This window comes from Hydrogenobacter sp. (genome assembly GCA_041287335.1).
Taxonomy (GTDB): Bacteria; Aquificota; Aquificia; order Aquificales; family Aquificaceae; genus Hydrogenobacter.
In genome coordinates, this window is record JBEULM010000020.1 from 1 (window position 1) to 52,299 (window position 52,299).

The 52,299-nt window shown below is 40.3% G+C and carries 50 protein-coding genes and 1 tRNA gene; 21 read left to right on the forward strand and 30 right to left on the reverse strand.

The annotated features are described in order from the left end of the window. The 4 genes from cobA to ABWK04_02530 form a co-directional block, all read left to right on the forward strand. A partial coding sequence (gene cobA / locus ABWK04_02515; GenBank protein MEZ0360760.1) for a uroporphyrinogen-III C-methyltransferase occupies positions 1-542 on the forward strand: 542 nt, incomplete at its 5' end. A gap of 20 nt (positions 543-562) precedes the next feature. Continuing rightward, on the forward strand, positions 563-1,762 hold the full coding sequence (locus ABWK04_02520; GenBank protein ID MEZ0360761.1) for an argininosuccinate synthase: 1,200 nt from the start codon (positions 563-565) through the stop codon (positions 1,760-1,762). Then, complete coding sequence (aroD, locus tag ABWK04_02525) at positions 1,762-2,421, forward strand: type I 3-dehydroquinate dehydratase (protein MEZ0360762.1); 660 nt, start codon at positions 1,762-1,764, stop codon at positions 2,419-2,421. Before ABWK04_02520 ends, aroD begins: the two co-directional genes overlap by 1 nt. Then, positions 2,414-3,022 carry a phosphoribosylanthranilate isomerase gene (locus ABWK04_02530; GenBank protein ID MEZ0360763.1) on the forward strand — a complete coding sequence of 203 codons (609 nt, stop codon included), beginning with the start codon at positions 2,414-2,416 and terminating at the stop codon, positions 3,020-3,022. Before aroD ends, ABWK04_02530 begins: the two co-directional genes overlap by 8 nt. Here ABWK04_02530 and ABWK04_02535 read toward each other — a convergent pair. Next, positions 3,013-3,324, reverse strand: coding sequence for a GYD domain-containing protein (locus ABWK04_02535; GenBank protein ID MEZ0360764.1), 312 nt, complete (start codon positions 3,322-3,324; stop codon positions 3,013-3,015). The two genes, ABWK04_02530 and ABWK04_02535, sit on opposite strands and share 10 nt — an antisense overlap. 54 nt (positions 3,325-3,378) lie before the next feature. Further along, the gene (locus ABWK04_02540) at positions 3,379-4,281 is read right to left on the reverse strand and encodes a MoxR family ATPase (protein MEZ0360765.1); all 903 of its coding nucleotides are present in this window, start codon (positions 4,279-4,281) and stop codon (positions 3,379-3,381) included. Between the two features lie 31 nt (positions 4,282-4,312). Between ABWK04_02540 and rimP the strand changes: the two genes are divergently transcribed. The 5 genes from rimP (at position 4,313) to ABWK04_02565 (ending at position 10,583) form a co-directional block, all read left to right on the forward strand. Then, positions 4,313-4,786 carry a ribosome maturation factor RimP gene (gene rimP / locus ABWK04_02545; protein MEZ0360766.1) on the forward strand — a complete coding sequence of 158 codons (474 nt, stop codon included), beginning with the start codon at positions 4,313-4,315 and terminating at the stop codon, positions 4,784-4,786. Next, positions 4,780-5,763 carry a transcription termination factor NusA gene (nusA, locus tag ABWK04_02550; protein MEZ0360767.1) on the forward strand — a complete coding sequence of 328 codons (984 nt, stop codon included), beginning with the start codon at positions 4,780-4,782 and terminating at the stop codon, positions 5,761-5,763. Before rimP ends, nusA begins: the two co-directional genes overlap by 7 nt. Continuing rightward, positions 5,760-7,025, forward strand: a complete 1,266-nt coding sequence (locus ABWK04_02555) for a class I SAM-dependent RNA methyltransferase (protein MEZ0360768.1) — start codon at positions 5,760-5,762, stop codon at positions 7,023-7,025. The genes nusA and ABWK04_02555 overlap by 4 nt, the downstream gene beginning before the upstream one ends. Before the next feature lie 221 nt (positions 7,026-7,246). After that, positions 7,247-9,541, forward strand: a complete 2,295-nt coding sequence (locus tag ABWK04_02560; protein MEZ0360769.1) for a ribonucleoside-diphosphate reductase subunit alpha — start codon at positions 7,247-7,249, stop codon at positions 9,539-9,541. 13 nt (positions 9,542-9,554) lie between these two features. Beyond that, entirely contained in the window at positions 9,555-10,583 is a 1,029-nt protein-coding gene (locus ABWK04_02565; GenBank protein MEZ0360770.1) for a ribonucleotide-diphosphate reductase subunit beta, read from the forward strand. 1 nt (position 10,584) lies between these two features. On the opposite strand, the gene ABWK04_02570 is transcribed toward ABWK04_02565, so the two are convergent. Genes ABWK04_02570 through ABWK04_02600 form a run of 7 tightly spaced genes read right to left on the reverse strand, consistent with a single transcriptional unit; the run spans position 10,585 to position 18,834 of the window. Beyond that, the gene (locus ABWK04_02570) at positions 10,585-12,075 is read right to left on the reverse strand and encodes a DHA2 family efflux MFS transporter permease subunit (protein ID MEZ0360771.1); all 1,491 of its coding nucleotides are present in this window, start codon (positions 12,073-12,075) and stop codon (positions 10,585-10,587) included. Continuing rightward, positions 12,051-13,598, reverse strand: coding sequence for a DHA2 family efflux MFS transporter permease subunit (locus ABWK04_02575; GenBank protein ID MEZ0360772.1), 1,548 nt, complete (start codon positions 13,596-13,598; stop codon positions 12,051-12,053). The genes ABWK04_02570 and ABWK04_02575 overlap by 25 nt, the downstream gene beginning before the upstream one ends. Continuing rightward, positions 13,598-14,725: an HlyD family efflux transporter periplasmic adaptor subunit gene (locus ABWK04_02580; protein MEZ0360773.1), complete on the reverse strand. Its 1,128-nt coding sequence runs from the start codon at positions 14,723-14,725 to the stop codon at positions 13,598-13,600. Before ABWK04_02580 ends, ABWK04_02575 begins: the two co-directional genes overlap by 1 nt. Further along, a complete protein-coding gene (locus ABWK04_02585; protein ID MEZ0360774.1) occupies positions 14,722-15,993 on the reverse strand; it encodes a TolC family protein in 1,272 nt (423 codons plus the stop codon). Before ABWK04_02585 ends, ABWK04_02580 begins: the two co-directional genes overlap by 4 nt. Beyond that, complete coding sequence (locus ABWK04_02590; GenBank protein ID MEZ0360775.1) at positions 15,990-16,562, reverse strand: TetR/AcrR family transcriptional regulator; 573 nt, start codon at positions 16,560-16,562, stop codon at positions 15,990-15,992. Before ABWK04_02590 ends, ABWK04_02585 begins: the two co-directional genes overlap by 4 nt. Continuing rightward, a complete protein-coding gene (locus tag ABWK04_02595; GenBank protein ID MEZ0360776.1) occupies positions 16,562-17,794 on the reverse strand; it encodes a TolC family protein in 1,233 nt (410 codons plus the stop codon). Before ABWK04_02595 ends, ABWK04_02590 begins: the two co-directional genes overlap by 1 nt. Beyond that, positions 17,791-18,834, reverse strand: a complete 1,044-nt coding sequence (locus ABWK04_02600) for an efflux RND transporter periplasmic adaptor subunit (protein ID MEZ0360777.1) — start codon at positions 18,832-18,834, stop codon at positions 17,791-17,793. Before ABWK04_02600 ends, ABWK04_02595 begins: the two co-directional genes overlap by 4 nt. 50 nt (positions 18,835-18,884) lie before the next feature. Between ABWK04_02600 and ABWK04_02605 the strand changes: the two genes are divergently transcribed. After that, positions 18,885-21,899, forward strand: coding sequence for an efflux RND transporter permease subunit (locus ABWK04_02605; protein ID MEZ0360778.1), 3,015 nt, complete (start codon positions 18,885-18,887; stop codon positions 21,897-21,899). Here the strand turns inward: ABWK04_02605 and ABWK04_02610 are convergent. From ABWK04_02610 to moeB, 4 genes are read right to left on the reverse strand one after another with little or no spacing between them, the layout of a single operon-like run. Continuing rightward, on the reverse strand, positions 21,896-23,209 hold the full coding sequence (locus ABWK04_02610; GenBank protein MEZ0360779.1) for a sigma-54 dependent transcriptional regulator: 1,314 nt from the start codon (positions 23,207-23,209) through the stop codon (positions 21,896-21,898). The genes ABWK04_02605 and ABWK04_02610 overlap by 4 nt on opposite strands. Beyond that, the gene (gene mazG / locus ABWK04_02615) at positions 23,190-23,954 is read right to left on the reverse strand and encodes a nucleoside triphosphate pyrophosphohydrolase (protein ID MEZ0360780.1); all 765 of its coding nucleotides are present in this window, start codon (positions 23,952-23,954) and stop codon (positions 23,190-23,192) included. The genes ABWK04_02610 and mazG overlap by 20 nt, the downstream gene beginning before the upstream one ends. A 3-nt stretch (positions 23,955-23,957) precedes the next feature. Further along, the gene (locus ABWK04_02620; GenBank protein MEZ0360781.1) at positions 23,958-24,182 is read right to left on the reverse strand and encodes a hypothetical protein; all 225 of its coding nucleotides are present in this window, start codon (positions 24,180-24,182) and stop codon (positions 23,958-23,960) included. A gap of 8 nt (positions 24,183-24,190) precedes the next feature. Beyond that, entirely contained in the window at positions 24,191-25,006 is an 816-nt protein-coding gene (moeB, locus tag ABWK04_02625; GenBank protein ID MEZ0360782.1) for a molybdopterin-synthase adenylyltransferase MoeB, read from the reverse strand. Between the two features lie 49 nt (positions 25,007-25,055). Here moeB and argJ point away from each other — a divergent pair, with 49 nt between their 5' ends. After that, positions 25,056-26,192: a bifunctional glutamate N-acetyltransferase/amino-acid acetyltransferase ArgJ gene (argJ, locus tag ABWK04_02630; protein ID MEZ0360783.1), complete on the forward strand. Its 1,137-nt coding sequence runs from the start codon at positions 25,056-25,058 to the stop codon at positions 26,190-26,192. On the opposite strand, the gene ABWK04_02635 is transcribed toward argJ, so the two are convergent. Together ABWK04_02635 and ABWK04_02640 are read right to left on the reverse strand one after the other, a co-directional pair. Further along, entirely contained in the window at positions 26,193-28,097 is a 1,905-nt protein-coding gene (locus tag ABWK04_02635) for an ATP-binding protein (GenBank protein ID MEZ0360784.1), read from the reverse strand. Continuing rightward, positions 28,094-29,050, reverse strand: a complete 957-nt coding sequence (locus tag ABWK04_02640) for an ABC transporter substrate binding protein (GenBank protein ID MEZ0360785.1) — start codon at positions 29,048-29,050, stop codon at positions 28,094-28,096. Before ABWK04_02640 ends, ABWK04_02635 begins: the two co-directional genes overlap by 4 nt. Positions 29,051-29,204: 154 nt before the next feature. Between ABWK04_02640 and ABWK04_02645 the strand changes: the two genes are divergently transcribed. Both ABWK04_02645 and ABWK04_02650 read left to right on the forward strand, forming a co-directional pair. Continuing rightward, positions 29,205-31,169 (forward strand): ATP-dependent helicase, encoded by a 1,965-nt coding sequence (locus ABWK04_02645; GenBank protein ID MEZ0360786.1) that lies wholly within the window; start codon positions 29,205-29,207, stop codon positions 31,167-31,169. 66 nt (positions 31,170-31,235) lie between these two features. Beyond that, entirely contained in the window at positions 31,236-31,568 is a 333-nt protein-coding gene (locus ABWK04_02650; GenBank protein MEZ0360787.1) for a ferredoxin, read from the forward strand. Between the two features lie 13 nt (positions 31,569-31,581). Here ABWK04_02650 and hfq read toward each other — a convergent pair whose 3' ends face one another. Genes hfq through fabG form a run of 4 tightly spaced genes read right to left on the reverse strand, consistent with a single transcriptional unit; the run spans position 31,582 to position 35,153 of the window. Next, positions 31,582-31,824 carry an RNA chaperone Hfq gene (hfq, locus tag ABWK04_02655; GenBank protein ID MEZ0360788.1) on the reverse strand — a complete coding sequence of 81 codons (243 nt, stop codon included), beginning with the start codon at positions 31,822-31,824 and terminating at the stop codon, positions 31,582-31,584. Beyond that, positions 31,814-32,815, reverse strand: coding sequence for an ADP-ribosylglycohydrolase family protein (locus ABWK04_02660; protein ID MEZ0360789.1), 1,002 nt, complete (start codon positions 32,813-32,815; stop codon positions 31,814-31,816). The genes hfq and ABWK04_02660 overlap by 11 nt, the downstream gene beginning before the upstream one ends. Beyond that, positions 32,796-34,400 (reverse strand): type I DNA topoisomerase, encoded by a 1,605-nt coding sequence (gene topA, locus ABWK04_02665; GenBank protein ID MEZ0360790.1) that lies wholly within the window; start codon positions 34,398-34,400, stop codon positions 32,796-32,798. The genes ABWK04_02660 and topA overlap by 20 nt, the downstream gene beginning before the upstream one ends. 3 nt (positions 34,401-34,403) lie before the next feature. Further along, positions 34,404-35,153: a 3-oxoacyl-[acyl-carrier-protein] reductase gene (fabG, locus tag ABWK04_02670; protein ID MEZ0360791.1), complete on the reverse strand. Its 750-nt coding sequence runs from the start codon at positions 35,151-35,153 to the stop codon at positions 34,404-34,406. A gap of 49 nt (positions 35,154-35,202) precedes the next feature. Here fabG and ABWK04_02675 point away from each other — a divergent pair, with 49 nt between their 5' ends. The 3 genes from ABWK04_02675 to ABWK04_02685 are packed head-to-tail and all read left to right on the forward strand — an operon-like array spanning position 35,203 to position 36,788. After that, on the forward strand, positions 35,203-35,844 hold the full coding sequence (locus ABWK04_02675) for a site-2 protease family protein (GenBank protein ID MEZ0360792.1): 642 nt from the start codon (positions 35,203-35,205) through the stop codon (positions 35,842-35,844). A 22-nt stretch (positions 35,845-35,866) separates the two neighbouring features. Further along, positions 35,867-36,400: an NERD domain-containing protein gene (locus tag ABWK04_02680; GenBank protein ID MEZ0360793.1), complete on the forward strand. Its 534-nt coding sequence runs from the start codon at positions 35,867-35,869 to the stop codon at positions 36,398-36,400. Continuing rightward, positions 36,357-36,788, forward strand: a complete 432-nt coding sequence (locus ABWK04_02685) for a hypothetical protein (GenBank protein MEZ0360794.1) — start codon at positions 36,357-36,359, stop codon at positions 36,786-36,788. The genes ABWK04_02680 and ABWK04_02685 overlap by 44 nt, the downstream gene beginning before the upstream one ends. Here ABWK04_02685 and ABWK04_02690 read toward each other — a convergent pair. The 3 genes from ABWK04_02690 to hemB are packed head-to-tail and all read right to left on the reverse strand — an operon-like array spanning position 36,780 to position 39,571. Next, positions 36,780-37,262 (reverse strand): bifunctional nuclease family protein, encoded by a 483-nt coding sequence (locus ABWK04_02690; protein ID MEZ0360795.1) that lies wholly within the window; start codon positions 37,260-37,262, stop codon positions 36,780-36,782. The genes ABWK04_02685 and ABWK04_02690 overlap by 9 nt on opposite strands. Position 37,263: 1 nt before the next feature. After that, a complete protein-coding gene (gene miaB / locus ABWK04_02695; GenBank protein ID MEZ0360796.1) occupies positions 37,264-38,586 on the reverse strand; it encodes a tRNA (N6-isopentenyl adenosine(37)-C2)-methylthiotransferase MiaB in 1,323 nt (440 codons plus the stop codon). A gap of 1 nt (position 38,587) precedes the next feature. Then, on the reverse strand, positions 38,588-39,571 hold the full coding sequence (hemB, locus tag ABWK04_02700; protein ID MEZ0360797.1) for a porphobilinogen synthase: 984 nt from the start codon (positions 39,569-39,571) through the stop codon (positions 38,588-38,590). A 135-nt stretch (positions 39,572-39,706) separates the two neighbouring features. On the opposite strand from hemB, the gene ABWK04_02705 reads away from it, so the two are divergent. From ABWK04_02705 to ABWK04_02720, 4 genes are read left to right on the forward strand one after another with little or no spacing between them, the layout of a single operon-like run. Further along, the gene (locus ABWK04_02705; protein ID MEZ0360798.1) at positions 39,707-41,065 is read left to right on the forward strand and encodes a FlxA-like family protein; all 1,359 of its coding nucleotides are present in this window, start codon (positions 39,707-39,709) and stop codon (positions 41,063-41,065) included. 10 nt (positions 41,066-41,075) lie between these two features. Further along, the gene (locus ABWK04_02710) at positions 41,076-42,755 is read left to right on the forward strand and encodes a hypothetical protein (GenBank protein ID MEZ0360799.1); all 1,680 of its coding nucleotides are present in this window, start codon (positions 41,076-41,078) and stop codon (positions 42,753-42,755) included. A 19-nt stretch (positions 42,756-42,774) separates the two neighbouring features. Beyond that, positions 42,775-43,320, forward strand: a complete 546-nt coding sequence (locus tag ABWK04_02715) for an FMN-binding protein (protein MEZ0360800.1) — start codon at positions 42,775-42,777, stop codon at positions 43,318-43,320. After that, a complete protein-coding gene (locus tag ABWK04_02720; protein ID MEZ0360801.1) occupies positions 43,317-44,237 on the forward strand; it encodes a hypothetical protein in 921 nt (306 codons plus the stop codon). Before ABWK04_02715 ends, ABWK04_02720 begins: the two co-directional genes overlap by 4 nt. Here the strand turns inward: ABWK04_02720 and ABWK04_02725 are convergent. The 3 genes from ABWK04_02725 to ispF are packed head-to-tail and all read right to left on the reverse strand — an operon-like array spanning position 44,167 to position 46,760. Beyond that, positions 44,167-45,561, reverse strand: coding sequence for an MATE family efflux transporter (locus tag ABWK04_02725; protein ID MEZ0360802.1), 1,395 nt, complete (start codon positions 45,559-45,561; stop codon positions 44,167-44,169). The two genes, ABWK04_02720 and ABWK04_02725, sit on opposite strands and share 71 nt — an antisense overlap. Continuing rightward, positions 45,551-46,297 carry a patatin-like phospholipase family protein gene (locus ABWK04_02730; GenBank protein ID MEZ0360803.1) on the reverse strand — a complete coding sequence of 249 codons (747 nt, stop codon included), beginning with the start codon at positions 46,295-46,297 and terminating at the stop codon, positions 45,551-45,553. Before ABWK04_02730 ends, ABWK04_02725 begins: the two co-directional genes overlap by 11 nt. Further along, positions 46,287-46,760, reverse strand: a complete 474-nt coding sequence (ispF, locus tag ABWK04_02735) for a 2-C-methyl-D-erythritol 2,4-cyclodiphosphate synthase (protein MEZ0360804.1) — start codon at positions 46,758-46,760, stop codon at positions 46,287-46,289. The genes ABWK04_02730 and ispF overlap by 11 nt, the downstream gene beginning before the upstream one ends. Positions 46,761-47,036: 276 nt before the next feature. Between ispF and ABWK04_02740 the strand changes: the two genes are divergently transcribed. Then, positions 47,037-47,645 carry a hypothetical protein gene (locus ABWK04_02740; GenBank protein MEZ0360805.1) on the forward strand — a complete coding sequence of 203 codons (609 nt, stop codon included), beginning with the start codon at positions 47,037-47,039 and terminating at the stop codon, positions 47,643-47,645. A 204-nt stretch (positions 47,646-47,849) separates the two neighbouring features. On the opposite strand, the gene ABWK04_02745 is transcribed toward ABWK04_02740, so the two are convergent. The 5 genes from ABWK04_02745 to ABWK04_02765 form a co-directional block, all read right to left on the reverse strand. Continuing rightward, positions 47,850-48,020 carry an RAMP superfamily CRISPR-associated protein gene (locus ABWK04_02745; GenBank protein ID MEZ0360806.1) on the reverse strand — a complete coding sequence of 57 codons (171 nt, stop codon included), beginning with the start codon at positions 48,018-48,020 and terminating at the stop codon, positions 47,850-47,852. Further along, positions 48,017-49,270: a TM1812 family CRISPR-associated protein gene (locus ABWK04_02750; GenBank protein MEZ0360807.1), complete on the reverse strand. Its 1,254-nt coding sequence runs from the start codon at positions 49,268-49,270 to the stop codon at positions 48,017-48,019. Before ABWK04_02750 ends, ABWK04_02745 begins: the two co-directional genes overlap by 4 nt. Before the next feature lie 1,077 nt (positions 49,271-50,347). Next, positions 50,348-50,419, reverse strand: a tRNA-Val gene (locus tag ABWK04_02755). A gap of 67 nt (positions 50,420-50,486) precedes the next feature. Then, the gene (locus ABWK04_02760) at positions 50,487-51,374 is read right to left on the reverse strand and encodes a DNA adenine methylase (protein ID MEZ0360808.1); all 888 of its coding nucleotides are present in this window, start codon (positions 51,372-51,374) and stop codon (positions 50,487-50,489) included. A 261-nt stretch (positions 51,375-51,635) separates the two neighbouring features. Then, positions 51,636-52,118 (reverse strand): hypothetical protein, encoded by a 483-nt coding sequence (locus ABWK04_02765; GenBank protein MEZ0360809.1) that lies wholly within the window; start codon positions 52,116-52,118, stop codon positions 51,636-51,638. Between the last annotated feature and the right edge of the window lie 181 nt (positions 52,119-52,299).

Genomic DNA, 52,299 nt, shown 5'->3' on the forward strand with positions numbered 1-52,299 from the left:
AGCTTTTGCTTGAGTATGCATATAGCAAAGAGGTAGTAGTAAGGCTAAAAGGTGGAGACCCCTTCGTCTTTGGAAGGGGTGGAGAGGAAGCCCTCTTTTTGGCACAGCATGGCATAGAGTTTGAAGTGGTTCCGGGTATAAGCTCAGCCATAGCGGTGCCAGCCTATGCAGGCATTCCTTTGACCTTTAGGGGCATATCTTCTTCCTTTGCCGTCATAACCGGGCATGAGGACCCGAAGAAAGGAAGTTCAAGCATAGACTGGGAGAGCATGAAGGGGATAAACACCCTTGTCTTTTTGATGGCAGTTTCAAACAGGCAGGAGATAGCAAAGAGGTTAATAAGCGTGGGGAGAGAGCCGAAAGAACCCGTAGCCTTTATAGAGAGGGGAACAACAAAGGAGCAGAAGGTAGTTATTACAAGCCTTAAGGAGCTTTCTGAGAACCCACCTGAGGTGAAACCCCCTGCTGTTATGGTGGTGGGTGAGGTTGTGAGGCTTTACAATTATATAGGCTGGTTCGCTACAACACAGCAACCTTTATAACCGGTGTTATAATGCTAATTATGGCTAAAAGGGTTATTTTAGCATACTCTGGAGGGCTTGACACTTCGGTAATGGTAAGGTGGCTTACCGAAAGAGGTTACGATGTAATAACTTATACTGCTGATGTGGGGCAGGGTGAAGAGCTGAGTGATATACCAAAAAAAGCAGAAAGTTCCGGTGCGGTTGAGGCAATTGTGGAGGATTTAAAGGAGGAATTCGCAAAGGATTACTGCCTCCCTACTTTAAGGGCATTGGCTCTGTATGAGGGCAAATATCCGCTAAGCGCAGCTCTGTCAAGACCATTAATATCAAAAAAGCTCGTGTATTACGCTGAGAAATTTAAGGCTGATTACATAGCTCACGGCTCTACGGGGAAGGGGAACGATCAGGTGAGGTTTGAAGTGTCCGCGTGGGCACTCAACCCTAATATTGAAGTGCTTGCACCTGTTAGGGAGTGGGAGTTCAGATCGCGCGAAGAGGAGGTAGAGTATGCATTAAAACAAAACATTCCGGTAAAGATAACTAAAGACAAGCCTTACTCTATAGACAAGAATCTCTGGGGAGTGTCAATAGAGTGTGGACCGATGGAGGATCCGACGGTAGAACCTCCTGAAGATGCTTTTGAATGGACAATGTCTCCAGAAAAAGCTTTAGAAAAGCCTGAGTATGTAGAAATTGAGTTTGAGGAAGGACTACCCATCTCTGTGAACGGTAAAAGGTATGAGATTTTGAGTTCGCTCATTCTTGATCTTAATGTCATAGCTGGTAAGCACGGTATTGGAAGAATAGACATGGTGGAAAATAGACTCGTGGGGATAAAAAGCAGGGAGGTGTATGAAGCTCCAGGGGCGACGGTACTATACACAGCATACAGAGAACTTCTTGCTCTGACAACGGACAGATTCACCTTCCATTACTTTTTGAGTCATATACCTCATGAATATGCAAAGCTCGTTTATGAAGGGCTTTGGTTTTCTCCTTTAAGGGAAGCTTTGGATGCTTTCACATCTAAACTTGCCAAACTAGTAAATGGAAGCGTTAGACTGAAGCTCTACAAAGGTTCTCTGACGCCTGTTGGAAGAAATTCACCTAATTCCTTGTACGTAGAAGAACTTGCCACATATTCGGAAAAAGACGCCTTTGATCACAGAGCTGGTGCAAGCTTTACAAAAGTTTTCGGACTTCCCCTCAAGGTATTTGGAAGGGTAAGAAGAAGGTGATGCTTATAGCTGTACCTCTCACTGATAAAAATTTTGAAGACGGGCTGAAAGCTTGCAAAGAGTTAGGCGCTGACATAGTGGAGTTGAGGGTGGATATGTTCCAAGACGCAGATGTAAATCACTTACGCGAGCTTATAAAAAAGATACATAATACGGGGCTTAGGAACATACTAACGATAAGGAGTGAGAAAGAAGGTGGTAAGCATGTGCCTAACAGATTAAAGCTTTTTGAGGAACTTTCTCCAATAAGTGACTACACAGACTTAGAGCTATCCTCAGAAGGTATCATATCAAAGGTAAGGGATATAGTAAAAGCGCACGATAAAAAGCTCATACTTTCCTATCACAACTTTGAGAGAACTCCTCCACGCTGGATACTTAAAGAGATCTTTAGAGAAGCAAGGCGATGGGGTGCGGACATAGTAAAAGTGGCAGTTAGGGCAGATTCTTATGAGGATGTGGCAACGCTTCTTTGCATGGGCAAAGAAGAAGAAGGTGAAAAAATACTCATCTCTATGGGAAGTGTAGGTAGTATATCAAGGCTTGCTGGCTTTATCTTCGGTTCTGTGATCTCATACGCCTTTGTAGGTCAGGCTGTAGCAGAAGGTCAGATACCCCTTGAAGAGATGGTGAGGTTAAGAAGGCTTTTTTATGGTTAAGGTCAAGTTCTGCGGTATAAAAAGGCTTGAAGATTTGCAGAAAGCTATCTCTTTGGGTGTACATTACGTAGGTTTTGTACTTTATCCAAAAAGTCCAAGATACGTAAGTCTTGACCAGCTGAAAGTTTTGGTAGATACAGCTGATACCATCAAAAAGGTTGCCGTCATGGTAAATCCAGATTATGAAGACGTAAGGAAGGTTTTTGATACAGGTATAGATATGGTTCAGCTTCACGGGGAAGAAAGTTTTTCTTTCGCAAAGAAGATAGGAGCTGAGAGAGTTATAAAAGCCTTTAGGGTAAGGGATAAGATATATGTGTCAGAGGAATGGAAGAAGGTTTACGCTGTACTTTTGGATGCGTACTCAGAAAGGCTTTACGGAGGGACGGGTAAAACTTTTAGCTGGAATTTAGCTAAGGATATTGTGAATAAAGGTTTTCGCGTTTTTCTTTCAGGAGGGCTAAACCCGATCAATGTGGGGGAAGCCATAAAACAGGTAAGTCCTTACTGTGTTGATGTGTCTTCGGGGATAGAGATAGAACCAGGTATTAAAGATCACAGTAAGATGGAAGCTTTTGTAAGAGCTGTATTTCAGGAGTAATCCACCTTTATTTTCTCTATAATGCTTTTAAAATCTTTCCATTCTATAGCTGGCCAAGTTTCCGTAGTGGCGTGACCGAAGGATCTTATTATCATGGCAACTTTCGCTGCTTCCTCGTCACTGGTGGCTTCAAAGACGTCAAGATAATCATATGGACCGAAAGTCACCAAATTCATAAGCCACTTTACCCCAGGACAATTTTCCTCAATAAGCCTCTCGGCATGCTGTTCTATCTCCTTGAGCTTTTCAAGATTCTTGACAGCATAAGGCGATATCTTCGTTAGCATCACATATATACCCATCTTACTTCCCCCTTATCTAAAAATATATTCCCAGTCGAATGCCCAGTTAAGAATTCATGGTATTTTTATTTTTGTGAGGATCTCTTCCACCAGAAGCTTTGGATCGGCTTCGTTTCTTGTTATGATCCTATGGGGGAGTACGAGCGGGGAAAGTTCTATCACATCTTCCGGAACTACAAAATCCCTTCCCTTTATATAAGCGAGCGCCTTAGCACAGCTTACAAGATGTATTGCTCCTCTTGTTGACACACCAAGTACCACATCCGGATGATTCCTCGTTTGGCTTACTATCTCCACAACGAATTTACCTACATCAGGAGACACATAAAACTTCTTTATCTGATGTATTGTGCTTATAAGCTCTTGCGGTTTTACCGCTGGGATGATCCTGTCAACCTTTTCAAGAGGATTCTCCCCTCTTATTATCTGCACCTCCGTATCTGGGTCCGGATAACCCAAAGATAACCTCATACTGAATCTGTCCAACTGTGATTCAGGAAGTGGATAGGTGCCATACTGTTCCATGGGGTTCTGCGTTGCAATAACAAAAAAAGGAAATGGAAGTTCGTAAGTTACACCATCAACGCTCACCTTAGCTTCAGCCATGGCTTCAAGCAAAGCGCTCTGTGTTTTAGGAGTTGCCCTGTTTATCTCATCCGCAAGTACTATATTGTGAAATATAGGACCGTGTTTAAAAACAAAAGATTTTTTGGACTGATCATAAACGCTTACACCTGTTATGTCAGATGGTAGGAGATCACTGGTGAATTGAATTCTCGCAAAAGAAAGTCCGAGTACCTTAGAGAGTGTGAGGGCTAATGTGGTTTTACCTACACCGGGCACATCCTCAAGTATTAGATGTCCACCTGAGAGAAAGCATACGAGCGAGTAAGTAATTATCTCATCCTTACCTTTTAGAACCGAACTGACATCCAATACTATTCTATCTATATCCATGCGCATTTACCCCCATGTTATAATTTTAAACATGCAGATTAATGAAAAAAGTATAGTTCAAAAAGTAAAGGAGCTTGCAGAACCCATAATTAAAAACTTGGGTTTTAAACTTTTTGATGTGGAATTTAAACCCGAAAGGGGGTGGGTTTTGAGGATCATACTGGACAAAGAGGGAGGTATAACTATAAACGATTGTGAGGAAGTCAGCAAAAGACTAAGCGCTCTTCTTGATGTGGAAGATATAATACCCACATCCTATATACTTGAAGTATCATCTCCGGGTCTTACCAGAGAGCTTACCAAACCTGAACATTACGAGTTTTTTAAAGGTAGACTTATAAGGGCAGTTCTCAAAGAAGCTTTGGAAGGTAAGAGGGAAGTCAAAGGTTACATCGTCCAGGTTGAGGAGGGAATACTCCAGATCAGGGAAAAAGAGAGCGATAAAGTACTCCACATACCACTGTCTGCGGTAGCCAAGGCGCATCTGGAGATAGAGGGATGGTAAAAAACTTAAAAAGATTGATAGAGCAAGTCGCAAAGGAGAAAAACTTACCCGAGTGGATAGTGGAGGGTGCATTAAAAAACGCTATAGCTCTGGCAGTGAAAAAGGATAGGAAACTAAGGGAGAACCTTCAGGTGGATCTGCTTGAGGAAGGCATAAAAGTTTACATAGTAAGGAGAAAGAATTCGGAAGTGGTTAGATTTCCTCTTGATATATCAACGGAGGATGTAAATCGTATAGCAGCCTATGCGGCAAAGGAGGAGTTTCTAAAGGAGCTTGAAAAGGCGGAGGAGGAAAGAGGTTATTTAGAGTTTGTTCAGCATGAGGGGGAGATCGCTGTAGGTATAGTTAGAAGGGTGCTTGAGAATGGAGACGTACTTGTGGATCTTGGCAAGGTTATGGGCATACTTCCCAGGAGGGAACAGATACATAAAGAAGCATACAGATCCGGAGAAAGGATAAAAGCTCTCATTCTTGAAGTGAGAAGGTACAGGGGTAAGTACGAAATAATCCTTTCGCGTACTCATCCCAAGTTTTTGAAAAAACTGCTTGAGGCTGAAGTTCCGGAAATAAAAAGTGGTGAGATAGAAATAAAAGCTATAGCAAGAGAACCGGGAGAAAGGGCAAAGGTACTTGTACATGCGAAGGATATGAAGATGGATCCTGTAGGCATTATAGTGGGACTTAAAGGTTCACGTATAAACCCCATATCAAAAGAACTATCTGGCGAGAAGATAGATGTTATAAAGTGGACGGATAACGCTGAGGAACTCATAAAAAAAAGTCTGTCCCCAGCGCCAGTATTAAAAGTCAGGCTCATACCACAAGACAAAAGGGCTGAAGTTGCTGTGCCTAAAGAAAAACTTTCTCTCGCCATAGGAAAGCATGGTGTGAACGTCAAGCTTGCCAACAAGATAACGGGCTGGTACATAGATGTCCTTTCGGAAGAAGATTTTGAAAGATTGACCGCTCTGAAATGAGAACTTTGCAGGAGCTTTCCATAAAGAAAATGGTTTATGGAGGTTACGGTCTTGCCGAATACAGTGGAAAAAGAGTTTTTGTACGATACACAGCCCCTAAGGAACTTATATCTGCGGAGATTATCAAAGAAAAGAGGGATCACATAGAAGCTACGGTAAAGGAAGTACTTATAAGTTCACCATCGCGAAGAGAACCACCGTGTAGGTACTACTACTACTGCGGAGGTTGCCAGCTCCAACACATAAATGTAGATGAGCAAGTGAAGATAAAGGAAGAAATCCTGCTGGAGAGCCTCAGGCGTATAGGAAATCTGGATGTGGATACGCTGAACGAAAGCATAAGATCTAAGCAAGAGTTTAACTATAGGATAAGAGCGCAGTTCAAAGTGAGCAACGGTAATTTAGGCTTTTTTGCGTGGGGAACTCACGAACTTGTGAAAATAGATGAGTGTCTTCTTCTACATCCGGCTATAAATAATCTGATCGGATCCCTTCAAGAGCTGACAAGAAGGATCAGAAACATTCAGGAGCTTCACGTGCTTTATTCGCCAAGCGAAGGGGAGTTTCTCCTTAAGGTGATAACTCCTAACATTTACGATAAGGATAAGATCAGGAGGCTTAAAGAGAATGTACTTCCTAAGGAGGTTGTGGGTGTAGGGAATTACTCGAAGCTCGGAGATCATCTTCTGAAAAGGTATCATATAGGTAGAAGCTTTACTTACATGCAAGTTGGGAATTACAGATACAGAGTTAGTGCCGACTCCTTTTTTCAGATAAACTTTACCCTTTGGGAAGATCTCATAAGAAGTGTGGTTAAAGGAACTTACAAAAAGGTGCTTGAACTTCATTGTGGTGCAGGTTTTTTCAGCATACCTATATCGGAGATAGCTCATTTCTTGCTTTCATCAGATACCAACGCATCTGCCGTAAAAGATGCTCAATACAATGCAAAGCTCAACGGAAGGGATAACGTGGTTTTCTTTAACGAGAGTAGTTACCAAACGCTCAAAAAGTACGCAGGGGAGATCATAGACCTGCTTTTTCTTGACCCGCCAAGAGGCGGATTAACATCCGATGAGCTTACCCTTATAATTCAGAATAAGCCTAAGGAGATCATATATGTTTCGTGTAATCCAACTACACTTGCCAGAGATCTCGGTTTTATGGCACGTGGTGGATACGGTATAAAGAGTGTAAGACTCATAGACAATTTCCCTCAGACCTATCATATAGAAAGCGTTGCAGAGCTTTATCTAAAGTGAAGTATCGGACTTTCAATAACTTATGGAAAGTTATTTGTTTAAGTATGCTCTAACGTTTTGGAGGTTTGACCATAAGCGACAACGGATTTATCATTCTTACGGGGGAAGGAATTTATGGGTAACCAAGTACCGCCTGCTGGAGGATGGTTACCCTTGTAAGGGCGGAATACAAATACGCCAGCCGTAGGCTTTGGACAGCCTACGAAAGGGAAAGGGTAGATATGTATGTAACTAAGAGGAGTGGCGTCAAGGAATCTATGGATATATCCAAGATACGTATAGTTATAGACTTTGCCTGCAAGGGGCTTAGGGTTGATCCTCTTGAGCTTGAGGCTGATGCACAGATACAGTTTAGGGAAGGTATATCCACAAAAGAGATACAACAGCTACTCATAAGAACTGCTGCGGAAAAAGTATCTCCTGAAAATCCAGATTGGCAGTATGTTGCCGCAAGACTGCTCTTATATGATCTATATAAAGATGTAGGACATTTAAGAGGCTACAAGGTCAAAGATAAAATAAACGGCAAATATAAACCCTACAATCCTGATAGTTTTTATAAGCTCGTTGAAGAATACGCTAAAAAAGGTATTTACGGCGAGTATCTTTTACAAAACTACACGGAAGAGGAATTTAACGAGCTGGCAAGATACATAAATCCGGACAGAGATCTGCTTTTTAACTATACAGGCATAAAGGTCTTGGTAGATAGGTACTTGGTAAGGGATGAAAACGGCAATGTGATAGAGCTACCACAAGAAATGTATATGCTTATTGCCATGACCCTTGCTATACCTGAAAAGAAGGAGGAGAGGCTAAAGTATGCAAAGCTATTTTATGATTTGATGAGCAATCATGAAATATCTCTGGCAACTCCCACGCTAATGAACGCAAGAAGAACACATACACAACTTAGCTCTTGCTTTGTTTTAACCGTAGATGATGACCTTTATGACATCTTTGACAATGTACAAAAGGCAGGGCAAATATCCAAGTTTGCCGGTGGCTTAGGCATATACTTGGGCAAGATCAGGGCAACAGGTTCGCCAATAAGGAAGTTTAAAGGTGCAAGCTCTGGAGTTCTGCCAGTTGTAAAGATACTAAACGATGTTATGGTTTATGTGGACCAGCTTGGTATGAGGAAAGGCTCAGCTTCAATCACGCTTGATATATGGCACAAAGACGTTTTAGACTTTTTAGAGGTAAAGACAAACGTAGGAGATGAGAGGAAGAAGGCTCACGACATACATCCAGCCATATCCATACCAGATCTATTTATGAAAAGGTTAAAAAATAGAGAAAAATGGACACTCTTTGATCCCTATTACTGCAAAAACGTAAAGGATGGGAAAAATCTTGAAGACTTCAACGGAGAAGAATTTGAAAAGTTATATGAGAATTTGGAAAGAGAACTGCCAAAAGAGGCAAAAAAGGAAGTTGATGCCTTTGAGTTGTGGAAAAGGTTATTGACCGTTATATTTGAGACTGGAGAGCCTTATATTTTCTTCAGAGACACCGCAAATAAGCTAAACCCAAACAAACATTGCGGGATTGTGTATTCAAGCAATTTATGTATGGAAATTATCCAAAATATGTCGGCGACTACACACATAGAAGACAGTATTGATCCAAAAACAGGTATCATAACTCACAAAAAGAAGTCTGGAGATGTGGTGGTTTGCAATCTTGGTTCTATAAATCTTGGCAAGGTATATACGAAAGAAGATTTAGAGAGAGTTATGCCGTTACTTGTCAGAATGCTTGACAATGTGATATCCATAAACTTCTACGCCATAAAGGAGGCAGAATATACAAATAAGAGATATAGAGCAATAGGCATAGGAGTCAGCAATTACCATTACTGTTTAGTGAAAAATGGAATAGTGTGGGAGAGTGAAGAACACCTACAATTTGCAGACCAGCTCTTTGAGAGAATAGCTTATTATGCCACAAAAGGCTCTATGGAGTTAGCAAAGGAGAGAGAGAAGTACGAACTCTTTGATGGCTCAGATTGGAGCAGGGGAATATTCTTTGGAAGGAGCGCAGAAGAAAACACAAAGATATCAAAAAATGGCTTTGATTGGGTATCTTTGTCTGAAGAGGTTAAAAGGTATGGCTTGAGGAACGCCTATTTGATAGCCTTAATGCCAACAGGCTCCACATCCTTAATTATAGGTGCCACACCCTCCATAGACCCCATCTTTGCAAAGTTTTATAAAGAGGAAAATATGTCTGGCATACTGCCTCAAGTGCCTCCAGAAATAGACAAATACTTCTGGCATTATAAGAGTGCCTACAACATAGACCAAGAGTGGGTGATAAGAGCGGCATCGGTACGACAAAAATGGATAGATCAGGCACAATCTTTAAACATTTTCATAGACCCTGAAACAGTTGACGGACCAAAACTTTCAAGGCTTTATGAATTGGCTTGGGAATTAGGTTTAAAAACTGTTTACTATTGCAGAAGTAAGTCATTAACTGATATAGAAGAATGTGAAAGCTGTTCTGTTTAAAGGAGGTCTCAACATGGAAAGAACCATAATCTTTAACCCAAAAGGCGACGGAGAAGTCTCAAAAAGGAAGATAGTTTTAGGCAATCCAACCAACATAATGGAACTGAACAATGTCAAGTATCAGTGGGCATTTGAACTGTACAAAACGATGGGATTTACAAACTTCTGGATACCAGAAGAGATACCTATGCACGAAGACAGAAAGCAGTATGAAAAGGATCTTTCTCCGTATGAAAAAAGAGCCTACGAGATGGTTCTGTCTTTCCTCATAGCTCTTGATTCTTATCAAGTCAATATGTTGAAAGAGTTTGCACGCTATATTACAGCTCCGGAACTTGTTATGGCACTAACTTCTCAAGAGTTTCAGGAGGCGCTTCACTCATATTCGTATCAGTTTATTCTTGAAAGCGTAGTAGATCCATCAATAGCGGACGAAATATACAACTACTGGAGACAGGACAATGTATTGATGGAGAGAAATAAAGTAATAGCCCAGCTATACAACGAGTTTATAAAAAAGCCAAATGAAGAGAATTTTATCAAAGCGACTTTCGGAAATTACGTTCTTGAAAGTCTCTATTTTTATTCTGGCTTTGCCTTCTTCTACACACTTGGGAGACAAGGCAAAATGAGAAACACAGTCCAGCAAATAAAATACATAAACAGGGATGAGCTAACCCATGTAACATTATTCAGAAACATAATCCTGACACTAAAAGAGGAACAACCTCAGCTTTTCACACCAGAAATAGAAAAATGGATATATGAATTTTTCAAGTACGCAACGGATGCTGAAATAAAATGGGGACAGTATGTAACTCAAAATCAGATACTCGGAATAAACAACACACTTATTGACAGGTACATAAAGTATCTTGCCAATTTGAGACTTACTCAGCTTGGCTACAAGGCACTCTATCATGAAGTGACAGACAATCCTATGAAATGGATAGATACCTTTAGAACCATTAACGATACAAAAACAGATTTCTTTCAGGCAAAGCCTCAAACTTACGCAAAGAGAAGCGAGCTAAAGTGGTAGGCTATTCGCTTTTTTTATTTGTGATGAAAAGGAAGGTTACGGTAAGAAGGATACTTGCAAGGCATATATAAGATGCAGTCCTTAGGGCATCCTGTACTGCATATATACCGGCAAGCAAATCCTGAAACTGCCCAATGGTTACCTTATATCTGAAAGCGTTAAGCCCAGAAATTCTCTGCATAAAGGAAACCAAGTATTCGGAAGTAAGTACAGATCTTATACCGTTTATTTCGTCAAAGTGGAAGGCTCTACCTGTTTCAAGTGTGTACGTTGCTATGGATGTTGCTATGGATGCCCCCATAAGCCTCGCATAGTTGTAAAGAGCTGTTCCTATAGGTATCTGGTGAGGTTTTAAGCTTTTAAAGGCAAGGGCGGTCAGCGGAGCAAAAAAGAACCCCATAGCCATACCTATAAAACACATATAAGTGGCAACTTTCCATCTGGGTGTATAGTAATCTATATGGGATAAAAACACAGAGAGAGTCAAAAAGAGAATACTTTGAGATACAAGTAAAAGTAGCTTAGGTTCTAACCTGTCACTGAGCCTGCCACCTATGAGGGCGAAAAGAGCGAGCAAAAAGGCATAGCCTAAAAAGGTCAATCCGGTTTGGAAGGTAGGAACTAACCTTAAGCTTTCAAAGTATATGGGCATGAGGTATATGATTTGAAAGAATACAAAGCCATATATTGTAACGAAGGTAATTATAGCGTAAAGGTAGTTGGGTTCTTTGAAGATGGAATAATCAATAAGGGTATTTTTTGATGTGAGTTCAGAAAGAGCAAAGATTAAAAGAAAAAATACGCTTGTAAAAAAGGCTAAAAAAGTCTTGGTAGAGTAAAACCAACCCCAGCTTTCTCCTTTTGAAAGAAACACTATAAAAGCTATGGAAGATACTGACAAAGCCAAAAAACTGAGCAGGTTTAAAGGCGGTTTTGCCCTGTAGCCTATCTCTGGTAGCATAAAATAAGCTACAGGTAACAGAATAACAACTACGGGAACATTTATGTAGAAGATCCACCTCCATGAAAAGTACTCTACCATATATCCGCCCACCGTAGGACCAAGTCCCGGTGCGAAAGCTACAGCCATCGCATAAAAACCCATAGCTGTTCCTCTTTTTTCTGGAGGGAATAAACTAAAGAGTATAGATTGGGAGGAAGGTATCAAAAGTCCTTCTCCCATTCCTTGAAGAAATCTGAAGACTATCATCTCCTCAAGGGTTGAAGCTTGACCAGAGAGAGCACTACCAATGCTGAAAAGTGCCAGCCCTATTATGTAAGTATTTTTTAGACCTACGCGTGCGGATATTGCATTAAAAACAATTATCGTGATAGCGGTAGCCACTATGTAGCTTATAGGTACCCACTCAATACCGTATATGTCCGTTTGAAGAGGAGCTATCATCTTGGGTATGGCTACATTGGTACTTGTTATACCAAGCACCGCCAAGAAAGTACCTAAAACTACTAAGAAAGCATAGAACCACGCCATCTTTTTGCCCTCTCTCTTGCGTACTCAAAAATTACGTAAAAGACCAAAATAGAGCCAAGGATTCCCCACAAGCCTGCGGTAAAGAAAGTACTGCGAAAAGCATCTGAGTATGCATATAGCTGTTCTATGCTGTAGAATAACGCTTTTGCCTTCTCTGTAGTAAAATGCTGGTAGAGTTTTTCAAGGTACAACCCAACAACCGTAGTTTGTATTTCGTTAGTTCTGTGAAAATTCTCCCACATATATCTTTGAAGGTCATTTGTTGCTATGGCAGTTCCAAAGGAACCCCCAACGAACCTTATGTAATGCATCAAGCTAACACCGAGTGTGGTGTTCTCTCCAAGCTTCTTAAGAGCCAGATTAGTAATGGGAGCGAAGAAAAAGCCCATGCCGATTCCGAGAGGTATCATCTTCGCAGAAGCTTCCCATGCTGGTGTGAAGTAATTGAAATTTGGTAAAAGGAAGAGTACCGAATAAAGGTAAGTCAATACAGCTATGCTAAGGGGAAAGACTTCAGATTTCTTATCTCCTAAAAGTCCAGCGATGGGAGATGATAGCCCTATAGCGAAAGCTAAAGGTAATATGTGTAAGCCTGTTTGTAAAGTGTCAATGCCCTTCAAGTTCTCATAATAGAGAGGTATTAGATAAAAAACCTGGTACATAGAGAAACCCAAAAGTAGAAAGTAAACGGACAAAGCTATAATGAATTCCTTTTCAGAAAATACAGCAGGTTCTATAAGAGGTTTTTTTGAAGTTAGTTCGGAAAGTATAAAGAGTAAAAAGGAGAAAAGGGAAATTAAAGAAGTGTAAAGAATAAGATCAGACCTCCACCAACCGTACTGTTGCCCTTTTGATAGAGTGATCAGAAGTGATACCGTGGCCAAGGATATAAAGAGGAAGGAGGTGACGTTAAGCCTTTTGTACGTATTTTTTGGCTTATACTCGGGAAGGAAGGACAGTGCGAGGACGAGGTTCAAAATCCCTATGGGTATATTTATGTAAAAGATCCATCTCCAGCTTATATGTTCCGTAATGTATCCTCCTAGCGTAGGACCCAAGGCTGGTGCAAAACTCACACCAAGTCCGTATATACCCATAGCGAGACCTCTTTTTTGTGGCGGATAGGCGCTAAAGAGAAGAGCCTCTGCGCTTACGACTATAAGAGCTTCACCCAACCCTTGCAAAGCCCTTGAGCCTATCATCCAGCCGAGGAACTGTGCATGTCCTGAGAAGAAGGATGCAAGGGTAAAAAGGGAAAGCCCCGAGACAAAAACCTTTTTGAGTCCGAAGTATCTTTCCAACGTCTCCACTATGAGAATACCTGAAGCTGCAGCTGTCATGTATGAGGTGATTACCCATTGAACGCCGTAGAGATCCGTGCTAAGCGGAGCCATCATTCTTGGTACAACTATGTCCACTATGGTGGTGTCCAGAATTGCCATAAATACACCGAGCATCAAAGAAAGCGTAAGCATAACCCTTTCTGTAAGCGTCAAAAGTTCATGAAGGGGCTTTTCCTCCATCACTTTACCCTTTTTATCTCCACTTCGCCTCCCATACCAACCCTCATCAAAGACACATCGCCTTTAGTTATTCTTATCTTAACTGGTATCCTTTGAACCACCTTTGTGAACTCGCCTGCTGAAACATCACGCGGGACTAAAGCAAAGGTAGCTGCAGATGCAGGACTTATTTCTTCCACCACACCCTCAAAAATCTTGTCCGGATAAGCATCAAGTCTCACGTAAGCTATACATCCTTTCTGAACACCTTTTAACTTGGATTCCTCCAGAAGTACCTCCACATACATGGAATTAGGTTTGACGAGAGCGTATATGGGGCTGCCAGGACCTACTACATCACCTACGCTTACGTAGCGCTTTGCCACTATACCATCAAAGGGTGCGATGAGTTTTGTATTTAGAAGATCATTTTCTGCTATTTCTTCCTGCCTTTTAAGACTTTCTATCTCCTTTTCTATGGATACTATCTGTGCCTGTAGCTCTTTTTCCTTGAGAAAGGCTATTCGTGACAAATTTATTCCTTTAAGACTCCTTTCGTGACTTATGGCTATCTCCTCAAGATTCTTTTTTAAGCTCTCCTCTTGCTCTTTTAGAACCTTGTATCTGGTATCTGCCTCTTCGTAAGTCCTTCTTGGTATAACACCTTGCTGTAAGAGATTTTCATATCTGTCTTTGTCTCTCTTTGCAAGCTGAAGTTGTGCTTGAACTTGTGCCAGCTGTTTCTGCAATGCTTGCTTTTTCTTTTCTACCTCACTTGCGGAAAGCTCCGACATTGAGTAATTTATGTTCAGCTCCTCAGAGGTTCTTGCAAGCTGTATTTTTAGTTGCTCTTTTGTAGCCTCCAGACTCTCTATTTTTGCCTTTATGTTCTGAACGTTAAGTGCGTAATCGGTGGGATCAAGCTCAGCTATGACTTCACCTTTTTTCACCTTATCGCCAAGATCTTTATAAAGTTTTATTACTCTTCCTGATACCTTCTGAAAACCTACATTGGAAAGCTCATCGGCTTTCACAAAGACAGCGTCAGTAACAGCATAGTCTATCCTATGCTTTATCCACTTGAAAGCGAGAAAAGAAAAGATAATAAGAAGGATAACAATCGTAACTATGCCTATCTTACGCTTCATTTCTCTCCTCCTACAGCGCGAATAAGTTCGTAGTATGCTTTTAAATACTCGTAATAAGAGATCACTTTATTCTTTCTCGCTTGGGTGAGGCTCGCCTCAGCAAGTAAAAGATCCGTAGAGCTTATGATCTGGTTCTTATACTGCTCTTCAGAGAGCCGGTAAAACTCCTCAGCGTACTTTAGGGTATCTTCAGCAACGCGCAAATTATCCTTAGCTGTTAGTAGGTCTTCGTAAGCCTTTTTAACTTCCAACTTCACATTCTCTTTTACGTTTTCAAGCTCCCACCTTGCTCTCCTTTCATCTTCAGCCCTACTTAACAATCTGTAGTAAGGTTCAAAAGATTGGAACTCAAAGTTGAGTCCTGCGGATAGTGTATAGACACCCTTCGGTGTGATAACGGGATTTTGATCCGAATAGGTGTACTCAGTCTGCAGGAATATTTTAGGAAGGTACTTGCTCTTCTCTATGTCTTGAAGCTTCTTAGCTTGGTAAACCTTTTCCGAATATGCGCGAACTATAAACCTGTTTTGAAGAGCCTCTTGGTAAAGCTCTTCAAGATTTGGTATAGGGCGCTCCATCAATTGCGGTGCTTTAATCTCCCTTATCTTATCCTCCTGTATACCTGTAAGTTTTGAAAGATTTGCCAATGCAACACTGTAGTCTCCCTCCGCTTTCCTAAGATCCCTTTGAACTTCTGCAAGCCTTACCTGTGCCTGAAGTACATCGGTGATCGCTACGAGTCCTTCCTTATAAAAAGCCTTTGCACGTTCGTACTGGGATCTCACCGCTTCAAGCTGTTTTTTATAGACATCAATGATATCCTTGCTTGAAAGCACATCAAGGTAGGCTTTTATAACCTGCAGTTTTATATCTTCCTTCTTCTCACCGTATAAGTCTTCTTGAAGTCTTACCTCTGAGGAGGATATACTCAATTTTCCTTCTCTTGCTCCGCCATCATAAATTGTTTCCCTCAGTCCCGCATTAAATGTTCTGTAATTCTGTTTTGCGGACTCTATGGAAAGAGGTGGAAAAGGTCCGAAGGGTGGTATATTCAGGCTTTGCTTGTTTGATAACTTGTTAAAAGATAGGTTTAGGAAAAAACTCGGAAGATAAAGGTTTTCGTCAGCCTTTTTTGTATAAAAGGCTGAGTTGACAGCGTGTTTGTATGCTCTAAGCTCCGGATTGTTTTCCATAGCACTCTGGACAGCTTCTTCAATAGTCAAAGAGAAAGCGAAAGAAAAGGTGAGAAAAAAGATAAAGAGCTTCATCCTTTTACCCCCTTTAAGATCACATCTATACCTTCACTCACTAAGGAAAGTATGTCCTTAAGATCTACGTTATCCTTGAGTAAGTATTCAAGATAAACTATCCTTACGTATCCCATAAAAATGTTTACTATATTTTCCGTATTTTTGTACGAAAACACGCCACTCTTTACACCCTTTTCCACTATGATCCTTAGAAGCTCTCTGACCTTTTTGTTCTTTTCAAAGTAAAGCTTTCTAAACTCTTCGTTTGTAGCCACGAGCTGAAAGAGGAATATGTAGGCTATAGGTTTTTCCTCGTACATGATCTTAAAAAAATCAAGGGTTGAGTTTTTTATTATATCCTCCACATTGTCCTCTTTTGAAGCGTATTCTTTTAATATTTTTACAATTTTTTGGGACATGTTCTTAACAAGTTCCTTGAATATATCTTCCTTGCTCTTAAAGTATAAATAAAAAGTTCCTTGAGAAAGACCCGCATCAGCGACTATATCCGATACCCTAGTTTCGTAATAACCTCTCTCGGAAAAAAGTTTTTTGGCTGAGTTGAGCAGTTTTTCCTTTGTCTCCATCACCTCGTTAACCTTTCTATAATTGCTATGTCACTCATGTACTGATAAAGCAACAGGTAGTAATTTTGAAGTGTCTGATTGTAGTTATTCCTTGCATCAAGAACCTCAAGTTGATTTGTAACTCCGTATTTGTACCTTTCCGTAGATAGTCTTAAAGCTTCCTTCGACGCTTCTAAGGAACTTTCTACCGCTTTTATCTGCATCTTTAAAGATTCTATGTCCTCAAGAGTCTTCCTTAGTTGCGCGTCTTGAGTGTATAGAGTATCTATATAAGTTTCTTTTTGTTTGAGGTAATCTATGTTAGCCTGCGCTATGTTCGCTTCTCTCTGGAAGCCATCAAAGAGATTATAATTGAATTGAAAGCCAAAGGTATAACCCCTTATCCACTCAGTGCCTCCAGATAAACTGCGCCTTCCAGTACTTCCCTGATACGTGACAAAACCTGAGAGGTTGGGAAAGTATGCGTCCTTTGCAACATCTATGCGTTTTGCGTAAACATCAAGACTCTTTTTAGCTACAAGCAAAGTAGAATTTCTCTCAAGGAGAGACTTTTTGAGTATCTGGTAATTATCCTCAAAAGGTAAAAATTGGAGATTTCCTTCGGGATCCACGTCTTTATCAAGTCTCAGATAGGCTTTAAAGTCCTCCAAAGACTTTTTGTAGTCTGAGAGCGCTTGCTGATATTGAGCCTTTGCGGTCTCAAGCTGTGCTTTACTTCTCATCAAGTTGACAACAGGCACAATTCCAGCCCTGTATTGAGCATCCGTAAGCCTATAATTCTCTTCCCAGTAATTCAGATTGTCTTCGTAAAGTTTTACCACTTCCTTCTTGTAAAGGAGAGCGTAAAAGATCTGTTTGGTTTGGTTTTCTACAGTCCTTTTTACATCTTCCAGAACATAACTTTGCAGATCTTTTGTAAGTTTTGATAGTTTTATAGCGTCAAATACAGCCTTATCAAATATGCTCTGATTTAACTGAAAGATATATGACTGCCTTTCTCGAGGGGTAAAACCGAAGGCTAAGGAAGAGTCCAATCTCGTGTAAGAGTAAGATACGCTAACCTGCGGAAGTATTCCAGCTCTAGCTTTTTTTATGTCTTCTTCCACCCTTTTGAGATCAAGTTCAGAAAGCCTCAACTGTGTGTTATTCTTAAGAGCTAAGTTTAAAGCTTCCTCCAAAGTTATGGACCAACTTACGCAAGCGGATAAAAGAATAATAAGTAAGTACCTCATTTTACCCTCACTTTACTCGTTTGGTTAAGAAGATAGGCGTTTTCAACCGCTACGGCGTCTCCCTCTTTGAGATCAGCCTTTGCGTAGATGTATCCCTCTTCCTGCTTTATTATATCCACCTTTACAGGGATTACCTTCTCACCTACCACTTTCCACACAACCTTCTGGTTTCCCACAAGTACTACCGCGGTTTCTGGTATCTTGAAAGCTATAGCGGAAGCCGTGGGTATATGTACTTGTGTATACATATTAGGTTTTATTTCCTTCTTTGGGTTTTTCACTAAAGCTTTGATGGTTATCATTCTGTTTGTATCTGCGGAAGGTGATATAAAGTTTATCTCTCCCTGATACTTACCCGCACCCTCCACGTCCAGATATACGGATGATCCTATTCTAAGATTTGGCAAAATTTCCTGAGGTACTTGAAAGACAACCTTTATAGGGTCAAGGGTTACAAGTCTGAAAGTTTGTGATTGGGGAGTCACATAATCACCTATATTCACAAATTTCTGCGCTATATATCCGGAAAAGGGGGCTTTCAAAACAGTTCTTGAAAGCTGTAGCTGTGCGTTTTTAAGCTGTGCTTCCAGCGCCTTTACCTGATCTTCATACACCTTCATCTGCGTGCCTGCATTTTCAAAATCCTCCTTAGATATTAGGTCTTTCTCGTATAGAAACTTTCGCCTCTCGTAAATAGCTTTTTGATTTTCATAGTTTGCCTTTGCTTGTGTAAGGTTAGCTTGTATCTGTCTGAGTGTATTCTCGTAGTCCGAAGGATCTATTTGTAGAAGAGGCTGACCCGCACTCACCCAGTACCCTTCATCCACAAATAGCCTGAGTACTCTTCCACTCACTTCAGGTCTTAGAGTAACATCCTTTATGCTTTCAAAGTATCCGTTTGTTGTGTAAAAAACCTCCACGCTTTCCGGCTTTACCCTATAAACGCTTATCTGAATATTCTCCTGCTTAATTTGAGGATTTTCCTCTTTACCGCAACCCGCTAAAAATACAAACAGCATTATCAAAAGCAGTCGGAACATACCTATATTATACAACATATTGACCAGTCAGTCAGTTATAATATAACACCATGTACAGATTTTTCATTCGCAGACCAGTAACCACTATTATGTTCATGCTCTCTTTTGTTCTCCTGGGCTTGTTTACCTATACGAAAATACCCGTTGACAGGCTTCCCAATGTAGACTTTCCCATAGTTACCGTAACTACAACTTATCAAGGGGCTGACCCAGGTGTTGTGGACACTAATGTGACAAGATACATAGAGGATGAGGTCTCTACAGTAAGCGGTATAGATGCTATCATTTCGCAAAGTTACGCTGGCACATCAAGAGTGACTATAGTTTTTACTCTTGATAAGAACATAGATGTGGGCGCTCAGGAGGTCAGGGATGCTGTTCAAAGAGCCTACAGACGTATGCCTGTAGGTGTGGATCCTCCAGTGGTCACAAAAGTTGACACGAGCGGTTTTCCAATTCTTGCCATTCACCTGCACTCTAAAAGCGTGGATTATCAAACCATTGCTTATTATGCTGATAAAGTGATAAGTAGAGAATTTCAGAAGATAAATGGAGTGGGTAACGTAGGGTTAGGGGGATTTAGGGATAATGTGCTTTGGGTAAGAATATTTCCAGAAAGGCTTTATTCTTATGGTATTACACCGGTAGATGTCTTAAATGCGGTTTCCAACAACCATCTTGAGGTACCTACAGGTACTATATATGGAAAGGATAAGGAATATATCATCAGACTGTATGGTAAGGTTCAAGATCCTAAGGAGCTTGACGATACTTACATTAAGGGCAACATAAAACTCAGAGATGTAGGCTTTGTAGAGTTTACCGAAGACGAAAAGCGAGGTATGGCGAGGTTCAAAGGTGAGCAATCTGTAGCTATGATCATTTATAAACAATCGGGATTTAATACCGTAGCTGTAGCTGATGCGGTAAAAGCAAAAATGGCAGAATTGAACAAACAACTGCCCCCTGGCATGCGCATGGACATCACCTTTGATACCAGCGTATTTCCAAAAGATAGCGCGCATGCTGCTGTGGAAGAGATCATCATGGGAAGCTTTTTAACCGCTATCGTCGTATTCCTTTTTTTGGGAAGCTTTAGACTCACATTTATTCCTATCTTTGCCATACCCGTTACATTACTCAGCGCTGTGATATTCCTTTACTATACGGGTAATTCCTTGAATACTTTTACTTTATTGGCTCTTGCTGTAGCTGTGGGTATAGTGATAGATGATGCCATAGTAGTGATAGAGAGCATATACAGGAGAAGAGAAGAGGGTCTTGAGAGAATAGAAGCGGCTGAAGTAGGTACGCGCATAGTGGTCTTTGCCTTGCTTGCCTCTACATCATCCCTCGTTATAGTTTTTCTGCCCATCATATTTCTCAAAGGAGTAATAGGCAGTTTCTTTGGCAGTTTTGCCTTAACTTTGGTAGTTGCCATAGCTGTCTCTTACGTGGTAGCAATAAGCTTTACCCCTATGGCGAGCGCAAGGATGATAAGGGAAGTCAAAGAAAATGCCTTTATGAGAGTATACGGAAAGTTTGAAGCCTTATTCGACAAAATTCTAAGATGGTCCCTTGATCATAAATTGATTGTGCTTACCCTTTCTCTCTTTACAGTCTTTGTAGGTTTTATGTTTCTAAGGTCTACTAAAAAGGAATTTTTCCCTATTACCGACGAAGGGGCTTTTATAGTGAGGTTTGAAACTCCCATAGGTACTTCTTTTGATTTTACCAACAGCAAAGCAAAAGAGGTGGAAGCCATACTTCTTAAGAATCCTTACATTGACAGGTTTGGAATAGCCATAGGTCAAGGTGTCGCAGGAAGACCTGATGTTAATGGAGGGCAGGCTTTCATCTTTCTAAAAGACAGATCCGTAAGACCCCATCAGGCGGTTATTATGGACCAGCTCAGAAGGGAACTTACTAAAATAAAGGACATAAAAGTGAGCGTTGAAGCCTTTCCTATAGTGATGGGTGCAGGCAAACAGACGGACATAACCTACGCGGTGAGAGGTCCATCCTTGGAAGAGCTACAGAGGATATCTGACAAGATGGTGGCGGAGTTCAGACAAAGACCAGGCTATAAAGATGTGGATACGGATCTTAGACTCAACGAACCACAGATACAAATTAGGGTAAACAGGGAAAAGCTTGGAGATCTCGGCATAACTGTTGAGGACGTAGGGATAACCTTAAGCATACTCTTTGGCAAATATAAGTTTGGTACTTACGAAGTGGGGGGTGAAAGTTACAACGCTTACATAAAAGCTGATCCCGAATTTGTAAAAAACTGGGAGAATCTAAAGAAGGTTTATCTGAGGACAAAAGATGGTGGACTTGTACCACTGACGGATGTTGTAAGCCTTCAAATTGCACCAGGCTATCACGTGATCAACAGATACAACAGACAATACTCCTTTACCTTTTACGCAAACCTCTCGGGAAAGGCACTGGGAGATGCTACAGCCGAAGTAGAAGCTTGGCTCAAAAACAATCTGCCACCTGGATACTTCTTTGAAGCTACAGGTCAGACCAAGGAATTTGCGAGAGCCTTCAAGGGTCTAGTTTTTGCTTTAACTACGGCGATTGTAGGTATATATATGGTTCTTGCCAGTCTATTTGAAAGCTACAGGCATCCCTTCACCGTGCTTTTGACAGTCCCGCTTAGTCTTTCTGGTGCATTCGGACTAATGTACCTTACCGGCACATCTTTGAGTGTACCATCATATTTTGGTATCATACTACTCATAGGCATAGTGGTCAGAGATGCGGTACTTTTTATAGAGAGGATCATACAACTCAGAAAGGAGGGCTATGAGACGAGAAACGCCATACTTCAAGCTAGGAGGGAAAGGCTCAGACCAATACTCATGACCACACTCACTATAGTATTTGCTCTATTCCCTGTAGCTCTTGGGCTTACTGCAGGATCGGAGCTTAGAAAACCCTTAGCTATTGCAGTTATAGGAGGTATAGCCTCTGCTCTCCCTCTTAGCCTGCTCGTACTTCCCATAGTTTACGAAATGTTTGACAGTTTGAGATGGAGAAAGCGTAGAAACTAAGGTTCTGGCTTTATGCGGTATTTCTCTATCTTTCTGTATAGGGTTCTGAGGGGGATACCTAACATCTCCGATGCAAGTTTTTTGTTGTAGTTTACTTCTCTCAAAGCCTCCTCTATTTTCTTTTTCTCCAGCTCCCTAAGGAGTTTATACCCTTGAAAGTTTAAAAAGCTTAGATCTTTCTCATCTATGTATTCGCCTTCGCACAGCAAACATATCCTTTCCACGATGTTCCTGAGCTCTCTCACATTTCCCGGATAATTGTAAGTAAGTAACAAATTCTTTGCCTTTTGGGTAAAACCCTTTACACTTCTGGAGTATTTGGCAGAAAATATCTTTAAAAAGTGTTCCGCGATAGGTATTATGTCCTCCTTCCTTTCTCTTAAAGGTGGTATGCACAACTCAAAGGTATTGAGCCTGAAGTAAAGATCTTCCCTAAACTTGCCAGCTTTTACAAGTTCCCTGAGATCTTTGTTGGTTGCGCTTATAATTCTCACATTGCTCTCTATTTCTTTTCTGCCTCCCACTCTGTAGAACTTCTTTGTCTCTATAACCCTGAGGAGTTTAGCCTGAAGAGAAAGATCTATCTCACTTATCTCATCCAAAAAAAGTACGCCACCATCCGCAAGCTCAAAAAAGCCCTCCTTTGAAGTGCTTGCCCCAGTAAATGCCCCCCTTTCGTAACCGAAAAGCTCAGCTTCCAACAGATCCTTCGGTATTGAGGCTATATTGATAGCTATGAAGGGTTTTGAACTCCTGTCGCTCACATTATGCACGATCCTTGCCACAACCTCTTTTCCTACGCCCGTTTCCCCTACAATAAGGACAGGACAATCGCTGCAGGCTATTTTTTCTACTTGCCTTAGAACTTCTTTCATCTTCTTACTTTCAAAGATGAAACCTTCCTCTTTAAGGTTTTTCTCTTTCCTCAAAAGTTCGTTTTCCCTTTTAACGGCAAGAGATTGGTAAGCCTTCTCAAGTGTCGTTTCTATCTCTTCAAGTGTGCAAGGCTTTGTCAAAAAGTCATAGGCTCCCCTTTTCATAGCTTCTACAGCTGTCTTTATAGTACCGTGTCCAGTCAGCACAACAATTTCTGTGAGGTTTTGTGAGAACTTTACCCTTTCAAGGAGTTGCATGCCATCAATGTCCGGAAGGAGAAGATCAAGTAATACGAGATCAAAACTGTATTTTTCAATGTGTTCTATAGCCTCCCTTCCATTGGTTGCAAGCCATACCTTGTAACTTCTTTCATCAAAATACTCTTTAAGTAATCTGCCCAGGTCTTCATCATCTTCAACTATCAAAAGCCTCATCTTTATCAAACCTCTTGGCTTCAAGCCAGAGACCATCCATCTCTTTGAGGCTCATATCTTTGAGCTCAATTCCCATCTCTTTTGCCTTTTTTTCCATATACCTAAATCTCCTTTCAAACCTATCGTTTGCCTTTTGAAGTGCAAGCTCCGCATCAACTTTCAAAAATCTTGAAAGCTCAACTACCGCTGTGAGTACGTCCCCAATCTCATGCTGTATGTTATCCTTGTTCCCTTCTTTTATAGCTTCTTTTAGCTCTTGTATCTCCTCCTGTATTTTATCAAATACCTGCTGTAGGTTTTCAAAATCAAAGCCTACAAGACTCGCTCTGTCCTGAAGTTTTTGAGAGCGCATCAAGGCGGGCATAATTTTAGGAACGCCGTCAAGGATACTTTCCCTGTCCTTTGCCTTTCTTTCCTCCCATTTTTTGAGAATATCCTCTGCGGGTTCACAGCCAAAAACATGAGGATGTCTGTCTATGAGCTTTTGCCTCAGCTGTCTCGCAACATCCTGAATATCAAAGGCTTTTCTTTCTTTAGCTATCTGTGCGTGCATAAGTACTTGAAGAAGCATATCGCCAAGCTCTTCAAGAAGCAATTTGTCATCCTTTTTGTCTATGGCTTCCAAAAGCTCGTAAGCTTCTTCTAAGAGATACCTTTTGAGACTTTCGTGGGTTTGCCTTTTATCCCATGGACAGTCTTTTCTTATCTTCGCTACAACTTCCAAAAGGGACTTCAGTTCGTCCATATCTCACCTCAGGATACTCACCACTACGTGCAGTAGATAACCTAAGATCACGCCAAAGAAGAAAAAGAGAAGTACGAGAAGTCCCAACGGCATGGTATCTATTGTATATATATATTCGCCTATTTGCGGTGTGAGGATAAGCGTTACAGACTGCTGGTTTAGAAAGACCAGGAGAGCGGATACACCCACCATCAGTACAAAAACGGCAAAATAGAAAAGTAATCTCATGTCAATTTTCAAAAATGTACATCGCAAACTTGTTCGTACTCTATAAGTTCCTTTATACTCGCCTTTTCACCACATAGAGGACACGCAGGATCTTTGCGCAGTTTTACTTTCCTAAAGTCCATTGAAAGGGCGTCCATCACCAAAAGCTTACCCACCAAAGGCTCTCCTATGCCCAAGAGTAGCTTTATAGCTTCAGTTGCCTGAATACAACCCATTATACCGCCTATTGAACCGAGAATCCCCGCTTCTTGACAGCTCGGAACGAGTCCAGGGGGTGGTGGCTCAGGAAATAGGCATCTGTAACATGGAGAATGTTCCCTCATCCTGAAATCAAAAACAGTTATCTGCCCTTCAAACCTCAGCATGGCAGCTGACACAAGCGGTTTGCCTGCAAAGAAACACGCATCGTTTATGAGAAATCTCGTAGGGAAGTTATCCGTACCGTCAAGAATAACATCGTAATCCTTTATTATGTCCATAATGTTTTGTTTGTTTAGCATAGTGTTGTATGTTTTTACTTCTACATCCGGATTTAGCTTCTCTACTGTGATACGAGCTGACTCCACCTTAGGAAGACCTACCCTCTCAGTAGTGTGAAGGATCTGCCTTTGAAGATTTGAAAAGTCTACCACATCAAAATCTACTATACCTATGGTTCCAACACCTGCGGCTGCAAGATAGAAGATGGAAGGAGAACCTAAACCGCCTGCACCTACGACTAAGACTTTTGAATTGAGCAGTTTTTCCTGCCCTTTGCCTCCTACTTCCGGCAAAATTATATGTCTTGCGTACCTTCTTATCTGCTCCTCTGTAAACTTGAACATACTTAAATTATATATCCTACCTTTCGTAAATGTGTGTTAGAATTTTCTCATGAACGTTCTCATGGGAATAGGAAAGGCAGGGCTAAAAAGAGAAGGAAAACCTGACCTGCTTGTGATACTTCTCCCTCAGGTTTGTAATGCATCTTTTCTTTTTACTAACAATCACTTCAAAGCTGGAAGCGTAATATACTCCCAAAAGGTTTTTGAAAAGAGCCAGACAGTTAGAGCTTTTGTTATAAATAGCGGTAACGCCAATTGTGGTGTGGGGAAAGAGAGCATAACGCATGCCAGAATGATGGCACAGAGAGTAGCTAAAAACCTTGATATTGAAGATGATCAGGTGCTTGTTTTTTCTACCGGGATTATTGGTAAGCCCCTACCCATAGAGAACCTTTTAAAAGCTATAGATAGCGCTTGCAGTGTCCTTGAACCTCTTGATCTCAAAAGAGCGAGTGAAGTTATATCTACTACTGACAGCTTTCCCAAGTATGACTTTGCAAAGGTGGGCTCGCTTGAAGTTTATGGCTTTGCGAAGGGAGCGGGTATGATCCATCCGAGCATGGCTACCATGCTTGCCTTTTTGTTTACTAACGCTCATGTGGATAGCTTTACTTTGAATCAACTGCACAGGGAAGTAGCCGAAAGAACTTTCAATTCAATTAGCGTTGATGGTTGCATAAGTACAAATGACAGCTTTGGAATCGTGAGCTTGGGTGTGGTTAAAGAAGATCTTGAAAGGGTAAAGCAAGCGGTGTATGAAGTATCCTTGAACCTTGCCAAGAAAATAGTGGAAGATGGTGAAGGTGCAACGAGGATAATAAAAGTGATCGTAAAAAACGCATCCATTGAGCTAAAGGCGAGGACCATAGCGGAGAAGATAGCCACATCAAACCTTGTAAAGACCGCCATTTTTGGAAAGGATCCTAATTGGGGAAGGGTGCTTGCGGCAGCAGGATCCACTCCCTTTCCTATAGACCAATTCAAGGTAAAGCTTTACATAGGCGAACATTTGGTTTACGATGGGAAGGCTCACTTAAAAGCTACAGAAAACGCAAAAAGGTACATAGAGGAAAATAGGGAGGTTCAGATAACACTTGACCTAATGGAAGGTAAAGAAAGCTGGGTATACTACAGTTGTGATCTTTCCTACGACTATGTAAGAATCAATGCAGAGTATACGAGCTGATCACCTAACTTGGGAAACCACAATTATCCTGACTTCCATACCATTTCCCATATTTTTAAGCTCTATGTGTCCACCCATATCCTCTATAAATCTCTTAGCTAAGGAAAGTCCAAGACCAATACCGTCCTTTTTCGTTGTGTAGAAAGGTTCAAACACTTTGTGAAGTTCATCCTCGGGAATTCCGTTCCCGTAATCTCTCACGATCCATACGAAGCGATCACCTTCGTGTTTTAGTCTTATCTCCACCTTTTGGTCTTGTAAAGAGGCATCTATGGCATTTTCTATGACATTTACCAGTATCTGTTCTAACTTCCAAGGAAAGCATACTACGCTTGCTTCTGTGTTGGTATCACATATAAATTCAAGGGTGACCCCCTTTTTCCTAGCTTTAAAAGCCAAAAGTTCTACCACTTCTCTGGTTATATCGCATGGATTTATCTCTTGAGGTTTTCCATCAAAGGCTTTTGCTATGTCCAAAAGTTTCCTGACTGTCTGCGCACTTTTGAGTGCCTGTTTCATTATCACTTGAGCCTTCTCTTTTAGCTTTTCATTGTCGGAAGTGTTATGTATGTACTCCGCATATGTAAGTATAGAGGCAAGAGGATTGTTAAGCTGGTGAGCTATTGAACACGCTATTTCTCCAGCTACTGAGAGTTTTGATGTCCTATAAATCATAAGTTCAAGCTCTTTCTTCTCAGTTAAATCCTTGAGCTGGTAAAGGATAAAGTTACCATCTTCGGTTTTTATCCTCACTGCGTATACGTTAACTACGTACTTTTTATTCCCTAAGGTAAGAAAGGCTTCGGGAATAAAGAGGGCGTTGTATGAGTAAGGTTCTATGAACTGCTCGATGTTTTTACCTACAAGGCTTTCTTCGTTGGCTGAGTATCTTTCCAAAAAACTCCTGTTGACCTTTTTTATATTTCCCTCCATATCTACGAGAAGCATACCGTCAACGAAATTGTTAAAGATGCTCATATAAACCTCCTTTTCCCTCTCAAGGCGCTTTATTAGCTCTTCAAAGGTCTTAGAGAGAATGCCTATCTCGTCATCACCTTTTAGGTTTATATGCCTCTTTTCGTTCCACTCAAGAAGATTCCCTTTTAACCTATCAAGTGGCTTGAATATGCGCAGTACAACTAAAAAAGCTACGATCCCCAATCCTACAGTGTTTACTATGCCAAACAGGGAAGCCCTAAGCAAGAATCTGTAAGCAGGATTTACAACTGTGGTATATGGTTGCTCAAGGACAAGTATCCAGCCAGTACCTTTTACCTTAGCTCTCACCTTCAATGGGCTTTCCTCACTTTTCTGGCGCACACTGAGGAGAACCTTACCCTTGCTGTCCAAAAGGTAAAGATTGACATCCTGCACATTTACAGGGTACATATTTTCCAAAAGTGTATTCACATTTATACTTATTACGTAAAAACCTTTAAAAACATTGTCCTGAAAGTCAGGAATCTTAACCCTGACGTATAACTCTCCGTAGTTGTCTGTATAATATCCGATCATTTGTGTTCTTTCAAGCAATGAATTCAGCGTATCTTCAAAGTTTGATAGAGTTCTTAGTCTGCTTGAATATGTCACCAGCCTACCGCTCGGATCGTAAAAAGCACCTTCAGTAACACCATCCACATCTCCTGATAAGCGCCACAGGATCTCCTCAGGATATAAGCCCATCTTCTCGTACTTAGCAATTAGCGTACTTATCTTACTTATTTTCTCTTCCAAAGCTGAACTTAATTTGTCGGATATAGCATACACAAGTATGTTGGCGTCCTTCCTCCACATTTCAAGGAATTCTGATCTGAGAATATAAAAATGGTTAGCGTAGGAAATTATCTGAACCATAAGTACTAAGGTCAGAAGCAGAAGTATCCTCCCCTTTAAACTCTTCCTCATCTGAGTACCTGATCGGCAAGGGAGATAGCACGCGAATCGTAAGGAATTCTTTGCTCTCTAAGGGTTTTCTCGTTTATCACGAGTCTCAAATTTTTCACCTTTTCAAAGGGTATGTCTTTTACCTTTTCTCCTTTTAGCAACCTATAGGCTATAAAAGCCGACTGATACCCTTGCTCGTAGCCGGAGCTTCCGTAAGAAACCGGACAGCCAGCTTTTGCTTGCTCAGGTGATAGACACATGACAGGTACCTGATAAAAGTTAGCGTACTGGAGTATATAAGAAGTTAAAAAATTCTCCGTATAAAAACACGGCGTTATCACTATACCACCGAAACCATCCTCCTTCATGTGGCTTATCACATACTCTAAGTCAACTGCATCTCTTACTGATACGGGAACCACCTTTATACCGTATTTTTCCCCTGCTTTTATTGTTATTCTCGTTGCTACCTTTGATGCCTCAAATCGAGGTGTACAGAAAACTACAACCTTATTTATGTTTGGGAATAACTTGTGAAATATCTCCATTCTTTTTTCCATAAGCTCCGCATTCAGGTTATCCACCCCGGTTATATTGTATGTAGGTCTTTCCATACTATCTGTAAGCCCCCAAGACTTTACAGCGGTACCTCCCATAAGTACTATAGGCTTTTTCATATCAGGTTTTAGTTTTCTTATATAGTAAGCTTCTATACTACCCCCAACAGCTATAAGTTCGTACTTTTGAAGTTTGTTTATCACCTCAATGGTTTTTTCCTCCAGCTTTTTTAAGTTGTTATCTCCCACATATACATCAAATTTTACATCCCTAACCCCAAGCGCCCTAAGTCCATCTTCAAAACCACGCACTTTACTCATCCTACCTTCACCAGATATAACTACAGCTATCCTCTTTTCTTCATTTGAACATGAGAAGATCAAAAAAAGGTACAAAAATAAAAAAGCAACTCGCATACCACCATTATAATAATAGTTTCATGGGATTGGTGCGAGGCTATGGCTGGCTCAAATGCCGCCTGCTGGGGTCTGAGCCAGTCTAAAAAAGGGCGGGATATAAATGCTCCAGCCTAAACTGTGGTTATGTACAGTTTAGATAATTAGGTAATTCATGCTCAATCCCTCTCAGGAAAAGGCGGTGAAACACTTCGGCAGACCTCTTTTGATAATAGCAGGCGCAGGTTCGGGAAAAACAAAGACACTGGCGCACAAATTGGAATACTTAGTGTGCGAAAAGGGATTGAGGCAGGACAGAGTGCTTGTGCTTACTTTTACCAATAAATCAGCTCGTGAGATAAAAGAACGGATAATTAAAGTTACAGGCAATAATGCAGAATGGACTGGCACCTTTCACTCCATAGCCTTGAGGATGCTCAAACAAGATAGACGTACCATCGGTATAATTGACGAAGAAGATAGAAAGAAGCTACTCAAAAATATCCTCAAAGATCTTTCCTTAGGAAAAGAAATTCTTGAACTTGCGGATGCATACATACTCTCAAGACGTGAAAATCTTGAAGAGACAAAAGATGGTATCTTAGAAGAGGTGTATATAAGGTACGATCAGATGCTAAAAGAACAGAATCTCCTTGACTTTTCCGGCATTTTGAGTGAAGCTTACGAACTTCTAAAAAGACAAGGTGATAGGTGGAGGGACTTTTTTGAGTTTGTTATGGTGGATGAATTTCAGGATACAAACAGAATACAGTACGAGATACTGAAGTTGTTAGTTAAGAAAAATATATGTGTGGTAGGAGATCCAAATCAATGCATATACGAGTGGAGACACGCAAGACCTGACAACATACTGAGATTTAAATCTGACTTTGATCCGGATATTATAAAGCTTGAGTACAACTACCGATCCAAGAGACACATAATAGCTATTGCCAACGCTGTGCTTCTGGCTTCAAAAGCGATATGGAAGGATATGATCCCCACACTTAAAGCTACAAAAGACGGTGAGGAAAAGCCTACCGTAAGGAGATTCCAAACTCAGATTGAGGAAGCAGTATGGATAGCACAGGAAATAAAAAGGTTACTTGAAAGGTATAAACCCTCCGACATAGCTATACTTGTGAGGGTAAGTTATCTCACAGAAACTTTTGAGAGAGCGTTCTTCAACGCAAGGATACCTTATAGGACAGTAGGAGCCGTTAGATTCTTTGAGAGGGCAGAAGTGAAGGATGCACTCGCGTTTCTGAAGGTGCTTACAAATCCTGCCGATGAGCTTTCTTTCAAGAGATGCTTAGAAAACGCACTGATAGGATTGGGAAATAAAGCCTATACTTTCATAAAGAGCTTTTATGAGGATAATTGGCTTTCCGCTTCAGTCAAAGCTGTGAAACATCTGAGCGGGAGGGGACGTGAAAAACTGGAAAAGTTTCTTTTGGAGTTTTTGAATCTGAAGGGGAACATTAGCGAGTACGACATAACCCTCAGAGAATTTTTGAAAAAGGTAGGCTATATAGACTATATGCGGATAAAGTATAGGAAAGATTACGAAGAGAGGAGAGAGAATCTTGAGGAGCTTTTCAGATTTCTTGAAGAGAAAAGGAAGGACGGCATGTCCCTTTTAGAAGTTCTGGAGGAAATAAGCTTGATGAGTCAAGAAGAGGAAGGTTCTGACGCTGTAAGCATAATGACTATTCATGCGAGCAAAGGTCTTGAGTTTTCCGTTGTGTTTTTACCAAGACTTGAGGAAGGAATACTTCCTCACGAAAGGAGCATAAAGGATCTTCAGGAGCTTGAGGAAGAAAGAAGGCTGTTTTATGTGGCCATTACAAGAGCCAAAGATCTGCTTTATATGACATACACCAAAGAGAAGGGTGCAAAACCAAGTAGATTCCTCTCGGACATACCAAAGGAACATTTAGATCTGTCCGCATACAGAGTAAAGAAAAACACCTATGCGGATGATCTTGTACCAAACCATACCATAAGGGTCGGAGATATTGTGATACACAGGGTATTCGGGAAAGGTAAGGTGTTGGCTGTAGAGGATGGCAAAGCGAAGGTAGATTTTGGCGATAAGGTCAAAAATATTCACACAGCTTTTCTGGAGAGCATCTCATGACATAACTCATAATAACCTTCCTGATCCTTTTGCTAAAATACTCTCAAAATTTTCGGAGGTAAACACATGAACTTTAAACACCTTTTCATATGCGTAAATCAGAGACCACCAGGTCATCCCATGGGATCCTGTGCGGAAAAGGGAAGCAGAGATATCTATCAAAAGTTTATGGAAAAGCTTCAGATGGATCCTGAACTTTTTATGAGTGTGGTTGTAACACCTACAGGCTGTTTAGGTCCTTGTGGTCTTGGACCTACAATGGTTGTGTATCCAGAAGGTGTATGGTACGGAAACGTAAAACCAGAGGATGTGGAGGAGATAGTAAACAACCATTTAAAGAATGACAGGCCAGTAGAGAGGCTCGTAGTTTCTAAAGGTAAACCGCCAGGTATGTTTTAAAAGGGCTGGGGGTTTAAACAGCCCCCGGTATCCCCTCTTCTTCAAACTCAATTTCAAGCTTTTCAGCCGGTATAATTGTAGTTATGGCGTGTTTGTAAACTAGCGTTTGCTGCCTTCCATCTTCCATTAGTATAGTATAAAGATCAAAGGATCTTATTCTTCCCTGAAGTCTGACACCATTTACAAGATATATGGTCACTTTAACCCTTCTCTTCCTTGCCGTGTTTAAAAAGCTCTCCTGCAACTTATAGGACATCTTGCAACCTCCTTTCTATATAATTTTCCACTATATCGTAAAGCTTATTGGCTAAAGAAATATAATAACCTGAGTTCTCCAAGTTTTCAACAAGGTGTGGGGGAAAAATATTGCTACCCCAGTAAGCACCCAAATAAGCACCAACAAGATATCCTATCGCATCCGTATCTCCACCAAAATCTCCGTAAGAGTTTACACCATCCCAAAAGGCTTTCATAGGCTGTTCCAAGTTGGAAAGGAATATGAATATGGAAAGAGGAAAAGATTCAAATACGTAAGTGGAATTACCGAGAATGTTTATAGCCCTATCTAAATCTGCACCCTCTATGAGAAGCTTGGCAACCTTGTCAATATAAACTTTGTGCTTTTCATACTTTGTAAAGGACTTGAGTTCTTCCAAAAGCGTGACCCTTTGCTCAAAATACCTGAGATTGTAAGTATCTTTTACTAAATGAGATATCAGCACCGCAAGCAGTGCGGAAGCATCGTATATTTCCGGACTTCTATGAGTCAGAGTTGAGACAAGTCTTGCGCCTTCCGAAGCTATAAGAGGATTATAAAAGTGAAAAAGCCCCACCACTGTACATCTGAGAATACCCTCAACGGAGGAGGAAACTAAACCCGCCGTCTCAAGGGATATTCCAGAAGACAGAAGATCAAGAGAGGTAAGCAACGCAGGATCCGGGTACCTGTGACTCTTCTCATCCTCCCTCCACAAAAGTAATCTACGATAAAAATCGTAAGGGTCTATAGCCTTTTTGTCCACTATGCTTTCAAGAAGTATTAAAGAGATCTTCGTTTCATCGGAGATCTCATGAGGTGCAAAACCTGATGATGGACTGAGTGGATGCGGTTCTACAAAACCTTCTACTCTATCACCGTAAAAGTCATAAACTTCCTCTTTAGTTATATCTTCCACACACTTACCTATAGCGTCACCTAAAGCCGATCCTATTATAGTTCCTATGAACTTATCTCTTATTTGCTTCATTCAACACCTTCCTGTAAGATTCAATCACCACAAGCTTCCAATCCTCTTTGCCCTCTTCAACATAATCCAGATGATCCTCCATATCCTTTGTGAAGGTGTAATCCATAAGTTTTGGAAAACGCTCCATTAGATAATCAACAACCCGAAAGGCGATTTCTGTAGGTTTGAGGTGTCCCTTATCTACAGTTACGTAACCTCTGCTTTTTAGAGTTTTTACGATGGTTGCATAAGTGGAAGGTCTCCCTATACCGAGGCGTTCTAAGGTCTTTACGAGGGTACCTTCTGTATATCTGGGAGGAGGCTCTGTCTGCATTTCCTCAATGTATGCCCTTTTGGGTTTTAAAAGCTCCCCCTCTTCAAGATAAGGGAGAGGCTTTTCTTTTACTTCAATAGTGTAGAGTTTAGTCCATCCGTCAAACAAGGTTTTTAATCCTTCGGCAACAAACTCAAGATCTTCTCTTGTCAAGGGATACAGCTTTACGATAGTTTTTTCCCTCAAAGCATCTGAGGACAGACTTGCAAGAGTCCTTGAGGTTATAAGATGCCAAAGTTTCAGATCCAGTTCACCTCTTGGTTTTTTATTCAGATTTGTAGGTCTTATACATTCGTGCGCTCCCTGAGCCAGAGGTTTATCCCTGTATGATCTTAACTTTCCCACATACTCTTTTCCATAGGCTTTTTCTATAAAAGACATGAATTCTTCGGCTTTCTGTTTATTTATTCTGTAACTATCCGTTCTCGGATAAGTTATGTGTCCATCTTCGTATAGCCTTTGAGCTATCTTCTGGACATTATCTACGCTCAATCCGAGTCTCCTGCTTCCTTCAGCCTGAAGGCTCACTGTATTAAAAGGCTTAGGTGGAGCTTCCTTTTGTGTATTCTTAGCTATCTGTTTTACTACAAACACAACATCCTTCAATTTCTTTAAGTAAGGCTCTGCATTTGACGCTTTTTCAAACCTCTGATTTAAAACTGCAAAAAAGCTCACACCATCCTTTTCAAACTCTACCTTCAGGTAGTAGTACTTCCTTCTTTTGAAGCTCTGAATCTGCCTCTCTCTTTCCACTATAAGCCTGAGAGCTGGAGACTGTACCCTTCCTACCGATAAACCTCTCCCCCCCAAATCTCTCCAAAGGAAAGGTGATAGTCTATATCCTATGAGTCTGTCAAGTATCCTTCTTGCAAACTGTGCGTGTACCAGATTGAGGTTTATGTCTCCTGATGTTTCCACTGCTTTTAAAATGGCATACTTTGTAACCTCGTAAAAAATGGCTCTATAGAGGTATCTGTTGATTTCAGAAAGCTCCTCCTTTATAAAGTAGGCTATAGCTTCACCTTCCCTGTCCGGATCAGTACCTATGTAAATTTTCTTAGCTCTCTTTGCGAGCCTTTTTATACTGTCAAGAATCTTCCTTTTACCCTTTAGCCACACGTATCTTGGCTCAAGTGTTTCAAGATCAATTCCCAACTCATTTTCCGGTAAATCCTTTATATGTCCTAACGTTGCCTTCACAACCCAATCATTACCCAGGTACTTAGCGATGGTTTTAGCTTTTGTAGGAGACTCAACGATAAATAGCTTCATAACTCAATACATACCACCATTTACGTGTATGACTTCTCCGGTAACGTAATCCGCAAGCGAAGAGCATAAAAAAAGTACCGCACCAGCCACATGCTCTGGGAGACCAAACCTTCCCAAAGGGATATTCTTAAGATAGCTCTGCTTTATATCATCAGAAAGGGCTGATGTCATATCCGTCTCTATAAAGCCAGGTGCAACAGCATTGACCGTTATGTTCCTGCTTGCAAGCTCTTTGGCAAGACTTTTGGTAAAACCTATAAGACCTGCCTTTGTTGCAGAGTAGTTGACCTGTCCCACATTTCCCATAAAGCCAACCACTGAAGATACATTTATTATCCTACCCCATCTATTTTTTATCATACCTTTCACAGCTAAGGAGGTTATCAAAAACGTACCAGTCAAATTAACTTTAAGCACTTCCTCCCAATCTTCTAAGGACATTCTCAAAAAAAGCTTATCCTTAGTTATACCTGCATTGTTTACGAGTATATCTACGCCTCCTATGAGTTTTTCTATCTCCTCGTAACCCTTTTTTATTGAATCGGGGTCGTCAAGCCTCAAACCAAGTCCCAAAGCTTTTACCGAATGCTTTTCACTCAGTTCCTTTGCCACTTCATCAGCCTTTGTTTTTTCCCTCCCGGTAATTATAACGCTTGATCCAGCTTGAGCCAGATATTCGGCTATAGCTCTACCTATGCCTCTCGTGGAGCCTGTAACGAGTGCTCTTCTCCCCGAGAGATCTATACAAAACATGAGTAAAATTATAGCACACAGTATCTTCTCTTTTGTTATAATCAGGAAGATGGATCTCAGAGAAGCTATCATCACAGTGCCAGCTATTATGATGGCTGTTATACTTCATGAGTATGCGCACGGCTGGATGGCTTATAAGATGGGAGACCCAACAGCAAAAGAGACAGGAAGGCTCACCATAAACCCCATACCTCACATAGATCCCTTCGGCACCATAATTCTCCCCGCTATGTTCATAATACTCGGATCACCCATACTCTTTGGTTGGGCAAAGCCCGTTCCAATAAATCCCCTCAGGTTTAGGGATCTTAAGGTTGGTACTTTTTTTGTCTCTATAGCAGGTGTGGGAATGAATCTCTTTCTGGCTTTAATCTCCGGCATCTTATACAGATTCATAGATGCCGGTTACTTGGACTTTCTTGGAAACGTGGTGACTCTGCCTTTAGCTATATTCTGCGCCAAATCGGTGCTTATAAATGTTGTCTTGGCTGTATTTAATGCCATACCTATACCGCCACTTGACGGATCAAGAGCTGTCATGAGTTTTTTCTCTCTCAAATATTGGGAAATCTTTTACAGATTTGAGATGTACGGCTTTTTAATTATAACGATATTACTCTTTACAGGAGTACTGGGCAGGATCATGTACCCTCCTATCATCTTTTTGTATAACTTATTTTTAGGCGTATGAGATGAGATACTATCTCAGGTGGATGGAGTGGAAATTTAAGCTGTTGGCTGTTTTTGTCGTGCTATTTTTCCCTTTTCCCGTACTCCTTTCCCTTAAGGGTTCCTTTCCATATTGGGTGGGTATGGCGCTTAGCCTACCTTTGCTGTTTGTCTTTCTAAACTATGCAAGAAGGGCAGAAAATTACAAAGCTGGTAGGAAGGTAGAAGAGTATGTTGAAGGGATTTTAAAAACTTGTGTGCCATTTAAAGCCTTACTAAAGAGCGATGTGAAAATAAAATACGGAAACATTGATTTTTTGGTAATGCATGAGGAGAAAGTTCTTATACTTGAAGTAAAGGCAGGAAAATTAAAAGGTGAAAGGTTAAAAAGAACTTACGAACAGGTTCAAAGGCAAATAGAAGAGATAAGAAAACGGTTTCCACAGAAAGAAGTTAGCGCTTTTGTCATAAACACAGGAGAGAAGAGTTTTTATTATAAAGATTTGAAGATAGTATGCATTAAGGAGATGTGTTATGAGATCTTGGGTATATTACATACAACTCAGGGCACACTATAAAGGTGGTGAGATAAAGGAAGAAGGAGCATTATATGTGGTGGCGATTCCCAGCGATGAAAAGCTCAAAAGCGTGGATATGGAGTGCTATGCTAAGGAATACCTGCCCCAAGAGATGGCTCTTAAGCTTGCTCAGGCTTACGCGGTCGGTACGGACATATCCTTAAAGGATCTTTCACACTATGGTCTTGCCACATACAGGGAAGATCTCGATCTTTACGTGTTTCATGAGGGTATCTGCTTTGAAGAAGGACTAATAAAGGTTTATAAGATACTTCTTGATCACTTGGGAAAAATCGGTGAGATAGAATTTGTGGAACCAATCGTAGATATCGGTACTCCTTCAACGGATGTAATGTACAACTGCTTAAATAAGGCTCTATCAGCTTAGACCCTTTTCAAAGTCTTCGGGTTTTATGTTCTCAAGCCATTCTTTGAGTCGTTCCTTCTCTTCATCTTCTTCTGGTTTAGGAACTTTTGATTTTTCAAGTACTTCTTGCTCAACATATATGGGGGCTTCAAACCTCAAAGCAAGGTTTATAGCATCGCTCGGTCTTGAATCCACTATTAGGGTATTTGTCCCGTAGGCTATGTGTATTTCCGCGTAGTAAGTGCTATCACGTAGATCAGTTATCACGATCTTTTCCACTACACCACCCATCTGCTGAATTATGCTTTTTAAAAGTTCGTAAGTCATAGGTCTGGGTGGTTCTACTTTTTGAAGTTCTCTAACTATGCTATCAGCCTCAAAAATGCCTATCCATATAGGGAGTAGTATCTCTTCATTATCTTTTGCTCTAAGTACCACTATAGGCATCTGAGAAACAGGATCTAAAGTTACACCGTGTACCACCATCTCTATCATTTCAGTTACCTCCTTGACTTTCAACCAGCAGATCACATTCCATACTGAAAGGATACGATTTTATAACCTTCACCTTTACAATCTTCCCGAGTAGTTCTTCACTACCATTCATACTTGCCCACCTGTTTGTTCTTGTCCTACCTATTAATTTATTTCCATCTTCAAAGCTTTCAATAAGTACTTCTTGAACAGTACCTTCGTAGGATTTTGCTATATCCGCGAGTATGGTTTTTTGAAGCTCCAAAAGTCTGGTCATTCTCTCCGTCTTTATGTCATCAGGCACTTGACCTTCCATAGAGTAAGCTGGTGTATCCGGTCTTGGCGAGTATTTAAAGGAAAATACTTGTTCAAACCTTACCTTTTTTAGGACATCAAGCGTTTCCTCAAAGTCCTCCTCTGTTTCTGTGGGAAAGCCCACTATAACGTCTGTTGAGAAAGTTATGCCTTTCACATATTCCTTAAGCATCCGTATTTTCTCAAGGTAATCTTCCTTTGTGTATCCTCTGTCCATGAGTTTTAGTATCCTGTTTGAACCTGCTTGTACTGGAAGGTGTATATGCTGACATACCTTATCTATTTCAGAGATGGCTTTTACTATCTTCTCATCAAGGTCTTTGGGATGTCCTGTAGTGAATCTTATTCTCTTTACACCTTCAATTTGCGCAACTTCATATAAAAGTTCCGAAAAGTGCCTGCCTATATCCTGACCCCATGCGGTAACGTTTTGTCCCAAAAGATGGATCTCCTTCACACCATCTTCCACGAGCCGTTTTACCTCCCTGATTATGCTCTCCATACTTCTTGATCTTTGCCTTCCCCTCGTTTTGGGAACCACACAATAGGTACAATTTTTGTCACAGCCTTTCGTTACAGTTACATACGCGCAGTAAGGATTTTCTCTAACTGTAGGATAGTTCCAGAGCTTCTCTTCATCTTCTGGGGGATTTTCAAGTATGGCGATCGCTTTGTATCCTGCCTGCGCTTGTTGTATAAGTTCAGGCAATTGATGTATGTTAAAACTTGAAAACATTATATCCACTACCTGTGCCTTCTGAACAAGCTCAAAACCCATCCTCTGAGCGAGACATCCGCAAACGCCTATGATAGCTTTAGGATTTTCTTCCTTTACCTTTTTGTACTCACCCAAATGGGAAAATACCTTTTGGTCAGGTTTCTCCCTTATAGTACACGTGTTTATAAGGATTATATCGGCTTCTTTCCAGTTTTGGACTTCCTCATACCCAAGAGTCTGTAAAATACCCTTTATTCTCTCGCTATCGTTGAAATTCATCTGACAGCCAAAGGTCTTTATATAGTACTTCATGTCATATACCACCTCTATTTATCAACTCTGCCACATCCTTTGCAAAGTAAGTTATTATCATATCTGCACCAGCGCGCTTTATAGATGTTAATACTTCCCACATGACCTTTTTTTCGTCTATCCACCCAAGCCTTCCGGCGGCTTTTATCATAGAGTACTCACCGCTTACGTTGTATGCACATACAGGAAGTAAAGTAGCTTCCCTTACACGGTATATTATGTCCAAATAAGAGAGAGCAGGCTTTACCATGACTATGTCTGCACCTTCCTCAACATCCAAAAGTATCTCTTTCAATGCTTCCCTTGCATTTGCAGGATCCATCTGGTAAGTTCTTCTATCTCCAAAAGCGGGTGTAGATTCGGCTGCTTCCCTAAAGGGTCCATAAAAAGCTGACGCAAATTTGGCAGAATACGCCATTATAGGTGTATGGTAAAAGCCAGACTCGTCCAAAGCCTCCCTTATCGCCCTTACCATTCCATCCATCATACCCGAGGGAGCGACCATATCAGCACCATTTTTTACGTGGGATACAACCTGCTTTTTAAGGTTTTCAAGAGTCATATCGTTTTCCACATCACCGTCTTTTACCACCCCACAATGCCCATGTGTGGTGTACTCACAAAAGCACACATCCGTGATTACATAAATGTCCGGAACAGCCTCTTTAATAAGCCTCAAGGCTTTCTGTATTATCCCTTCGTCATTCCACGTATCAGACCCTACCTCATCTTTATGTTCGGGAATACCAAAAAGTATGATAGCAGGTATACCAAGATCCCTTATTTTCCTTACCTCATCAACCACTTTATCAAGGCTGTATCTAAACACGCCGGGCATGGAAGGTATTTCTTCAATAACACCCTCTCCATAACGAACAAATACAGGACATATCAGATCCTCATGACTTAAGCTGGTTTCTCTTACCAAACGTCTTATACCTTCTTTCCTTCTTAATCTACGTGCCCTTAGCTTTGGAAACTTCATAATAAAAATTATAAGCCTTTATAGCAGGTATAGATCTTTACCCCTTTTTGTATGATATGTATCATATTGACACTTAATCTCAATTCCTGTAAACTTTTAGACACTAAATCTCAATATTTTTTAGGAGGTAGAGAGATGAAAAGGGTTCTTCTTCTTTCCGCGCTATTTTCCACTACGGTTTTTGCTCAATCTACGGAAGATCGGATAAAGCAATTAGAGGATCAGATCAAAGCGCTTCAAGAGGAGGTACAAAAACTCAAAGAGGATCAGAAAAAAAGTGAGGAAACAAAACAGGAAACAGAAGTACTGAAAGAAGAAATAAGGAAGTTGCGCCTTGAGATAGCTATTCCTCAACTTGAAATCAAATCTTATTCTGGACTTGGACCTGCCGCCTCAAAAGCCCTTTTAAATCCCAAGGGCGTATCCATAGGAGGTTATGGTGAGATACATTTTCTTCACAACTCAGACAAAAAGCCTAAAAACAGTGTAGATGCCAAAAGGCTCGTACTTTACTTTGGATATGCCTTTAACGAAAAGCTAAAGTTTAATTCAGAGATTGAGTGGGAGCATGCCTTTGTAGAAGGCAAAGAGGAAAGCGGAGAAACAGCTGTTGAATTTGCCTTTATAGACTACAACTTTAACGAAAAGTTTGGTATAAGGGGTGGTCTCCTTCTTGTTCCTGTAGGCATAATAAACGAATATCACGAGCCTCCAACTTTTCCGAGCGTGGATAGACCTTATTTAGAGAGGGTAATAATTCCTACCACTTGGAGGGAGCTGGGTTTTGGAGCTTATGGAAGGCTGGGAGCCTTAGAATACAGAGCTTATATCACAAACGGTCTTAAGCCTAATGAAGAGGCTGGTGAAAAGGTTGAAAAGGGCGAGCTACTTCAAGGCTTTAAGCAGAAGGGCTTTAAGGCTTCGGCTGACCAAATAGCCTTTACGGGCAGGTTAGATTACAGTCTTCCTCTAAACGCAAAGGTGGGTGCCAGCACCTTTACAGGTGGTATTCAGGACGAAGAGGGCAACAGGCTTGGGAGCATAAGCCTTTTTTCTCCGCACCTTTGGTGGCAGTATGAAGGATGGGATGTAAGGTTTGTAGGAGCTTATGGAAGTGTCTCGGACGCTCAGAAGGTTTCAAAAGCCATAAGCACAAACCCTGCCTGCACACTCCTGGGAGACACAAGTCAATGCACTACCTTTCCAAAAAGGTTTTATGGCTTTTATACACAAGTGGCTTACGACATTTTGAGGTTCTTTAAAGTGTCCGACCAACAGCTCTACCTTTTTGGCATATATGAAAACTACAACACGCACGCCAGTGTCCCTCAAGGTTTTGAAAAACCTCAAGGAAGTAAGGTACAGGTCTTTAACTTTGGTCTCTCTTACAAGCCCCATCCCCTTGTAGCCCTAAAGGCAGACTATGTAAGATATGCACCAAAGGATGCCAAAAAGCAAAACATATACAGACTTGCCCTTGGATGGATGTTTTAGGAGGCAAAGCATGAAAAAGTACCTGTTAATGAGCGCTCTGTTTTTGTATGCGTGCGGTGGTGGAGACACTTCAAGCAAAGGTGAGAGCAATATGATAAGCACTTCAAACTTTGCCAATCCAGAGCCTAACATACCCTTAGAGTGTTATACAGACACAGGCATAGTGAGGTATGGAAAGGCTATAGCCAACCCCTGTTATGTGTGCCACACGCAAGCAAATACACCCTACGTTAACGAAGTGAATGACTTTGACCTTACCTTTAACTACTCCTTTCCTGAAAGCATACTAAGGCTTGGAAACCCATGGCTCAACGCTATAAGACCAGATATTACTTTAAAGGAAGTACCCCCTCCCGCAGACCAAGAAATACAGGCATGGATAAGGCAGGACAACTGGACGCCCGCCTACCTCCAAAGAGGCAAGGGAGACCTAAAGTACTTTCCAGATGTACCACCCCTTTATATGTATTCAGAGGGTAGCTATCAGATAAACCCTCAAGTAGTTGACCAAGAAGGCTTTATACATGACCCTCAGACAGGCGAGCATACAGGCTGGAGGGTCTTCAAATGGAAGCCCTTCCCAGGCTTTTTCCCCACCAACGGCAGGATAGATTCTACCCTTATAAGACTGCCTGAAGAGTTTAGAAAAAGAAAAGAAAACTTTGACATAAACACTTACAAGAGGAACCTTGCCATAGTGGAGTGTGCGGTAAAAGGCGTGCAGGTAGGTGATATATGCAAAGGAACAGATGTGGGTGACTTTACCATGCCTGCCTATTACGAAGGCGATGCAAAGGATGTGCCTGTGGTGGCCTATCAGTATCCTCCCGGCACCGAGTTTGCCCATCCCCTTTACTACCTTGACCCGCAAAACACAATCTCCTTTAAGGCTCTCCGTATAAAAGAGATGAGGTACATGAAAAAGATAACCTACGCAGATGTATCAAAGGGTGAAGATGAAGAGGAGGAAGAAGAAAAGTTTTACTGGGATAAGGGAGTGGTTTTTAATCTGAGTAAAAACTGGCTCATGGCTGGGTTTATAGAGGATAAGGAAGGAAACCTAAGACCGCAGAGTGCGGAGGAGATGAAGTTCTGCACTTCTTGCCATGGTGGTATAGCTGGCACGGTGGATGCTACCTTTACCTACTGGCGCAAAGTGCCAGGCTCTGGCGGATGGATGGAGCAAGATTACAACCTGAGCGTGAAAAACATAAAGGACTGGAACTATGCGAGCTATGAAGGAAACGTAGGAGAAGCCTTGAAAAAGCTTATAGAGTTTGTAAAAGGAGAGTATCAACTCTACTTTTCTATGACAAACGGTGGAGACCACTTTAGAAGCAACCAAGAAATACTTTTAAAAATTAGCAAAGACCCCAGTAAAATATCCTTTATATTGTCTCCTGAAGACAACATAATTACCAACCCAAGCCTGATTAACTACCTTGATGAGCAAGGCTATATAAAGCCAGAGCTTTTTCTACCATCTTCCGAAAGGGCTTATGGCATAGACAAGCAGTATTTTAGAATTGTTAAGGCTCAAGCCTTTAGGTTTGGAAGGGATGTGTTTGATAGACCTTTCGGTGTATCCTTTGGAGGAAACTCCCTTGAAAGACTTTCGGAGCTTAAAGAGACGGGGATAAAGGAGTCAAGCATATGGGCGATTATAAAAACAATTCTGTTTATGAGGTAAGTATTAAAATATGTTAAGCATGTGCAGATGGTGTCTTTTCATGAGCATGATCTTTTGCTTTATTTGTTTTGCTACGGATGGTACTGCGAGAGATTTTAAAACTCCAGAACAAGCTTTAAAGGATGCCTTCCCCGGCGCTAAGATTGAAGTGAAAAACCTAATTCTATCAAAGGACCAGTTGGAAAAGATAGAGAGACTCTCTGGTATGAAACTTGGAACGAGGCTCATCTCTTGGTATATAGCCAAAAAGGGAAACAACGTGATCGGATATGCATACATAGACAGCCATACAGTTAGAACTCACCCAGAAGTGGTACTTTACACAATAACACCTGATGGAAAAATAGATCTGATAGAGGTCCTCTCCTTTAACGAACCTTTAGAGTATATGCCCGACGAAAATTGGCTAAGGCTTTTCAGAGGTAAGGAGTTAACACCAGAAAGCCTTAGATTGAGGAAAGATATTCCAAACATGACAGGAGCCACCCTCACATCAAGAGCCATAACGGACAACACAAGAAAGGTCCTTGCTATGTGGAAGGTTATATTTGGAGGTGAAAGATGAGATTTTTTATATCTGCTAATATAAAAGAGAACAGACCTCTTTACTATTTGGTACTTACCTTTCTTGTCCTATTGCTCATTTACTGGCTCAGTTCCTGGTTCTTTTTTTATAATAAGTATGGCTTTACTTACTCATCAATCTTCAGGTACTTTTTTGGAGATCCCAATTTTCCTGAAAAGATCTCTCTTGCACAGCTTTTTGAGGATATGCATGTGGAAATATTCTTAAAAGCCTTTTATCTTTTGGTGCTTTTTTCACTTTTTTTACTCTCCTCATTTCCAGAAAAATTGAAGATAACTTTTATAGCTATAAGTACCCTTTCTGCGGTAACTTTTATACTTTCTGACATCTTTGTATTGTATTTTTCACCACTCTTTATATATATAAAGCTGATTTCTTTCTTTTTGTTTCAAGCTTTTAGCGGGATGGTTATTTTGCTGACACTCTTTTTTCTTATCTTTATGGGTGATAACAAGCCAACAGGTATGTCAAATATCAAGTTTATAATTTTTGTATTCTCTTTCTTTTTGTTACTCTTTACCATTGTAAATTTTCCACTTTTTTTCTCAAAAATGGGTTTTACACCTGAAAGTATAAAAAGTTACTATCTGGGGAATCCTTCCACCTTTTCAAAGCCTAAGACACTTGATGGTATGTTTAAGATTTTTTATCCTCACATACTTTCTATGGCTGTTTACTCTTTGGCTGTTGCTCACCTACTTCTTTTCACAAGTTCTAAGGGAAGGATTTTGATCGGCAGTTCCCTCTTTTTATTGTCTTTTCTTGATAACATATCCGGTTTTTTCGTTAGGTTTGTGTTTCCACAAATAGCAGTTATCAAAGTGATCATTTTTTTATTCCTTCAGGTTGTACTTTTATACACCTCCCTCCTTTTGTTCTTGAACTCAAAAACTTAGCTATCTCCCTTTTGTATGCCCAATAAAAAATGATGGCACGCATACTCATTTCAAAGCTCATAAATATCCAGGGAACTAAGGGTGTGTGAAATTGCCTAAGGAGCAAATAAGACGGTATGATCCTGAAAAGCCAGAAAGATATGAGGTTGACGCCGAGGGGTATGTAAGTTTTCCCCATGCCCTTTAAGGCACCTGAATATATGCTCGCGTAAGCCATCTGAGGTTGTGATAGAGCTACTATCACCAGATAATAAACCGCATACCTTGTAACTTGACTGTCTCTTGTAAAGATCAGGGAAAAGTAGTGAGGGAATAAAAGCAGAAGAAGACCCATAAAACCCATTGTGAGAGCTGTTACATGTGCGGTTATTCTTACGCCATAATCAAGACCCGCATAATTTTTAGCCCCCCAATTTTGACCCGATAGAGTGGTGGATGCTGTCATGAATCCAAAACCTATCATAAAGGAGGCGCTCTCAACCCTTAGTCCTATTTGGTGAGCAGCAAGCACCTTATCACCAAAGCTCGCGAGAAAGCCTACAAATATGTTAAAAGATAAGCTGGAAAAAGCTCTTTCAAGAGCTGTAGGGGTACCCACACGTAAGATCTTTATAAGAACATCTTTGCTAAAGGACAAACATATAGGAAAGGGCTTCCTTCCTCTGATGTAAAGGTAAATGTAAACTGCAAGCCCAACAAGTTCGGAAAGGGCGATTCCCCATCCTGCTCCCTTAGTTTCAAGTCTGGGAAATCCTAAGTTTCCGTATATGAGAAGGTAAGCGCTTGATATATTAACGAAATTCATAATAAGTGCCACCTTAAAAGGTGTCTTGGTGTCTCCATAGCCATTGTATGCCGCATAAAGGGTATTTGTGATAAAACCCACAATTATGAAAGTGAAAATAGGGTCAAGATACTCTTTTGCTAAGGCTGTGACGCCTTTTGACGCACCAAACTCACCCATCAGGAAAGTTACGAGATTTGTACCAGTAAAAGTAAGGGGTAAGGCTGTAAGGATTGATAAGATCAAACCCCAGAGTAAAGCAGGGGAGGGATCTTTTTTTGCACCTGTCATTTGAGCTACCAAAACGGAGGTACCAGTGTAGGAAAGAGCCATTAAGGAGTAAATAAACCACAACATGCTCGCGGAGTAACCAACAGCGGCAACGGCAGTTGCGGAAAGACCAGAAACGAGTATTATGGAAAAGGCACTCTCTATGGTGTAAAGTAGGTTTGAGAGTATTATAGGGAAAGCGAGCTTTGTAACTTTTTTTGCAACGGATCGCCAGCTCTCATCGTGATCAATAAGTAGCCTATTTGACATATGCGCTCATCACCTCTAAAGTTTTTTTGTAACCGAGTGTGTATATCTCTTGCGCCCTCCAAAAATCTATGACGGAGTAGTTCTGAAGTTCTGGCTGTATAATTACATGGCATAGTTCTTTCCTTTTTTCTACATTTGATCTCACAGCGAGTAGAAAACTCCTCGCTATTATGTGAAATATGCTCCTTACCTTTTCTAAAGTATTGGTAGGGTTAACGTCCGCGCCTATCAATATACCTTCTTTCTCCAAAAGAGGTTCTACAGGTAAGTTGTTGGTAACACCACCATCAATTAATATGTAATCTTCATACTTGATGGGTTCAAAAATACCCGGAAGCGCACAGCTTCCCAGAAGTATAGGATAGAGTGGTCCTTCATTAAAGTGAAAGCTCCTACCGCTTTTTATGTCCAGCACACCTATGTAAAGTTCTCTTTTAAGGTTCTCTATACGTTCCACCTCCAAATACTTTCTCAAGAACTTTTCCGCTTTGCTCAAACTGAAAAATCCGTATCTTGGCACCTTTGGGCGTATAACCTTTATCCAGTCGGTCGCTTTTACTATCCTGAGCATCTCTTCAGGAGTGTAGCCTGCACAATAGAAAGCACCTACGAGCGCTCCAGCACTCACCCCGCTTATAGCTTCAATTTGAAATCCCATATCCCCAAGAGCCTTGATTACCCCTATATGAGCTATACCTCTTGAAGCACCACCGGAAAGGACAAGATTAACTTTCATGACCTAAAAGGATAACACAGTAACATACAGCACCCTTATCTTTACAAAAACCTTCCCTTCTCTTTCCTTTTATAGATATGGCTGTCTTGTCTACATGCATTATCCTGGAGAGGTTATCTACTATAATGTTTTTGTAGGGAGATATTTTGGGATCGTCCATAACAAGCACACAGTCAAGATTTATTATACTAAACCCCTTGTTTCTCATTCTTCTAAGAGCTTCCTTTAAGAACACTTCAGATGAAGCGTTTTTCCATCTCTCATCTCTATCAGGAAAAAGCTCACCGATGTCCGGTTCACCAATAGCGCTCAAAAGGGCATCAGTTATAGCATGAAGTAAAATATCACCGTCTGAATGCCCCTTAAAACCCGCTGTATGCTCTATCAACACACCACCAAGATAAAGTGGCTTACCTTCTTCAAATTCATGCGAATCAAAACCCAAGCCTATCCTCAAAAACATGATGATACACCATAACAAAACACTTGACCTTTCACTCCAAAATCGTAGATGCTGTAGCTTAACTCCTCACAATTTACAATAGTTCCTTCATACTTCAATTGGACTATTTTACCACACACAGAAAACACTTTCACAGATACAAATTCCTGTGATATACGTCAGGTGAGAAATTGGCTCGTATATAGCAAGACTCATTAAAGGGATCAATAAGGAGCTTGTAAAAAAATTCCCATCTGGCATTTTCCCTCGATAATATCAGGTATAATTTCGTATGAAATGGAGGAAAAGCAAGATAAAGAAAGCATTATGACAGTAGAGTTTATTGGCTATATTAAAAAGGGTCTATCTTATAAGTTCATAAATAGGATAGAAATTCCTGCAGTAGATTTTCATCCCTTAGGCATACAAAAAGCTCCAACGAGGTTTTTAGTCAAGGTAAATGGTTATAACGTAGCGGTGTGTTTATGGGTATCTCCAAAAAGGACAAGAAGCTACCCTTATGCAAGGGTGTATGATATACTCACTCAAGAAGCTTCTAAGAAAGTTAGCATTATACCTATAGTGAAGGATGAGGGTATAGAAGGAGATAGAGACCTGGCGGTAGAACATGAAGTTGTATATGAGAGACTCAGGCTTGCAAAAGTCTGGCTTATGCCTTCAGAAAGATACGAAGTCTTGCCAGAAGATATTGCGAAGGTTTCAAGAAGCCATGAATGTATCCTATGTAGTATACGCGACTCTGTGTGTCCTGTGTTTCAAACAGGCTCTTCCTTTGGTGGTTCCCTTGTGCTTACTAGGCTTTACAAAAAACTTCATGATCCAAGAAATGCAAAGGAGGAGCAAGGTTGGTACAATAAACACACTCTAATGGCAGGGATGGTATAGGATGGCTGGTAGGGAAGATTTTGTATTTTCTTCTATTCTCATTTTTCTGAAAATTAGTATGTTCTCGTATCCAAGGTATGATATTACAGGCTTGATTTCTATTTTATCTAATCTAAGTTGTTCTTTATCAATAGGCCTACCAGCAGGATTTTTAATTTTAAACCAGAATATAGAAGAGATTTCTTGATTGCCAAACAGCTTGCTCTACTCTTCGTATATACTATCTGTGCTATTTATTTTAGCCTGTAGCATTTTACAATACCACCATCTCAAAAGTCCTATAAAGCTTGCAGGTCTAAGCTCTGCATTTTTCGGGTTCGCTCTCCCTATGAAGGCTGGTGTTATGAATTCAAGCTCAAAGGTTAGCTTTTTCATAGCCTGCCCTTTATTTTTTCTGACAAATCTATGAGTATTTTGCATATTTCTTGGCTTAAACCTTTTTCTTTCAAGTTGGTAAGGTCCTGAATTATATTATTTATTCTTTCCTCTATATCTTTAACCATACTATTAGCTTTGTCGTCTTCCACTGAAGTAAAAGCATGGGATGCTGCGTTTCTTAAATGACTAATATTAGAAGCTATATCTCTTATCATTTTTACGATTTCTTTTATGCTTTTATCTTCAATATTATCATCTTTAATATCCTGCAAAGCACCCAGCAGTGAATCCAACTTTTTCCTATCTGATTCTTTAATACCACAAGATTGCGCTAAATAACTTATAAAACCTTCCCTAAGCACCTCTAATGCTTGGCTGAACCTTTTGGTTTTCATATAAAGAGAAGCAAAACTTGTGTAATCTTCAAGATTTTCAAATTTATAACCTTTAAGAGTGTAATACTCGCTCTTTTTAAACTTGTCAAAAAGCAAACTTACCGCATACATTCTTGGGTCCTTTTCAAATGTGCTTTTGATGTTTTGCCTCTGCAGAATGTCTTCTATGTCCGATATTTTTTTAGGATACACCCTTAGAGCATTTGTAAAATACGCATTACTCAAAGTTTTTAATACTTTACTCAACGCCTTTATCCCAGAATAATCTTTTTGTTTATCTTTCTCTAAACCACTTAAGTACTTCTCCAAGTATTCACTTAGAGAATATACATCTCCATAATCTAAAAAAGTCTTAAAGGAATATATAAGGTTGTCAAGATCAAGCATGGGTTTTAGGTCTACTACTTGCGCTTCTTGACTGCCTCTTTCATACATACCGTAGAAAATACCCTTAATTTCTGCATTTTCGATAATGTTAATAAGTCTTATCACGGTAAATATGAATAAAGAAATGCTTCTAAAACCATGAGTTATATCAAAATAAACTTCACTTTCCCTAACTTCTTGTATAATTTCCTGCATAACTTCTTTAAATCCTTCCCACAGTTCCTCTTCGTTTTTTCCATAAGGAATCAATACCTTTTTGTATTTCTGGGGAAAGTATTTATCTGGATATTCTTCCCATTTTGATTCTTGTGTGCCTATTATGATTATGCTATCGGGTTTTACCACTTCTTTACATAGGAAGTATGACACATAATTCGTTTTCATAGACTTCTTTCCGAGGATATAGGAGGTCTCACTGTAAGGTCCTGTTCCGAGGAGGGATATAAAAACCTTTTTTCTCTTCATTACAAATCCCCCATATTTTAATCATCAAAAGGAAACTGCTTTTCATTTTTCCCTCCGTTACGGGATATTATATCAAACATAAATCCTCTTTCAACTTCACACGGTAGATTAGCAACTTTTATTACAAATTACAATTTATAATATACCACAGTTTTTTAGTCATCATCCTTATATCCTGAAGGATCAATCATAAGAGCTTTACCTTCTCCACGCCAGCCAGCAGATATATACGCCAGCTTCCTAACTCAAAAGGCTTATATAAAACGCTGTAGGTTGCAATGAGTCGCTTAGCCCGGGGAAGGGTGGTATATAACCGCCTGGTTATTGCTTAATAATTTATTCATTTCCCTGAGCCATTCGCCGAGTTTGTTCCGTGTCCACAGTTCAGCTCTTACCTGTAATTATACCTTCACAGGTTTTTCTGAGGAATTCCCCAGAAAAGTGGATAAGAGGTCAAGGACACAAGGACAGCTTGACACAGGATTATAAGTGGGTATTTATTTTTACAAATTTTGAAACACTTCAAAAATTGGTAAAATGCGATGAAATACTGGTCGCAAATAATTTTTCAGTCAGGAAAAAAGAACAACAGAAGCCTCTATTATTTTTGTTTTGAATGTGGTGGACTTTTTAAGGCTTTACGAAGATAGACATGGTTAACCTCTAAAATTTGAGTATGATTAACTAAACTTTCTAACTTTCTGGGTATATATAGGTAGAAAGTTAGAAAGATTAGAAATCTTTGAGAGTCAAGCACTTGGCTATGATATAGTTCCAAACTTTCCGATTTCTGACCAGAAAGTTAAAAAATCTAAAAAACTTATCCAAGCCTTGACTGACAGAGCTTTCCTGCCATTTCCTTTAACGTGTTAAATTAAACCCCCTTTAAACCTTTGATAGACAAGGCTTAGAGATATTGAAAAAAAAGATTGAAAATCTGATGTAATTTTGTGGGTCATAGTGGGTCATAATGGGCTATTCAAGTTATTGACTGACAAGGCTTTGGAAATTTTCCATTGAAAGACAAGGTTTTTGAAAGGGGCTATTTTCAAGGCTTTGAAAGGCAAGGGTTTAAAATGGGCGATGGAGGACTTGAACCTCCGACCTCCATCGTGTGAGGATGGCGCTCTACCTCTGAGCTAATCGCCCTTACTGATAAGGTAAATTATACAACTTTCTAAAAGAATTCAAGCCTATTTTGTAAATTTTTAAAGTTTTATGCCCAAGAGGTATAGATAACTACTTTTTGAAACATACTGGGTTGCTTTTGTAAATTCTCTAAATAACTCTCTAAAGGATAATTTGCTATCAAAAGCTCATCTCCTTCTCTTAGGTAATTTTTTCCATAGTTTGCCATACCGTATTTGAGTTTCCACCCTACAATGTAAAAATCTATATAAAGTTCTTTTATCTCCTTAGAATTATCATATGTTATAAGTATTTTATGCTTGCACTTAAGTACCTCTTCTTTCAGTCTATAGTGGTCAAATTCTGTGTGTAGGGTTCCTTTATTTCCATAAAGTTTTGAGCCTCTTGAAGAATAATAGGGTGGATCAAGAAATATAACCACGTTTTCTCCTTCTTCTCTTAGTAATTGACTATAATCCCCATGATATACCTCTATTCTCTGAAGGATTTTGCTTACGCTATAGAGTTTTTCGATACTTTTTGATGTAAATCTCTTCCTAAAGGCTTCTTCCGAGTAGCCTCCGCTGTCTGTAGTTCCAGAAAAGGTTATCCTATTCAGCACAAAGAAATCTACTGCTCTTTGTAGCGTGTCGTTAGAAAGGTAAGGTCTTCTTTGAAGGATCTCCTCGTATAGCTTCCTTCCATCTTTATAGCTTTGCCAAAGACTTAAGATTTCTTTTATCAATTTTTCTGGTCTCTCCTTTAACTCTTTCCAAAAGCAATAAAGGTCAAAATTTTTATCGCCAATTATGTATTTTACAAAAGGTTTTACCTGAGCCCAGTAAAGGGTTATACTGGCACCACCACACATAGGCTCCCTTAACTCCTTAAAATCCACAGGGAAAAAGTTTTTTAAAAAATTTACCGCCTTTGATTTTCCACCAGGATACCTAAGGGGAGAGGTCACTAATCCCATAATAAACCACCTCAAAGCCATTGTACTTGGCTTCTTTTAAAAGGCATAATAAAAACTCCTTTTTTGCCTGTTTTTTAGGGATTTAAGGATATTGTCTAAATTATCATAATTACCTTCTGGGCTTGTTAATTTTAACCCCACTTTGAAATCAATACGCCTACCTTCATAATATAACTCATCTATGCTTTTGAGCAGTAAAATTTTTACTAGACCATCCTTAATGTCATCAACGCCGGGTAGTAAAGAGCTTTTACTATGCTTTCATTCGTAGAGATAAACAACCCCATCCTTTTCTTTATGTTCATCCACAGTTAGATGATATACACCACCTAAGTAGTTGTATATATCTATCTTTGTTTTCAATTCGGTATTTACTAGTTCCTTAGGTTGCCTTGTTTTTGTTTCTCTTCTTTGAGCTTGTTTTGACTTTAATCTTGAACTAACTTTAAACGCCTCTATATCTTTACTAATTAGTTCCTTAAACCTGTCTAATCCAGCAAAACTGTGTAGCTTTATACCTAACTTAGAGCTTAGCTTTGAATAATAGAATTTAACCTTATCAATAAGCTTCACCAAATTTTCTTGTTCTAATTCCTTTAAATTCCAATGAAGGGCTGTATTGTGATAACAGGAAAGCTCTATAAGTTTCCTCTTTATGTAAGCCCAATCAAATCTTTGATCTGTCAGCTTGTTGCCTCTCCTTTCCGCATAGCAGTAATACGCAGGCATTACATACACATTCAACAGACTAAGTAAAGAAACAGTATCCCATTGAAGAAAGCCTTAAAGACTGGTTCTGCTTTTTATTGACAAATTTACTCAAGCATACTATGTTATCTTCCATAAAGCTCTCAGATTATGCCAAAAAGGAGCTTATCAAAAATGCATAGAGCCATTCAGGTCTCATGCCCTCTGACAAAAAGAA

Coding starts and splice junctions, on each gene's coding strand:
- ABWK04_02535 (MEZ0360764.1), bottom strand. CDS start 3,324: ATGGGTATATATGTGATGCTAACGAAGATATCGCCTTATGCTGTCAAG.
- ABWK04_02715 (MEZ0360800.1), top strand. CDS start 42,775: ATGTGCAGATGGTGTCTTTTCATGAGCATGATCTTTTGCTTTATTTGT.
- topA (MEZ0360790.1), bottom strand. CDS start 34,400: ATGAAGCTATTTATCGTTGAGTCTCCTACAAAAGCTAAAACCATCGCT.
- ABWK04_02580 (MEZ0360773.1), bottom strand. CDS start 14,725: ATGAAGCGTAAGATAGGCATAGTTACGATTGTTATCCTTCTTATTATC.
- ABWK04_02760 (MEZ0360808.1), bottom strand. CDS start 51,374: ATGGGATTAGTGACCTCTCCCCTTAGGTATCCTGGTGGAAAATCAAAG.
- hemB (MEZ0360797.1), bottom strand. CDS start 39,571: ATGAAGTTTCCAAAGCTAAGGGCACGTAGATTAAGAAGGAAAGAAGGT.
- fabG (MEZ0360791.1), bottom strand. CDS start 35,153: ATGTTTTGTATAGATCTCTCGGGGAGAAGAGCACTCGTTACAGGCTCC.
- ABWK04_02565 (MEZ0360770.1), top strand. CDS start 9,555: ATGGAAAGAACCATAATCTTTAACCCAAAAGGCGACGGAGAAGTCTCA.
- ABWK04_02645 (MEZ0360786.1), top strand. CDS start 29,205: ATGCTCAATCCCTCTCAGGAAAAGGCGGTGAAACACTTCGGCAGACCT.
- ispF (MEZ0360804.1), bottom strand. CDS start 46,760: ATGTTTTTGAGGATAGGCTTGGGTTTTGATTCGCATGAATTTGAAGAA.
- ABWK04_02710 (MEZ0360799.1), top strand. CDS start 41,076: ATGAAAAAGTACCTGTTAATGAGCGCTCTGTTTTTGTATGCGTGCGGT.
- ABWK04_02590 (MEZ0360775.1), bottom strand. CDS start 16,562: ATGGAGACAAAGGAAAAACTGCTCAACTCAGCCAAAAAACTTTTTTCC.
- ABWK04_02675 (MEZ0360792.1), top strand. CDS start 35,203: ATGGATCTCAGAGAAGCTATCATCACAGTGCCAGCTATTATGATGGCT.
- ABWK04_02595 (MEZ0360776.1), bottom strand. CDS start 17,794: ATGAGGTACTTACTTATTATTCTTTTATCCGCTTGCGTAAGTTGGTCC.
- ABWK04_02620 (MEZ0360781.1), bottom strand. CDS start 24,182: ATGAGATTACTTTTCTATTTTGCCGTTTTTGTACTGATGGTGGGTGTA.
- ABWK04_02650 (MEZ0360787.1), top strand. CDS start 31,236: ATGAACTTTAAACACCTTTTCATATGCGTAAATCAGAGACCACCAGGT.
- ABWK04_02640 (MEZ0360785.1), bottom strand. CDS start 29,050: ATGCGAGTTGCTTTTTTATTTTTGTACCTTTTTTTGATCTTCTCATGT.
- ABWK04_02530 (MEZ0360763.1), top strand. CDS start 2,414: ATGGTTAAGGTCAAGTTCTGCGGTATAAAAAGGCTTGAAGATTTGCAG.
- ABWK04_02690 (MEZ0360795.1), bottom strand. CDS start 37,262: ATGATAGAGATGGTGGTACACGGTGTAACTTTAGATCCTGTTTCTCAG.
- ABWK04_02660 (MEZ0360789.1), bottom strand. CDS start 32,815: ATGAAGCAAATAAGAGATAAGTTCATAGGAACTATAATAGGATCGGCT.
- nusA (MEZ0360767.1), top strand. CDS start 4,780: ATGGTAAAAAACTTAAAAAGATTGATAGAGCAAGTCGCAAAGGAGAAA.
- aroD (MEZ0360762.1), top strand. CDS start 1,762: ATGCTTATAGCTGTACCTCTCACTGATAAAAATTTTGAAGACGGGCTG.
- ABWK04_02705 (MEZ0360798.1), top strand. CDS start 39,707: ATGAAAAGGGTTCTTCTTCTTTCCGCGCTATTTTCCACTACGGTTTTT.
- ABWK04_02585 (MEZ0360774.1), bottom strand. CDS start 15,993: ATGAAGCTCTTTATCTTTTTTCTCACCTTTTCTTTCGCTTTCTCTTTG.
- ABWK04_02720 (MEZ0360801.1), top strand. CDS start 43,317: ATGAGATTTTTTATATCTGCTAATATAAAAGAGAACAGACCTCTTTAC.
- ABWK04_02730 (MEZ0360803.1), bottom strand. CDS start 46,297: ATGAAAGTTAATCTTGTCCTTTCCGGTGGTGCTTCAAGAGGTATAGCT.
- ABWK04_02570 (MEZ0360771.1), bottom strand. CDS start 12,075: ATGGCGTGGTTCTATGCTTTCTTAGTAGTTTTAGGTACTTTCTTGGCG.
- ABWK04_02600 (MEZ0360777.1), bottom strand. CDS start 18,834: ATGTTCCGACTGCTTTTGATAATGCTGTTTGTATTTTTAGCGGGTTGC.
- ABWK04_02740 (MEZ0360805.1), top strand. CDS start 47,037: ATGGAGGAAAAGCAAGATAAAGAAAGCATTATGACAGTAGAGTTTATT.
- ABWK04_02685 (MEZ0360794.1), top strand. CDS start 36,357: ATGAGATCTTGGGTATATTACATACAACTCAGGGCACACTATAAAGGT.
- ABWK04_02745 (MEZ0360806.1), bottom strand. CDS start 48,020: ATGAAAAAGCTAACCTTTGAGCTTGAATTCATAACACCAGCCTTCATA.
- mazG (MEZ0360780.1), bottom strand. CDS start 23,954: ATGGACGAACTGAAGTCCCTTTTGGAAGTTGTAGCGAAGATAAGAAAA.
- moeB (MEZ0360782.1), bottom strand. CDS start 25,006: ATGTTCAAGTTTACAGAGGAGCAGATAAGAAGGTACGCAAGACATATA.
- ABWK04_02680 (MEZ0360793.1), top strand. CDS start 35,867: ATGGAGTGGAAATTTAAGCTGTTGGCTGTTTTTGTCGTGCTATTTTTC.
- ABWK04_02750 (MEZ0360807.1), bottom strand. CDS start 49,270: ATGAAGAGAAAAAAGGTTTTTATATCCCTCCTCGGAACAGGACCTTAC.
- argJ (MEZ0360783.1), top strand. CDS start 25,056: ATGAACGTTCTCATGGGAATAGGAAAGGCAGGGCTAAAAAGAGAAGGA.
- rimP (MEZ0360766.1), top strand. CDS start 4,313: ATGCAGATTAATGAAAAAAGTATAGTTCAAAAAGTAAAGGAGCTTGCA.
- ABWK04_02560 (MEZ0360769.1), top strand. CDS start 7,247: ATGTATGTAACTAAGAGGAGTGGCGTCAAGGAATCTATGGATATATCC.
- ABWK04_02520 (MEZ0360761.1), top strand. CDS start 563: ATGGCTAAAAGGGTTATTTTAGCATACTCTGGAGGGCTTGACACTTCG.
- hfq (MEZ0360788.1), bottom strand. CDS start 31,824: ATGTCCTATAAGTTGCAGGAGAGCTTTTTAAACACGGCAAGGAAGAGA.
- ABWK04_02635 (MEZ0360784.1), bottom strand. CDS start 28,097: ATGAGGAAGAGTTTAAAGGGGAGGATACTTCTGCTTCTGACCTTAGTA.
- ABWK04_02540 (MEZ0360765.1), bottom strand. CDS start 4,281: ATGGATATAGATAGAATAGTATTGGATGTCAGTTCGGTTCTAAAAGGT.
- ABWK04_02555 (MEZ0360768.1), top strand. CDS start 5,760: ATGAGAACTTTGCAGGAGCTTTCCATAAAGAAAATGGTTTATGGAGGT.
- ABWK04_02610 (MEZ0360779.1), bottom strand. CDS start 23,209: ATGAGGCTTTTGATAGTTGAAGATGATGAAGACCTGGGCAGATTACTT.
- ABWK04_02605 (MEZ0360778.1), top strand. CDS start 18,885: ATGTACAGATTTTTCATTCGCAGACCAGTAACCACTATTATGTTCATG.
- ABWK04_02575 (MEZ0360772.1), bottom strand. CDS start 13,598: ATGGAGGAAAAGCCCCTTCATGAACTTTTGACGCTTACAGAAAGGGTT.
- miaB (MEZ0360796.1), bottom strand. CDS start 38,586: ATGAAGTACTATATAAAGACCTTTGGCTGTCAGATGAATTTCAACGAT.
- ABWK04_02725 (MEZ0360802.1), bottom strand. CDS start 45,561: ATGTCAAATAGGCTACTTATTGATCACGATGAGAGCTGGCGATCCGTT.